This is a genomic window from Streptomyces sp. NPDC005955, assembly GCF_042871255.1.
GTDB lineage: Bacteria > Actinomycetota > Actinomycetes > Streptomycetales > Streptomycetaceae > Streptomyces.
Genome location: NZ_JBIAIF010000004.1, coordinates 228519 through 285403, shown reverse-complemented (window position 1 = coordinate 285403; position 56885 = coordinate 228519). Strand labels below are relative to the sequence as shown.

The following is a 56885-nucleotide window of genomic DNA, read 5'->3' as shown; positions in this document are numbered from 1 at the left end:
CACCGTCGACGGTCCGGTCCTCGACCGTGACTTCCCCGACCCCGACGTCGTCGAGGTGGACGGCACCTACCACGCCTACGCCACCAACAGCAGCGGCCGGAACGTCACCCGCGCCACCTCCCGGGACCTGACGCACTGGACCTTCCACGACGCCGACGCCCTGCCCGTGCTGGGTTCCTGGGCCGTGGCCGAACCCCGGGGCCGGGTCTGGGCACCGGAGGTGTTCGACAACGGAACCGGGCTCACCATGCTCTACACCGCCCGGGACCGCGCGAGCGACCGGCAGTGCATCGGCGTCGCCCTCTCGCCCACCCCCGACGGCCCGTTCCGGCCGACCGGCGACGGCCCGTTGATCTGCCCGGCCACCGAAGGCGGAGCCATCGACGCGGCCAGCCACAGCGAAGGCGGCCAGCGCTACGTCCTGTGGAAGAACGACGGCAACTGCTGCGGGCGGGACACCTGGATCCACCTCCAGCGCACCTCCCGGGACGGCACCCGGCTCACCGGCGAACCGATCAGGCTGATCGGACGGGACCGGGACTGGGAGGGCGACCTCGTCGAAGCGCCCACCCTGGTGAAACGGCGCGACGGCGGCTACCTGCTCCTCTACTCGGCCCACTCCTACGCCGGTGACGCCTACGCCACCGGGTACGCGGTCGCGGACCGACTGACCGGCCCCTACACCAAGGCCGCCGCGCCGCTCATGACGACCGCGTCCTTCGACGGCACGGTCCGCGGCCCCGGCGGTCAGGACGTGGTGACCGGACCCGACGGCCGCGACCGGATCCTCTTCCACGGCTGGAGCGCCGACCGCACCCGGCGCGCCCTGTACGCCGCCGACCTCGGCTACGCCGACGGCCGTCCCGTGGTGCGCGGCAGCAGGGTCTCCCACCAGGCGGAGGACGCGCAGGTGCACCGCGCCGTCGTCCGGGAGGCCGACCGGGCCCGGGGCGGACGCGCCGTCGGACACCTCGACCACCCCGACAGCCACGTCGAGTTCCGGGTCTTCGCAGCCTCCGCAGGTCCCCACGCCCTGTCGGTGCGGTTCGGCAACGGCTCCCTCGACGCGTCCGGCGCACCGGCGGGCGCCTCCCACCTGCTGACGGTCAACGGCGTCGCCTCCGGAGCCGTGGACTACCCGCACACCGGCTGGGACCACTGGCAGGAGGCGGGCACCACGATCACCCTGCGGGACGGGTGGAACACCGTGCGGCTGTCCAAGGGCGAGCGGTACGCCGAACTGGACGCCGTCGACGTGGCCTGAGGCACAGTGGCCTGAGGCACACCACCGCCCCGGTCAGGCCCACTTCTGATCGGCGCCGCGGTCGCAGGACCGGGCGTGCAGCCCCTGGCCGCCGTCGTGCAGGCACCTGCCGGTCGCCTCGTTCCTGAGTTCGGCCGCCGCCCCGTCGTCCAGCACGGTGAGCCGCCACCGCTGGGCCGCGGACGGGCCGCACGGTCCGGAGCGGAGCCCCTGGTCGTGGTGAGCGACGCAGTCACCGGTCGCATGGTTGCGCAGCTGTGAGGTGCCGTCGGCGGAGGCCCGTACGGTCCACCGCTGGTACGGGAGGGCGTTGCACTTGAACGACCGCAGCCCCTCGTCCACGCTGTCGTCGAGACAGGCACCGCTCGCCCGGTTGACGAAGAGCCGACCGGCGTCCGCGACCCGCGGTGCCGGGCGCGCGGCCTGCTCCGCCCCGTCCACGGACCCCGTCGGCGGAACGACGAGCGCCGTCAGCGCAGCGCCCAGCAACACGCCCGGCAGCGCCCCGACCCCGACCCACAACCACCTGCCCCGCGGCCGGGCCGTCGCCGCGCGCAGCCGTCGCACGACCCCCGGCCGCTCCACGGGCGCCGCGGGAGCGGCATCAGCAGCGGGTTTCGGCTGGGACCGGTCGGCGGCCTCCCACAGGGTCCGGTACGGCGCGGGGTCGGCGCCCAGCGCCCGGCACAGCTCCCGGACCGTCGACCACGGCGGCACCGTGCTGCCCCGTAGGTAGCGCGACAACGAGGAGTCGCTGATCGACACCTCCGACTCCAAGGAACGCAACGTACGCCCCGACCGCTGCTGCAACGCGCGCAAGGCGCACCCGAGTTCCCGGGCGGGACCGTCAACCCGCCGCTCACCGTCCGACATCCATGCCCCCGTCACCTGTGCCTGCGGCCACGCGCCCGTCCCGGCAGGCCGGTCCTGTCCCGGGACGGATACGTCCCAGCAGGTCAGCACCTTAGAGATCCCGACATCGGGGAAGCAATCGGGACAAGCTTGCGAGGGGTGGTCGCCGGTCGCCACACTCGGAACCAGCCGGCTCGGCGGCCCTCAGGGCGGCGAGGAGCCGGCGCCCGGACCCACGTGTCCCCCGGGCGGGGCGGGCCGGCTGGCGCCCGGCGCGTCCTCGACGTCCGGTCGAACCGTCCGTCCCCGAGGACGCCACGGCGTACGCCCGTGCCCCGCTCTCCGCCCGCGAGGGACGAACACGTCCACCGGGCACCACCGTTCCGTTCCATCCGACGAACCACCCGACGAAAGGGAATGCCGTGATGTTCTCCGACACCACCGAGGAAGCCACCACCGTCTACGAGCCGCCGATGCTGGCCGAGGCGGGGGACTTCGCCGCCGTCACCATGGGCCTGCCCAACTGGGGCAACGACTTCCGCTACACCTGCTGGATCATGGGCTGCGGCGAGCAGTAGGGCCCGCTCCACCGCCGCCCGTGCGCCCGGGAGCACACCCGGGCGCACGGGACGGCCTGCGCATCCCGCGTTGCGGTCCCGCCCCGGTGGGACCGCGACCGCCCCGCTCGGAGAAAGGCACCCCATGCCGTTCGTCATCCTTCCCGACAGCCCCGCGGGCGCAGCCGTCGGAGCACGTCTGACCACCCCTCAGGGCCTCGGCGCGAACCAGGAGGTACTGGCCCACGCCTCGGGCCGGCCCTGGATCGTGGGGGAGTGGGACCCCGACGACCTCGTCCGGGTCCAGGCCGGACCCCGTCAACTGGTCCTGCTCGGCTGCACCACCTCGGACACCGGCCCCCTCAGGGGCGCCCTCCGCGGCTACGACGAGCCGTCCGACCTCGACCCCCTCGCCCGCACCCTGCCGGGAGCCGCACACCTCGTGGCCTCGTTCGACGGACACGTCCGGGCCCAGGGCACGGTGTCGGCGCTGCGGCAGATCCACCACACCACCTGGTGCGGGGTCACCATCGCCGCCGACCGACCGGACCTGCTGGCCCGGATCACCGGAACCGGGATCGCCCACGACCTGCTCGCCCGCCACCTGCTGGCCCCCACGACCCCCTGGCCCCTGGGCGAGGCCCCGCTCTGGCAAGGGGTCTCCTGCCTCCCCGGTGACCACTACCTCCACCAACTCCCCGACGGCACCCACCGCACCCGCCGCTGGTGGTCGCCGCCCCGGCCCCACCTGTCGCTGGACCGGGGCGGCGCCGCGCTGCTGCGGGTACGGATCGCCCAGGCGGTGGCGCTGCGCACCAGGGCCGGCGGCACCCTCAGCGCCGACCTCTCCGGAGGGCTCGACTCGACCAGCCTGTGCCTGCTCGTCGGGGACCGCGGCCCCGCCCGCCTGGTGACCAACCGGTGGGAGGCGATGGACCCGGCCAACGACGAGGACGACGGTCACTGGGCGCGCGAGGCGAGCCGTGCGCTCCCCGCAGCCGAGCACGTCCTCACCCCCCACGACTCGGTGCCCTCGTGGTACGAGGGCGTCACCACGCCGGCGTACGAACCGGAAGGCCCCTTCCCCTCCGTGCGCACCCAGGCCCAACAACTCGCCCAGGTGCGGCTGATGGCCGAACGGGGATCGACCCGCCACCTCACCGGACACGGCGGCGACGAACTGTTCACCGCGCTCCCCGCCCATCTGCACGCCTTCGCCCGCACCGACCCGCTGGCCGCGCTGCCCCACATCCGGGCCACCGCCGCCCTGCACCGCTGGCCGCTGCTGCCCACGCTGGGCGCCCTCGGGAGGAACCCCTCCTACGGCGACTGGCTCGCCGGACTCGCCGACACGGTCACCGCCTGGCCGCCACGGCTGGGCCGCCCGGAGTTCGGCTGGGGCACCCCCGTCCGCATGGCGCCCTGGGCGACCCCGGACGCCGTCGAGGCGGTCCGCGCGGCGCTACGCGAACCCGGGGCGCAGCCGCTGGCCCCGAACCGGGCCCAGCACATGACCCTGGAACTCGCCCGTGAATGCGGCCGGACCATCCGCCGACTCGACCAGCTCACCTCCCGGCACGGCGTCCCCTGGCACGCCCCGTTCCTCGACGACCGGGTCCTGGAGACGGTCCTGTCCCTCCGGATCGCCGACCGCGCCGACACCTCCCGGTACAAACCGCCGCTGGCCGCGGCGATGCGCACGGTCGTCCCCGACGGGCTGCTCACCCGGGCCTCGAAGGCCGAGTTCAGCCGGGAGGCGTACGCCGGCCTCACCCGCCACAAGCACGCCCTCGCCGAACTCTGCGACGACCTCCACCTCGCCCGGCTCGGCCTCGTCGACGCCGAAGCCGTCCGGACCGCGATCCTCGGACTGCACCCCCGCTCCCTCACCTTCGTCCCCCTCGACCGGACGCTCGCCTGCGAAACCTGGCTGCGCTCGCTGCCCGCCCGGTCGCGGCTGGCCCCGGCACCCTGACCCGTAGGAGGCACACGATGTCCCTGACCCTGGCCGCACGGGTGACCCGCACCCACGTCGAACACGGCAACGCGGTCCTCCTCGACCGCGGCAACGGCCGCTACTTCCAACTCAACCCGACCGGCGCCACCCTCCTCACGCTCCTGCTGGAACACGAGCGGGCCACCGCGGTCGACCTCCTGACCCGGCGCCACCCGCGGGCCGCGGCCCGGATCGCGGACGACGTGGACGCCTTCGTCGCCCTCCTCGTCGCCCGCCGACTGGTGACAGCATGAGCATGTCGACCGGCCTGGAGCGCCCGGAGCACCGCCCGCCACCGGCCCACCGGGCAGCCGCCCGCTGCGCCGTGCTCGTCGCCGCCGCACTCGTACGGCTGCCACCCCACCGGATCGACGCGGTGCTGCGGCTGCTGCGCCGGGGCAGCCGGGCCGCCACCCGGAACCGGGCGCGCGCCGCCCGCGACGCGGTCGTCCAGGTCAGCGTGCGCTGCGCGGGGCAGGGCTGTCTGCAACGTTCCGTGGCGACCGTACTGCTGTGCCGCCTCACCGGAGCCTGGCCCACCTGGTGCACGGGCGTGCGCACCGAACCGTTCCGCGCCCACGCCTGGGTCGAAGCCGAGGGCGCGCCGGTGGGGGAGCGGGACGACATCCGGCTGTTCCACGTGGTGATGACCGTCCCGCACCGTGACCCGGCCTGACCGCCCCGCCGCCCCGACCTCCGTCGACGACCGCCCGCCAGTCCCCACCCACTTGGACGGCTCCCATGACCGACCTCCGCACGCCGACCGACCCCCGCGCGCCGCGCTTCGGGCTGCTGCTCAGCAGCGGCCGGAGCACCGGACAGTCCGATGCGGCGGTGTTCGCCCGCACCCTCGCCCTCGCCGAGGAGGCCCGGTCACTGGGCCTGGACGACCTGTGGGTCACCGAGCACCACTTCTCCCGGACGACCCTCGCACCCTCCGCCCTCGCCCTGGCGGCCTTCCTCCTGGGCCGCTGCCCCCGCATCCGGGTCGGTACCGCGGTCACCCTGCTTCCGCTGCACCCACCGGTCCACGTCGCCGAACAGGCCGCCCTCCTCGACCAGCTCTCGGGCGGCCGTTTCACCCTCGGCGTCGGGCGCGGCGCACCCACCACCGCCTACGAGGTCTTCGCCCGTGATCGGGAGCGTCCCGACCTCGGGGACTGTCTCGACCGGATCCGTTCCGCCTGGCGGTCCGGGAGCCGTCCGGCGGGAGCCGTCCACCCCGCGGACCGGGTCACCCCGGCGCCCCTGACCTCCGGCGGACCCCCGCTGTACGTGGCGGCGGGGTCACCGGGAACGATCACCGTCGCCGGTGCGCGCGGCCTGCCGATCATGATGCTCTTCGACAAGACGCCCGAGGCCAAGGCCGAGATGGTCGCCCTGCACGCCCGGGCGGCGGCTGCGGCGGGCCGGGCCGCCCACGGTCACGACCACGCCTTCTCGCTGCTCGTCCACGTCACCGACTCGCCCCGCCGGGCCCGGGAGCTGATGCACGACCGCGCCCGCCGTCTGGTGGGGGCCCACACCCCGTCGGGGACCGACGGGGGCCCCGAGCGGATCGAGGAGACGGTGCGGCGCACGGCCGAACGGCTCCTCGCCCACCAGGCCGTGGGGGACGTGGACACCTGTGTGCGCCGGTTGCTGGGACACATCCGGACCAGCGGCTGCGGGCGGGTCCTGTGTCAGGTCGAGGCCGCGGACGACGACGCGGCGACCGTGCGCCGCCTACGACGGCTCGCCACCGAGGTGCTTCCCCGGGTGCGTCGTGCGCTCGTCCGGAACGCGCCGGACACCGCACCGGCGGACGGGTGGATGGAGCGCGCGGGGCGCAGGCGCTCGGCCGGGGACGTCAGCCAGGACTAGGAGAGGTCACCCTCCGCCGCCGCCTGCTCGCGCTGCTTCTCCTTGAGCCGGGCCGTCTCCTTGCGGACCTCGGCCTGGGTGGAGCGCTCCTTCTGGAGCCATTCGGGCTGTTCCTGCTTCAGGGCGTCGATCTGCACCGTGGTGAGCGCCTCGCTGACACCGCCGCGCGCCAGCCCGGAGATGGACACGCCCAGCTTCGCCGCGACCACCGGACGCGGGTGGGGGCCGTCGCGCCGCAGGTCCCGCAGCCACTGCGGCGGATCGGCCTGGAGGGCGTTGAGCTCGGCACGGGAAACGGAGCCCGCGCGGAACTCGTCGGGCGTGGCTTCGAGGTAGATGCCGAGCTTCTTCGCCGCGGTCGCGGGCTTCATGGCCTGGGGGGTCTGGTGCGACGTCATGGTGTCCAGGGTAACCAGCGGGCGGGGCGCCCCTGACCACGGCCGTTATCCTGGCCCGGTGACAGACTCGCAGGCCCCCTCCTCCTTCCGGCTCGCCTACGTGCCGGGAGTGATCCCCGCCAAGTGGGTGCGGGTCTGGACCGAACGGCTCCCCGACGTCCCGCTGACCCTGGTCCCGGTGTCCGCCGCCGAGGCGCCGGCGCTGCTGCGGGACGGCGGTGCCGACGCCGGGCTCGTGCGGCTGCCCGTCGAGGGGGAGGACCTCAGCGCGATCCCGCTCTACACCGAGACCACGGTGGTCGTGGTCCCCAAGGACCACGTGGTCACCGCGGTCGACGAGGTGTCCTGCGACGACCTGGCCGACGAGCTGGTCCTGCACCCCCGGGACGACACGCTCGACTGGGAGCGGCTGCCGGGCCGCGCCGCGGAGGAACGTCCGGCGACCACCGCGGACGCCGTGGAACTGGTGGCGGCGGGTGTCGGCCTCCTGATCGTCCCGCAGTCGCTCGCCCGGCTCCACCACCGCAAGGACCTCACCTTCCGCCCGGTCCCGGACGCCCCCGAGTCGCGCGTGGCGTTGTCGTGGCCGAAGGAGGCCACGACCGACCTGGTGGAGGAGTTCATCGGGATCGTCCGCGGGCGCACCGTCAACAGCTGGCGGGGGCGCGGGGGCGCCGCGCGGACCCCGCAGGAGCCGTCCACCGGGGGAACGGCCCGCCGCGGTGCCGCCGCGGGGAAGCCCTCCGGCCGGGGCACCCGCACGGGCTCCGGCGGTAAGGGCGCTTCCGGCGGCAAGGGTGGCAAGGGCGGCAAGGGGACCCAGGGCAGCCGGGGCGGTCAGGGGGCCAAGGGCGGCCGGGGCGGCGGCAAGGGCGGCCGGCCCCGTCGCCGGGGCTGACCGTCCACGGCCCCGCCCGGGCCGTCCGTGCGGCGAACGCGCCTACCGGGAACGGGAGATCGCTGATAGGCGTACGGCATGGTGAACACCACAACTGCCACGTCCGACCGTGCCTTCGACGCCGTCCTGTGCGACCTCGACGGCGTGATCCGCTTCTTCGACGACTCCGTCGTGACCCGCTTGGAACGGGAGGCGGGGCTCCCCGAGGGCACGACGGCGACCATCGGATTCGCACCGGAGCACGACGGGCCGCTGCTGCTCGGCCGGATCACCCGGACGCAGTGGGCCGAGTCCATCGCCGGTGCGCTGTCCTCGCGGGTGCCCCGCCCCCGGGCCGAGGCCCTGGCCACCGCCTTCACCGAGGCCGACTTCCGGGCGGACGAGCAGGTGGTGGGAGTGCTGCGGCTCCTCCGGGGGCGGTGTCCCCTGGTCCTGGTCACCAATGCGACCGTCTGGCTCGACGGCGATCTGGCGGCCATGGGGCTGACGGACCTCGCGACGTCCGTGGTGAACAGCAGCCTGGTGGGCATGGTGAAACCGGACCCGGGCATCTACCGTCTCGCCGCCGGGCGGGTGGGCGCTCGGCTGGACCGTTGCCTCTTCGTGGACGACCGGGCCGAGAACGTCGACGCCGCGGTCGCCTTGGGCGCGACGGGAGTGCTCTACCGGGAGGTGGCCGACCTGGAGCGGGCGCTGGCCCCCTTGCTGCGCGACGCCCCGTCCTCCCGGTAGGCGAGTGCCAGCCGACCGCCTGTAGGCGAGTGCCCCCCGGCCGACCGCACGCGAGCCCGTCCCGTCAGTGGCTGCCGGTGGCCCTGAAGTTCTTGGGCACCAGCCACAGCACGAGGACGGTGACCACGGCGACGATCCCCGCCGAGACGTACGCGGTGGTGGTGAGCGCCTGATCGAAGGCGCTCCGCGCCGTTTCCAGCAGCCGGCTGCCCACCGGACCGCCGAGTGCGGCGGCGGCCTCCGCGGCGCCGCCGATCGACTCGCGCGCCTCCTCGGGTGCTGTCCGGGGCATCAGGTCGGCGTAGAGCGCGGCGTGGATCGACCCCAACAGCGCGACCCCGAGGCCGACCCCCAGTTCGTAGGAGGTCTCCGAGACCGCGCCCGCCTGCCCGGCCCGCTCCGGGGGCACCGCGGAGACGAGCACGGAGGCGGAGGTGGTGATCGCCAGACCGTCGCCGAGGCCCAACGTCACCAGGAACACGGCGATGTAGACGTACGAGGTCGGCTCCGGGGAGAGGGCCAGCAGCAGGAACCCCGCGAGCATGCCGAGCAGCCCGGCCCCCATGACCGGACGCACCCCCACCGCGTGCATCAGCCGGGGCGCGGCCAGCGACCCGACCAGGGTGGCCAGGGCCACCGGCAGGGTCCGCAGGCCCGCCTCGAAGGGCGAGTAACCATGGACGTACTGGAGCCACAGGGACACCAGGAACAGCGCGGCACCCGCGGCCAGCATGGCCATGAGGGTGGCCAGGGCGGCGGCGGTGAACGGATGGCTGCGGAACAAGCGCACGTCCAACAAGGGGTCCGGTAGCCGGAGTTGTCGGAGCACGAAGACGGTGAGCACCAGGGCCCCGAGAACCAGGATCACCACACCGGTGGCGGCCGGTCCGTTCTTGGCGACGTGTTTGATGCCCCAGGCCAGCGCCACGATGCCGACCACGGAGAGCACCGCACTGGCCCAGTCCAGCGCATGCGTGCCGGCTGCCTTGTACTCGGGCAGCAGCCAGATCCCGGCGGCCACGGTGACCACGACGACGGGGACGTTCACCCAGAAGGCGGCGGACCAGCCGTACTCCTCCACCAGGAGGCCGCCCACCAGCGGGCCGATCGCGGCGCCCGCACCCGCCACGGCGGCCCAGAAGCCGATGGCCAGGGCCCGCTCGTGGGGGTCGGTGAAGATGTTGCGGATCAGGGACAGCGTGGAGGGCATCACCATCGCCCCGCCCACGCCGAGCAGCACCCGGCCCGCGATGAGCTGGGTCGGGCTGTCGGAGGTGGCCGCCAGCACCGAGGCCACGCCGAACAACACGAAACCCGCGAGGAACAGCCGCTTGCGGCCGAACCGGTCACCGATGGCGCCGGTGGTGACGAGCAGCCCGCCGAGCACCAGGCCGTAGACGTCGATGATCCACAGCTGTTGCAGGGCGGAGGGGCGCATGTCGTCGATCAGGGACGGCAGGGCCACGTTGAGGATGGTGGCGTCCATCGCCACCAGCAGGAGGCTGGCGCACAGCACCGCGAGCATCGCCCACCGGCTCGACCGGGAACGACCCGGCCCGCCGGGATCACCGGGCCCGGCGGGGTCGGCGGGGTCGGCGGGGTCGGCGGGGTTCGAGGGGTGAGCCACGGCACGTGCCATCCCTTCACGGCCCGGAAGCGTCCGGAAGCGTCCGGGTGCGGACGTACCCGGACACGACGGCGGAGGTTCGATACGGAACGCTCCGCTTCCTCCTGATATAGGCCGATCGGGATCACTGCGCAACGCGAACCGCGTGGGTGCGGTCGCTCAACCGCCGTCGCGGATGTGCGGCCGCCACATGGCCGCCGTGGTGAGCGGGCCGACGCCCAGGTGCCGCTGGGTGGTGAAACCGAAGCGGTGGTACAGCGACTCGTTCGCCGGATCGGCGGTGGTGAGGAAGACGCCGTCCGGCGCGGGGAAGGTGGTGAGGACGTGATCGAGGAGGCGTCGGGCGGCCCCCCGTCCGCGGTGGTCGGGCACCACCCCGATGAACTCCAGGGTCCACGCCCCGGCGGGCGTCTCCGCCTCGGTGGCCTGGAGGTACGTGAGCGTGCGGCCGAGCGCTGCCGGTCCGCAGCGCAGGGCGGTGCGCACCACCCAGGCGGTCCGCGCGCCCACCGAGGGCGCGGTGTGCGGGGCGGTCAGGACCGCCGCGGCCACCGGACGCCGCCGCTCGTCGACGAGGGCCAGCCGCCGGGCACCGGGCAGCGTGGCGTGCGTGGCGAGCGTCGAGGCGAACCAGCGCTCCCGCAGCGCTGCGGAGGTGCCGCAGATCCAGTGCGTCGCCGGTTCCCGGGCGAACGCTGCGGCCAGGACGGCGACGCAGTCGCCCACGGCGGCGGAACCGTCGAGTTCCAGGCGCGCGCCCTCCTGCCCCTGGAAGGTGTCGCCCTCAGCCATCACGCCTCCGCAGCGGAGCCTCGGGCACCAGGTGGCACACCAGCAGCTTGAGGAAGAACAGCGGCGCGAACCACAGCAGCGCCGTGGGCACCGTGAGCCAGAAGACGTTGACGAGCACCGCCGCCATCCACGCCCCCATCGCCACCGGGCGCTTGAGGTGCACGGGGGCGAACTCGACGGCAGCGGCACCGGTCAGGAGCAGCGCGGCGTTGCCCAGCATCCAGCCGGTGTCGCCCTCCAGGACGACCGTGCCCAAGACGGCCAGGTGCAGCAGATGGGCTCCGACGAACAGGAGCCGGGCCCGCCGGACGCCCGGTGCCTGACGGTGGTACCAGCGCTTGGCGGCGTTGGTCGCGTTGGTGAGGACGCCTCCGACGAGGTCCAGTCCGGCGAGCGCCACGACGACGAGTTGGACGGTGGACCAGGACTCGCGCAGGCCGGAGGCTGCGGGGGACCAGAGGCCGGCCGCGAGCAGCACCGCGCAGAGCGCGCCCCCGCCGAGTTCCACGGCCGATTCCGAGCGGGACTTCCCCGGTCCCATGAAGCGCTCCAGCCACCCCGCCGCGCCCTCGGGCGTGGGCGGGACGTGCCAGTCGGTGTCGAGGTCAGTGCGCACGTCCGCCCGCCTCCCGTCCCCACAGCCCGCGCAGCAGGGTCCACACCTGTTCGCGGTCGGGTTCCCGGCCGGCCGCCAGCCCGGTGAGGGTCCACTCGTCGGCGGCCGAGAAGGCGGCGATCGTCATGGTGACCAGCAGGTCCTGGTCGACGTCCGTGCGGATCACGTCGAGCCGCTGCCCGTCGGTGACCAGTGCGCCGAACCAGTCCCGCCAGGCCGTCCCCCCGTCCTGGGCGACCGCGGCCGGTGCGAGCGCCAGATCGTCGGGGTGCTCGACGAGGTGGCGGGAGAGCGTGTCCGCGTCCACCTCCAATCGCGCCCAGAACGCCGGGGTGTCCGCGGCGGGCGTCCAGGCGCCGAGGGCCCCGAGCAGCCGTGCCAGCACGTCGTCGAGCACGGCCGTGAGCAGGTCCTCGCGCCCGTCGAAGTAGTGGTAGGCGGCGGTCTTCGAGATGCCTGCGGCTTCGATGATCCGGTTGTACGAGGCGTTCTGCGGCCCGTGCTCCGCGAAGTGCTGGCGGGCGACGGCGAGGATCGCGGCCCTCTGTTCCGGGGGCAGCCGGTGGAACCTGGGAAGGGGTGGAGTCATGGGATCAACAGTACACACTGGCGGGGTGTACTGCCAGTACACCCCTATGGTCTTAGTGGATGGGCGGAGCGCCGGAGCGTCGTCGTGACCCCTCGGCCCGGGCCGCCGCGCACCGCGGACCCCGCGTGACCGGTGGCCGGGCGCCCCGCCCGCCGGGCCGCGCCCGTGCACCCTGCAACGGCACGTTAAGGACGTCGACGCCTGGGTAGCACCCCACAACCCGTCGGGGACACGACCGGCGTCCCGCACCGAGGGGCCCGGGGACAGGGGGACGACAGTGGCCATGGACACGCCTGGACAACGCGGGGACGCCGGGCACGGCGGGGATCGCGGCGATGTCAGGGACGGCGGGGGGCGACCGGGGACCCTCGGGCCCGCCCCGGTCGACGGTGCGAACGGGACGCGGGACCTCGCGAACCGGACGGCAGCGGCGGAGCGCCTGGGGCAACAGGGCGAGACCGCCCGCGCGGTCCACGCGTTCGGTGCCGTCCTCGCGGAGCGGTTGCGGACCGGAGATCCCCTCCACAAGGACCCGGTGAAGATCCGCCTGCGCCTGGCCCACTGGCTGGTCGCGAACCAGGAACACGACAGGGCCAGGACGCTCCTGGAGGAACTGCTCTCGCTCCAGGTCCGGGCGAAGGGCGCGACCAGCGGTGAAGCGCTCGCCACCCGCGGCAGGATCGCCGACCTCCTCGTCCACACCGGTGACTCCACCCGGGCCGTGACCGAACTGCGCGCGATGCTCACCGCGAACCTCGACGCGGTGGGCCCGGACCATCCACGGACCCTCGCCACCCGACGCCGACTGGCGCACGCCCTGCACGACATCAGTGCGCTCGCCGAGGCGGCGGCGCAACTGGACGAACTGAGCCGGGCGTACGGCCGCGCCGGCAACCGTGCGAAGCAAGCCGCCCTGCGCGCCCGCTCGGAGCGCGTCGCGGCCGAGGTGTCCGGCGGCGTCGCACCCCCGGTACCGCAGGATCCCGCCGCTCCCGACGACCTGGTGACCGCGCTCGACGCGCTCGCCCCCGACGACCCGGAAGCGGAACACCTGTTACGGCGCTCCGCCGACGCCACCGGAGCCTCACCCCGTACCGTCCGCGCCCTGGACGACCTGGTCGCCCGCTGGAGCGGAGTGCTCCCGGTCCACGCCCCGCTCCTCATCACCGCGCGGCTCGCCCGGGCCGAGGTCAAGGGCCAGTCGGGGCAGCGGTCCGGCGCCGCCGAGGAACTCGCCGACCTCGCCGACGCCCTGCGGCAGCACCGCGAGGTCGCACCGGCCGGGCTCGCGGCGGTCCGTCGCCGTCTCGCCCACTGGCAGGAGGCGGCCGGAGACCACCGCGGCGCCGCCGCGACGGTCCAGGCCGCCCTCGAAGCCCAACTCCGCACGTCCGACCCGGCGCACCGCAAGGTGCTGTCCCTCCGGGCCCGGCTGGCCACGGTCCGGACCGCGAGCGGCGACCACTCCGGAGCCGTCGCCGAGTACCGCATCCTCATCGCCGCCGCCACGGCCGCCCACGGCCCGACCTCCCGCATCGCCCTCGACTTCCGGGCGCGGTTGGCGACCGCGCTCACGGCGGTGGGGGACCCCGAGGGCGCGCTCACCGTGCTGCGTGAGGTCCTGGACCACCGGACCGCGCTGCGCGGACCGGACAGCAGCGAGGTCGCCGCGGCCCGCCGCAACCTGGCCGTGGCCCTCGTCGCGGCCGGACGGCGCCCCGAGGCGGTGACCCTGCTGGCCGACACCGCCACCGAGTACGAGCAGCGCCTCGGCCCCGCGCATCCGCACGCCCTCGCGGCCCGGCAACAGTTGGCCGTCGCCCGGCACGACGGGGGAGACCTGCCCGGCGCCTTGGCCGAACTCGCTCTGGTCGTGGCGCGCAGGCAGCAGACGCAGGGCGGCGCACACGCCCAGACCCGCACCGCCGAACGGCTGCTGACCGAGTGGACGGCGACGGCCGGGGGCGCGGATCGGGCGAAGAGCCGGCGCAGACCCCGTGGATGACGTCGGGAACCGGGGTGACGCCGGACCGCACGCCCTCCTGGGAGGAGGAACCGCACGGCACTCGCAGTCCGAGCGGGCCGACGAACCCGTTGGTGGGCACCGCAGTGGTGCTCGTGCCCCTGACGATGCCGCAGCCCACTCGGCCGGCGCACCAGGCTGAGGGCGGGCCGCCGCCGGGCGGACCGCGCCCGGCTACGGGGCCCGAAGGACCGTCCAGGAGGGTTCCCGGCGTGCCGGGCGCGGCGCCGGACGGCGGGCGGGGCGCTCGGGTGCGGTCGGACGGGAGCGGCTCATCGTGGTACCTCCGACGGGGCGGGCGAGGGTGGGCGAACCGGGCGCGGCGAACCGCTCCGGGATGCCGCCCCCCATAGACGGCACCCCGGGGCACGCCGACTCCACCGCGGCGGGTGCTGGGGCACCCCGTGCGACGGCGGATCCGGCTCGGTCGTCCCGCGCGTGGCGACGTCGCCGCCACGACGGTGGAGCGGGGCGCACGGCACCCCTTCGGTGCCCACCCGGGTCGGCGGCCAGCGCAGGCTGTGGTCGGTGCCGCCCGAACTCCGGGGTGTGAACAAGTGCGCATCTCCACGCGGTTGCTGCGGAACGGAACGCCGCCCGGAAGCCAACGCGCCCGGTTTCCCGGACTGTTCGCTTCCACTGCCGGGGATATTGCTATGCGTCGACGCGAGGTGTCAACGATGGTTTTCGGAAAGGCAACGATCGTTGAGGGGCTCGGGGTGCCGCGGTACCGTGTCGTGTGCGCACGACACCCCTATCGATCCCGATCCCTGGGAGTACCTCGGTGGAACCAGTCCCGTCGCTCTCCGCGACGCTAGAGCGCCTGGAAGCGCTCATCGAAGCGCGGGGGTTGAAGAGGCCGGAACTCCTCGACGTCGCGGAACTGGCGGCCAGGACGGCACTGGCCGAGTCCGAGGTCCGCGTCCTCCTCGCCGGCGGCAGTCCGCCGGCGGACACGGTCAACGACCGGGTCCGCACCCGGATCAGGACCCTGGCCGAGATCAATCTGCGGCGCACCGGGAGGAAGATGTCGGAACTCGTCGCGGAGATCTCCAGGCGCCTCGGCGTCTCCGAGTACTGGGCACGCCAGGTGTGCGACGGCAGGAAGGTGCCCAGCGTCGAATTCCTGCACGGACTGGTGGAGTTCTTCGGGGTCGACGGGGGAGAGGCGTTCTTCACCGCCCAGGGCGACGAGGCGCTGAACCGGGTCCTGCAACCCCTCCTGCGCACCCTGGAGGATCCCGCGGCGGACCCCGTCCAGGCACTGATGGACCGGTACGGAGTGAAGTCCACCGACCTGCGGACGTACGGGTTCATGACCCGCGAGCAGTTGGAACGGCTCTTGGAAGGGGTCCTGAGGTCGGTGCTGCCCGAAGAACCGGAGGGAATCGACCGGGGCGGCACGCTCCGATGAGCACCAGGGCGATGAAGGCCCTACTCGTCGCGCTGGGCAGGGAAGCGGCGAAGACGGTACGGCGGCCGGCCGACCCGGAAACGGTGATGCGCGAGTTCTGTCGCGCCATGAGCGTCCGCCGGGGCAAGCCGGTGCAACTGCTCTTCCGCGCCTTCCCCTCCGACATCCCGGTGTCCGGCATGCGCCTGGACTGCGGCGAACGTTCCCTCGTCGTCGTCGACGAGGGCACCGTGCCCGAAGCGCAACTCGTCATCCTCGGGCACGAACTGTGGCACGAGGAACAGGGCGACCACGGCCACGGTCACGGCCTGCCCGCCGCGGGCCGCACGCTCGGCACCGGCCCCGACATGCCACGAGCCGTCCAGCGGGCCGCCGAAGCGGTGCTCGCCGCCGAGGAAGTGCCCCGCGAGGCGCTGCACGTGGTGGCGGCCCGCTCCGACTCGACCGACGAACACGAGGTCGACGCCGAGACGTTCGGCCTGCTCTTCGGTCGCGAAGTCCGCACCTGGATGACGGGCCGCCACGCCGAGGGCCCCGTCACCATGACGACGGTCGAAGGCCGGATCAACCGCTCGCTCATCAACCGCCGGGGACGCCTCCTGTGACGGTCCCCGCCTTCCACATCCCCTACCTCCTGCCCACTGCCCTGCTGCTCATCGCGGTGGCCCTGAAGTTCCCCACCTTCGTGCGCGCCTGGCGGGACCCCGACATCCGCGCCACCACCCTGCTCCTCGCCCTGGCCTCCGTCGTCTACGTCATCATCACCCCGGTCAACATCCACCGGCTCAACGAGTTCACCGGTATCCCGAACATCGCCTCGCCCAGCGCCTATTCGTTCCTGACGGCGTCCTGCGCCACCAGCCTCACCATGATCACGCGATGGCGGGAAGAAGCGAGCGAGAGCCGGCGGCGCAGGATGTGCCGCATCCATCTCATCTACGCCGGAATCACGGTCGCCCTCTGGGTGACCTTCTTCCTCGCCCACGCCCCCGCGGAACGCATCTACGACCTGGACACCTACTACGCCAGCACCCCTTGGATGCGCGAACACATCCTCCTCTACCTCGCCGCCCACACGGCTTCGTGCCTCGTGGCCTCCTCCATGCTGTGGAAGTGGTCCCCCGAAGTCACCAACCGCTGGCTGAAATCGGGCGTCGTCCTCCTCCGACTCGGCTTCGCCTCCGGCCTGGTGTACGACGCGATCAAGCTCTGTGCCATCGTCGCGCGCTGGTGCGGCACGGACTGGGACCATCTGAGCACCCGGGTCGCGCCGCCCTTCGCACTGCTCCAGGGAGTCCTGACGGCCATCGGGTTCATCGTCCCCCAGATCGGCCCCTTCCTGCTCCGACGGGCCCGCGACCGGCGCGACTACCGGGGCCTGCTCCCCCTGTGGCGGGCGCTGCGGACCGCCACCGCCTCCGCGGCGACCGCCCGCCTCGGCCGCTGGGCACCCCTGGACCTCCTGCTGCTCCAGCGGGAACAACAGATCCACGACGCACTGCGGCTGCTCGCCCCCCACATCGACCGCGACCTGCACCGCCGCGCCCACCAACTGGCCCGCTCCGAACACGCCGAGGACCGGGCGATCGGCCTGGCCGGCGCGGTGGCCGTCACCGTCGCCGTCGAACGGCACCGTGCGGGCCGGCGCTGCCCCACGGACCCCGTACAGGTCAACGCGGACATCAGCAACCACATCCATGACATCTCCCGAGCCATGCACCACCCCCGAGCCATCGACACCCTCCGCCGACGGGTGTCCCGCAGAGAAGGCGTGAACACCCATGCATGACAGAGCAACGGCCCGCCGCCCCACGGCCCTCGTGATCGGGGCCAGCGCGACGGGCCTGTTCGCGGCCACCGCACTGGCCGAGTCCGCCGACGTGACCGTCGTGGAACGCGATGTGCTCCCGGACGGCCCCGAGCCCCGCCGCGGAGTCCCCCAGGCGCGCCACGCGCACGTGGTGTGGAGCGGCGGCGTGAAGGCGTTCAACCGTCTGCTGCCCGGCCTCGTCGACGACGTCGTCGCCCACGGCGGTCGACTCCCGCGCATCATGGGCGACATGGTCTCCCGCGCCCCGAACGAGATATGGTTCCGGCGCTTCACGGCCACCCCCCACCGCAATCTGGTGTGTTCCCGGGACCTCCTCGACTGGGCCCTGCGGACCCGGGTCCTCGCCGACCCCAGGGTGACGCTCCACCAGCACGCCACCGCCCTCGGCCTGACCGGTGACCGCACCCGCGTCACGGGCCTGCGCGTGCGCGACGCGGACCGGGAACGGGTGCTGACCGCCGACCTCGTCGTCGACGCCTCCGGCCGCGGCTCCCACGCCCCCCGGTGGCTGGCGGACCTGGGACTGCCCGCGGTCACCGAGCGCCGGGTCAACGCCGGAGTCACCTACGCCACCCGGCTCTACCGAGCCCCCGGCACCACCGCGGGCATCGCCTTCCCCCTCGTCAACGTGCAGGCCAATCCCGCCAAGGCACCCGGCCGGGGCGGCATCATCCTGCCCATCGAGGGCGGCCGTTGGATCGTCACCCTCGCCGGCACCCGGGGCGGTGAACCCACCGGCGACCCCGCCGCCTTCGTGGACTTCGCGCTCGGCCTCGACGACCCGGTCATCGGCGAACTGCTCAAGGGCGCGACCCCGCTGGGCGACGTGCACACCACCAGGGCCACCGCCAACCGCCGCCGCTACTTCGAGAAGATGAACCGCTGGCCCGACGGCTTCACCGTGCTGGGCGACGCCGTCGCCGGGTTCAACCCCGTCTACGGCCACGGCCTCACCGTCGCCGCGCAGAGCGCCCTCGCCGTGCGCGACGCGCTCGCCACCACGCCGCTCACCGCCCCCGGCACCGCCCGCCGCCTCCAGCGCGCCGCGGTCCGCCCCGTCGCCGCCGCCTGGGACCTCGCCGTCGGACAGGACGCCTTCTACCCGGGAGCCGCCGAAACGCCCCCCACCCCCCTCGAACGGTGGCTCGCCCGCTTCGTGGACCGGGCCGTCGCCACCGGGGCCCGCAGCCCGCGCGCCCTCGGTGCCCTGCTCGACGTGATGAGCCTGGAGCGACCCGCGACCCGCCTCTTCTCGCCCGACATGCTCATCCCCATGCTGCTCGGCCCCAAGACCCCGCACCTGCCCGGCCCCCCGCTGGCGGACGCGGAACGCGACGCCGCCCTCCCCTAACAGCGGACCCGAGGCGGATACCGGCTGGCGGACGCGGCCCGCTCCACGGTAGGAAGGCGCATGCTGAGAATCGGATCCACGGTGTTGGGCGTCTCGAACGTGCCGCGTGCCGCAGCCTTCTGGACGCAGGCCCTCGGGTACGTCCCCCGGGAGGAGATGACGGACGACTGGGTGGTGCTGGTCCCCGCGGACGGGAACGGCGCCCAGCTGTCCCTGGGCCGCAGTCGGACCCCGGTGCAGACCCACCCCCGGGTGCACCTGGACCTGTACGCGCAGGACGCGGCCGACCAGGCGGCGGAGGTCGACCGGTTGCTCTCCCTCGGCGCCCACCGGGTGGACTGGGACGCGTACCCGCCCGACCCCGACTTCGTGGTGCTCGCGGACCCGGACGGCAACCGCTTCTGCGTCATCGACACCAGCCGCGACTGACCGGCCCCGGTCGGACAGGACGACCTCCGCCGCACCGTCCTGCGCGAGCCCGACCGGCCCCGCGCGCCCCGGAAAGCTGACCCGAGGAGCCGCCCACCGTCACAACGCCCGGGGCCCCGCGGCCACTTCACCCGACCGGCCGCGGAGCAGGAACACGTAGAGTGTGCTGCACACCTGCCGTCCCCGCCCGGGGACGAGCGACGGGGCGGCGCGCCTGGGCACCAGGACGCGGAGCGGGAACGGGGGAACGGTGTACGAGGATGCCCAACACGGTTCGATGGAGCCGCTGACATGAGCCTGCTAGCCATCAGCGACCTCCACGTGCGCTACACCGAGAACCGGGACATCGTCGAGGGACTACGGCCGGAGTCGGACGACGACTGGCTCGTGGTCGCCGGAGACGTCGCCGAGACCTTCGAGGACGTCGTCTGGGCGCTGCGCATCCTGAGCGAACGCTTCGCGAAGGTCATCTGGACCCCCGGCAACCACGAGCTCTGGACCCCGCCCAACGATCCCGTCCAACTCCGGGGCGAGGAACGCTACCGCCACCTCGTCGACACCCTGCGCGGACTCGGCGTGGTCACCCCGGAGGACCCGTACGAGGTGTGGCAGGGCGCCACCGGCCCGGTCGCGATCGCCCCGCTGTTCGTGCTCTACGACTACACCTTCCGGCCCGCCGGCACCTTCACCAAGGCCGGAGCGCTCGAAGTGGCGCACGAGGCCGGTGTGGTCGCCACCGACGAGTACCTGCTGCACTCCGACCCCTACCCCAGCCGCGAGGCGTGGTGCCGCGCCCGACTGGACTACACCCGCGACCGGCTGGACCGGATCGACCCCGAGCTGCCCACCGTGCTCGTCAACCACTTCCCCCTGGTCCGCGAGCCCACCCGCGTGCTGCGCTACCCCGAGTTCGCACTGTGGTGCGGCACCGAGGCCACGGCCGACTGGCACACGAAGTACCGCGCGGCAGCCGTGGTCTACGGGCACCTGCACATCCCGCGCACCATCCACTGCGACGGGGTGCCGCACCGCGAGGTGTCGCTCGGCTATCCCCGCGAGTGGCGCAGCCGGCCGACCGCGCCCGCCGGACTGTGCCGCATCCTCGCCGGGCCCGCACCGGGCACCGACCGCGTCGCACCCGCCTGACACGAGCCGGCAGCAAGACGCGGGACCGTGCCCCGCGCACTACCGTGAGCCCCATGGAGTCCGAGGTCAGAACGTTCCCTCCGCACCCCGTCCGGGGTGTCCGGGCCGTCTACGCGCGCCAGAGCAGTTGCCCCTCCGATTTCGCCGAGGTCACCGTGGACTTCGAGCCCTGGGAGGACGGCATCGTGTTCGAGGTGGCCGCCGACCTGACCACCCACGGAGACCTCGGCCCGGACGAGCTGACCGCCTACCGGACCGCGCTCGCCGCGGGCGTCCGCGAGGAACTGGCGGAGCTGGGCGGCACCACCTGCGCGTTGGCGGTGGTGCTGCGCGGCATCCGGATCCACGAGGTGGACTCCCGCCCGGGGTCCTTCCGGGCGGCCGGCCGCATCGCCGTCCGCAACGCCCTCGCCCGGGCCTACGGGCCACCCCCGCGGCCGAAACGCCGCCGGACCTGACCCGGCCGGACGCCGACGCCCCGGATCGGCCGCGGACCCGGCGATGAGTTCTCCCGGCCCGCACGGTCTCATCCCTCGTCAACACCCGCACCGGAGGAAGGCAAGCAAGAACGTGCCACAGCTACTCAGAGTGCAGAACTTCAACGTGTCGAGCGACGGCATCGGCGCCGGTGAGGACCAGAGCCTCGAACGTCCCTTCGGCCATGTCGATCCCGGGCGGCTGTTCGCCTGGGCCGGCGCCACGGCGAGCTGGCCCATGCGCACCGACCCCGGGGGCAGCCGGGGCCTCGACGACTACTTCACCCGCGACTTCGCCCGCAACATCGGCGCCGAGATCATGGGCCGCAACAAGTTCGGCCCCCAGCGCGGCCCCTGGCAGGACCACACCTGGCAGGGCTGGTGGGGTGACGAGCCCCCGTTCCACACCCCGGTGTACGTCATGACCCACCACGAGCGCCCGTCGTTCACGCTTTCCGACACCACGTTCCACTTCGTCGGCGGTGACCCCGCCACGGTCCTCGACCAGGCCCGGGAAGCGGCGCAGGGCAAGGACGTCCGACTCGGCGGCGGGGCGACCACCATCCGCCAGTTCCTCGACGCCGACCTCGTGGACACCCTGCACGTGGTCGTCTCACCGGTGGAACTCGGGTCGGGCGTGCGCCTGTGGGAGTCCCCCGAGGACCTGCTCGACCGGTTCCACCTGGAGGTCGTGCCCAGCCCGAGCGGGGTGACGCACCACCTGTTCTGGCGCAGATGACCACCGCTCGGGGCGGCCCGTGCCTCACCGCAGGTGGAAGCGGTCCGCCCAGGCCATGACGTCCGTGGTGGTCGCGTTGCCGCCGCAGAGCACCAGCCCCAGCCTCGCCCCGTCACCGACGCGGTCCAGCACCTGCCGGGCCGCCGGGAGGAGGCAGCCCGCGGCCGGCTCCGTCCAGACCTTCGCATGGTTCGCGAGGTCGAGGGTGCCCTGCACGGCCTCGGCGTCCGACACCACGACCACGTCGGTGACCAGGGCGGACACATGGTCGTAGGTGAGCTGGGAAACGGCGGGCGCGCTCAGCGTGGACACGATCGAGGACAATTCGACGGGCACGGGGCCGCCCGCGGCCAGCGCCGCGGACATGGACCGGGCGCCGTCCGTCTCCACGCCCCAGATCCGCACCCCGGGCCGTCGGGCGCGCAGCGCCACGGCGACACCGGAGACCAGGGCGCCACCCCCGACGCTGACGAGGACGTCGGTCACCTCACCGGCGTCCTCCGCGAGTTCCAGACCGACCGTGCCCTGGCCCGCCACCACCACCGGATCGTCGAACGGGTGGACCAGGGTGAGCCCGTCGCCCTGCAAGCGGGTCATGAGCGCGAACGCGGCGTCCATGGTGTCGGCCAGCCGCACCGTGGCCCCCGCGGCTTCGGCGATCTCCACCGCACGTGCGGGTGCCGACCGCGGCATGACCACGGTCGCCTTCACGTCCAGCACCTCGGCCATGACCGCGACGGCGATCCCGTGGTTGCCGCCGCTCACCGCGACCACCCCGGCGGCGCGGTCCGCCGCGCTCAACGCCAGCAGCTTCGCCGCCGCTCCCCGCGCCTTGAAGGAGCCGGTGCGCTGCAACAGCTCCAGCTTGGCGGTGACCGGAACGCCGAGCAGCGCGGACAGGCCCGGGGCGGCGACGGTCGGGGTGCGCAGGACCTGCCCTGCGATGCGGCGGGACGCCTCTTCGATGTCCGAGATGTCGATCACGGCTGTGCCCTTCTGTGCGGGTCCCCGGCGGACGACGGAAGGGGACGACCCCGCCGGCGGGCTCGCGCGAGTCCCCCGCGGAGACCTACGGACCGTAGCACCGCCCAGCGGCGGGAAGGGCGCCCCCCGACGCGCTGAGCAGCGCAGACGCTCCGTTCAGGGCCGGGACCACGCGGTGCAGCCGGTGTCCGCGCCGGCCGCGCCCGCACAGACCCGGTAGCTGAGCACCGGTGCGCTGGTGCCCGTGCTCTGCTCCCCGCACCCGGCGGTGACCCCGTTGGCGTCGGCGATCGTCGCCGTCACCAGGTTCCCGGAGCTGTTCCTGAACGTGTAGTGGGTCCGTACGCCCCAGTTGTCGCTGAAGGTGTCACAGGCGTACACCCGTAGACCGTCGCTGCCCGCGCCCCCGTACCCGCGGGTCTGACCGTTGACCTGCACCGTCTGCTCACCGGCCGAGGCCGGTGCCGCCGTGAGCAGCACGGTGCCCGTCGCGGTGACGGCCGTCAGTAGCGCTCGGATCGTTCGTCCCATGGCTCAATCCCCCTGATCGTGCGATGCGTCACCAAGAGCCTGGCACCGGCCGGCCCGTGCGAACCCCCGGCGCCGGGCAGGTCACCCGGATCCCTGATCCGCGGGACGGTTGTTCACCTCCCCACCGGGGTGGACATCCCGCGGGACCACTGGACCGTCCTCGCGGACCGGCGAGCGGGGACGGCCCGGGCCGCTCAGGTCCGGCTGCGGGTGACCAGCGCGTCCGGGTCGGCCCGGTGCCCGGGCGCCGGCTCCGCCGGCTCGGACTCCCGTAGACCGATCCGCGCGTGCAACCGCCGCAGCGGCCCCGGCGCCCACCAGTTGGCGCCGCCCGCCAGACGCATGAACGCGGGTACCAACAACCCGCGCACCACCGTGGCGTCCATGAGCACGGCGAGCGCCAGCCCCAGGCCGATGGCCTTCAGATAGGTGATGCCCGAGGTCATGAAGCCGGCGAAGACGATGGCGACGAGCAGCGCCGCGGCCGACACCAGACTGCCGGTGCGGCCCAGTCCCCGGGCCACCGACCCGACGGGGTCACCCGTTCGTTCGTACTCCTCCTTGATGCGGGAGAGCAGGAACACCTCGTAGTCCATCGACAGTCCGAAGGCGATGCAGAACAGCAGCATCGGGACGCTCCACGTGATCGCGCCGGTCACCGTGAAGCTGCCGATGACGCCGTCCAGATGACCTTCCTGGAAGCCCCACACCAGGACGCCGAAGGTGGCACTCAGGCTCAGCAGGTTCAGCACCAGCGCCTTGATCGGCAGCAGCACGCTCCCCGTCAGCAGGAACAGCAGGACCAGCGTGCTGCCGCCGATGACGGCCAGCGCCCAGGGCATCTTCGACGTCAAGGAGTGCAACGAGTCCTCCAGGACCGCGCCGGGACCGGTGACCTGGACGGGGAACGGCGCCGGCGCGGTGCGGATCTCCCGCACCAGTTCCCGCCCCGCGTCGTTCGTCTCGGGTTCCTCCGGGACCACCTTCAGATAGGCGGACCGCTCCACGGCGAAGGCGGCCGAGGCGGCACCCGGGGGAGTGCGGCGTTCGCCGTGCGCATAGCCGCCCGTGTAGGTGTCGACCCGCGCCACGCCGTCCAGCCGGGACAGCCGCTGCGCGTAGGCGTCGACCTCGCCCGCGGCCCCCGCGGGGTCGCCCACCGCACGCAGCACCACCAACGCGGCGTGGTTCTCCTGGGAGGGGTACGCGTTGCGCATGACCTCACCGACCTGGAAGGAACTGGCGCTCGACGGCAGCACGCGTTCGTCGGCCAGGCTCAGCTTGAGGTGGAGGAACGGTGCCCCGAGCAGCAGGAGCAGGGCGACGGTCGCCAGACCGACGGGCAACGGGAAGCGCATCACCGCGGTGGCCGTACGGTGCCAGAAGTTCTCCTCCTGCCGGGGCCGCCCGGACCGGCCGGGCACCCGGAGGCTGTCGATGCGCGGACCGAGGACCCGCAACAGCGCCGGGAGCACGGTCACCGAGGCCAGGGCGGCGATCAGTGCCACGGGAATGCCGGAGTAGGCGAAGGAACGCAGGAAGGAGAACGGGAAGACCAGCAGACCGCCGAGCGCCAGCGCGACCGTCACCGCGGAGAACGCCACGGTGCGGCCCGCCGTGCGCACACTGGTGATCAGGGCCGTGTCGGTGTCGGCGCCGCGCGCCAACTCCTCGCGGTACCGGCTGATGACGAACAGGCTGTAGTCGACGGCGAGTCCCAGCCCCAGCCCGGTGGTGATGTTCATCGCGAAGACCGACACCTCGGTGAACAGGGTGAGCACGCGCAGCACGAAGAAGGCGCACGCCATCGTCAGGGTGCCGATCACCAGCGGCATCGCGGCGGCGACCACTCCCCGGAAGACGAAGATCAGGAGGACCAGGAGCACCGGCATCGCGAGGGCCTCGGCCTTGATCAGGTCCGCCATCGTCCGGTCGGTCATCTCGACGCCCGCCTTCGCGGTGCCGCCCTGCCGGATCGCCACCCCTTCCACGGTGCCCTCGTACGTCCCGCCGTGCTCGGACATCCACCTCTGGACGTGGTTCTCGTCCCCCTCGACCCAGGCCAGGATCAGGGCACTTCGGGAGTCCGCGGCCCGCAGTGCTGCCGGCCGGCCCGTCGACCAGTACGAGTACGCCTGGTGGACGTCGGGTTCCGCGGACAGACGTTCCGTCACCCGCGCGGCGGCAGCGGCGACCGCCGCGTCGTCCACTCCCCGTGCGTCCTCGACGAGCAGCACCAGATTGGGTTGACCCACGTCGAACCGGTCGGCCAGGAACGCCGCCGCCCGGGCCGACTCGGTCCCCGGGTCCTCGTAGCCGCCGGCCGAGAGTCTCGGGAACGCGGTGGCGCCCACGGCGGCGGCGACCACGAACAGCAGCAGGGCGACGCGCAGGAAGCGCCGGCGTTGCCGTAGGACGGCCCGGGCCAGTGACTGGAGCATGTCTGTCTCTCCTCGGAGTGTTCCGCCCCCGCCCACCGGATGACCGGTGCACAGGGGCCCGTCGAGCGGGAGCGCCTTCGCGGGGGGGGGCACGGCCGTGCTCCCCGCGGGGCGCTTCCAGGAGGTCGACGGAACGAGGCCCCCCGTTCGTGACATCGGGGCGCGGGCCGTGGCTCCGACGGCCTCGGGCACGTCGGTCCGCCGGACGGAACCTAGAATCGGACGGGATCACGAACGCACGGGGCAGGGGGCAATGGGTGGAGCTGACCGACGTGTTGGCGGACGCCGACTGGGCATCGCACCGCCCCGCGGTCTTCGGAGCGGCCTACCGGATCCTGGGCACCGTGGCCGAGGCCGAGGACGTCACCCAGGAGGTCTGGTTGCGCGCCGCCGCGGCCGACCTGTCCGACGTGCGCGACCTCCGGGCCTGGTTGGTGACCGTGGCCGCCCGGACCTCGTACAACGTGCTGAAGTCGGCCCGGGTCCGACGCGAGTCCTATGTCGGGCCCTGGCTCCCCGAGCCGCTGCTGACGGGACCCGACGTCGCCACCCAGGTGCTCGTGGACGAGTCGGTGGGCACCGCGATGCTGGTCGTCATGGAGCGGCTCACCCCCGCCGAGCGGGTGGCGCTGGTGCTGCACGACGTCTTCGACTTCCCGTTCGCCCGGATCGCCGAGGTGCTGGGCGGCACGCCCGCCGCCAGCCGGAAGCTCGCCTCCCGTGCGCGGGCGCGGATCGCCCAGGTCAAGGAGCGCCCCCGGGCGTCCAGAGCCGAAACGGAACGCGTCCTCGGGGCGTTCAAAGCGGCCGCCGAAGCGGGGGACATGGCCGGGCTCGTCGCCCTGCTGGACCCCGGGGCGGTCTACGTCGGCGACGGCGGCGGTCGGGTCGCCGCCGCCCGCAGGCCGGTCCTGGGCGCCGAGCCGATCGCCCTGCTGGCGGTCAGACTGGTCACGATCCGTCGCCCCGACGCGACCCGGATCGTCGAGGTGAACGGATACCCGGCCCTGGCGACCTACCGCGCGGGTCAGCTGCTCTGGCTCGACACCGCGGAGATCACCGACGGGCGGATCACGGAGCTCCGCAGACTGGCCAATCCCGAGAAGCTGGCCCGCATCGGTCACATCTGAATCCGCTGTCTTGTCTCCCTGCCGAACCCTCCGATCCCCGGAGGGGCAAGGACCGGAAAGGGACGACACGATGGCCCACGTAGTGATCATCGGAGGCGGTTTCGCAGGCGTGTGGAGCGCGGCGGGCGCGGCGCTGGTCCGCGGCGACGCGGACCTGCGCATCACGCTCATCGCGCCGAACGAACACCTGGTGCTCAGGCCGCGGCTCTACGAACCGGCGCCGGACCTGGCCAAGGTCGAGCTGAGCCGGATCCTCGAACCGATCGGGGTCGAGCACCTGCGGGCCTCGGTGAGCACGATCGACACGGCTCGCCGCGTCGTGGTGGCAGCCGGTCGGGAGATCGCCTACGACCGTTTGGTGCTGGCGGCGGGCAGCAAGCTCGTCCCGCCCCGGGGCCTGCCCGGCGCCGAACGGCTCTTCGACATCGACACCCTGGACGGGGCCCGCCGCCTCACCGACCATCTGCGTGACCGGGCGGAGCACTCCGTCGTGGTCGTCGGCGCCGGATTCGTCGGACTGGAGGCCGCCACCGAACTGGCCGCCCGAGGAAGGGTGTTGCTACTGGACCGGTCGGAGGTGGTCGCCGAACAACTCGGCCCGGGCCCGCGGCCGACGATCGAGTCGGCCCTGGACGAGTTGGGCGTCGAACGTCGCCTGGGGACGACGGTGACGGAGGTCGGCGACGGGTACGCCGTGCTCTCCGACGGCACCAGGGTCCCGGCGGACGCCGTGGTCTGGTCCGTGGGGATCAGGGCCAGTGAGCTCACCCGGCAGATCTCCGAGGAGTTGGACCACCTCGGCAGGATCCCGGTGGACCGACACCTGCGGGCGCTTCCCGAGGTGTTCGTCGCCGGAGACACGGCGGCCGCGGCCTTCGACTCCGAGCACACCGTCATGCAGGCGTGCCAGCATGCCACCCCGCTGGGCAGGGTGGCCGGCTACAACGCGGCGGCCGATCTGCTCGACGTGCCGCTGCGCGACTTCACCCCGGGCCCGTACGTCACCTGCCTGAACCTGGGGAGCGCCGGTGCGGTCTTTACCCGGGGGTGGGACCGCAGGGTGATGGCCTCCGGCGCCGAGGGCGCGACCGTCAAGAAGTGGATCAACGAGCAGATCCACCCGCCGGTCGACGACGCCGCGCAGATCCTTGCCGCCGCCGACCACGTCCACCTCGACATCCCCTTCTTCCCCCTCCCGGACGAGGAGACCGCTTCCGCCGTCTGAACCCCGCATCGGGGCCGTCCGGCCCTCACGGCCCGGCCGGCCGTGAGGGCCGGGCTGCTAACATCGCCGTCATGGCACGAGGCATCTGGTCGCAGAAGGTTCGATCCGCCCGCTGACGGCGGCGCCTTCTCCCTGCTCAATCAGCGCTCGCCGTTCCGGTTCCCGCCGGGCGGCCCTTCCGCTTGCCCGGCTCCACTGCGAGCTGCGGAGCACCGTTGAACCCCACTCCGATCACTTCGACCACCTCGATCCACGAAGCCGTGTCCCCGCCCGTCGGGGCGGGCGCCGGCGCACACCTCCGCATCGAGGGCGTCACCGTCACCCGTGGAGCCCGACGCGTCCTGAACGACGTTTCGCTCACCGTGTCCGCCCGGTCGCGGACCGCCGTCGTCGGCGAGAACGGCCGCGGCAAGACGACCCTCCTGCACGTACTCGCCGGGCTGATCACACCCGACGGGGGCACCGTCCACCGGGCCGGCACGATCGGCCTGGCACGCCAGGAACTGTCCGTGCGGGGCGGCGAGACCGTCGGCACCCTGACCTCCCGGGCGCTGACCGCGTCGCTGGCCGCCCTCGACGCGCTGGACCGGGCGGCACAGGCCCTGGCCGACGGTGACCCCGCCGCCGACGACCGGTACGCTGCCGCGCTCGAAGCGGCCACCCGGCTCGACGCGTGGGACGCCGAACGCCGCGTCGACGTCGCACTCGAAGCCCTGGGCGCCCCCACCGACCGCGACCGCCCCCTGACGACGATGTCGGTCGGGCAGCGCTACCGGGTCAGGCTGGCGTGCCTGCTCGGTGCCCGACACGACGTCCTGCTGCTCGACGAACCGACCAACCACCTCGATGCCGCCGGGCTGGACTTCCTGACCCGCAGACTGCGCGAGCACCACGGCGGGCTCGCCGTGGTCAGCCACGACCGGGCGCTGCTGCGCGACGTCGCCGACCGGTTCCTCGACCTCGACCCGACCCGTGACGGCCGGGCCCGCCTGTACACCGGGAGCTACGACTCCTGGCAGGACGGCAGACGACGCGAGCGGGAACGCTGGGAACAGGACCACGAGGAGCAGCAGGCCGAGCACCTCCGGCTCCAGGACGCGGTGTCGAAGGCCCGGGACCGGCTCTCCACGGGCTGGCGACCGGACAAGGGGACGGGGAAGCACCAACGGCAGTCCCGTGCACCGGGCGTCGTCCAGGCCCTGAACCGGCAGCAGGAAGCCCTGGAAGCGCACCGGATCGACGTACCGGAGCCGCCACCGGCCCTGCGGTGGCCCGACTTCGGGGTCCGTCCGGGTGCGCCACAGGTGCGGGCGCACGGTGTCGCCGTCGCCGGGCGGTTGACCGGTCCCCTCGACCTCACCCTCGGCGGCGGTGACCGGCTGCTGGTCACCGGACCGAACGGTGCCGGCAAGTCCACGCTGCTCGCGGTGCTGGCCGGTTCGCTCGCTCCCACGGACGGGCACGTCGTGGTGGCGCAGGGGGCGCGGATCGTCCGGGTCACCCAGGAGACCGCCACGCTGGACCCCCGACGCACGGCCCGTGAGGTGTACGCCGACCAGGTGGGACGGTGGGTGGCCCGCGGTGTGCTGCGGGACGCCGACGCCCTGCCGCTGGGAGGGCTCGGGCTGCTGGACTCCGAGGCCGCTCGCACCCCGGTCGGGCGGATGTCGCAGGGACAGCAGCGGCGCCTCGATCTGGCGCTGGCGCTGGCCGGGCGGCCCGGACTGGTCCTGCTCGACGAGCCGACCAACCACCTGTCGTCGGCGCTGGTCGACGAGCTGACCGTCGCGCTCCGCGCCACGAGCGCCGCCGTCGTCGTCGCCACGCACGACCGGCAACTACTGCGGGACCTCGCCGACTGGCCGCGTCTGGACGTGGGCTGACCTCCGGTACCGGGCGTAGCGAGCCGGTGTGACGTCGAGGTGGCGGGTGAAGTGCCGGTTCAGATGGGCCTGGTCGTAGAAGCCCACCGCCGCTGCGACGTCCGCCGGTCGCTGGCCGGCGAGCAGGAGCCGGCGTGCCCGGTCGATGCGCCTCCCGGTGAGGTAGGCGTGCGGCGGGAGCCCGTAGGTCTGCTGGAAACAGCGCACCAGATGGGTGGGGTGGGCGTGCAGCAGCCCGGCCGCCTCGTGGAGGGTCAGCCCGTCGGACAGGCGCTCGTCCAGCAGGTCGCGTAGGGCGCTGGCCGTGCGCGAGGGCTCGCGGTCCGGCGCTCCGGTCCGCGGTGCACGGAGGTGGCGGAGCAGCCGTTCGCGTACCAGCGTGAGTCGGCACTCCGCTTCGAACGCGTCCTGCGGGCCGGTGAGTGCCCCGTGCAGTTGGTGGACGCGACGGCGCAGGACCCGGTCCGCGTGGACCGGGTCGTCCACCGCGGCTCCGATCCACCGTGCCGGGAGGACCCCGGTGTCGAGGTAGAGCACGCGCTTGCGGAACCCCGACGGCTGCACCGTCCTCCCGTCGTGGGGTACCCCGGGCGGCAGCAGGACCACCGCACCCGCGCCGGCCGCTCCGTGGCGACGCCGGTCGACGGCGAAGTCCACCGTCCCGTCGTCGAGGATCATCAGGCTCCACGTGTCATGGGTGTGCACCGGGTAGGCGTGGTCGGTGAACCGGGCGTGGAACACCTCGGTGATCCCCGCGACCGACGGTCGCCAGGCGCTGACTCGGGTGCGGGGCGGCTCGTCGGTCATGCCAGGAACGTACAAGACCCGGTGCCGGGGGTGGTCGCATGCTCGTCGCATGACCACACGCAAGGAATCCGTGAACCTCACCCACGCCCTCGCGCAGTTCAACGAGCTCTGGGCGCAGAAGAAGCTCGCCGATCTCAACGACTACGAAGTCAAAGTCGCCAAGCTGAAGGGCGAGTTCGTCTGGCACGCCCACGAGGAGACCGACGAACTGTTCCTGGTCATCAGCGGCCGGCTCGTCATCCAGCTCAGGGACGGCGACGTCGTGCTCGAACCGGGGGAGCTGTTCGTGGTGCCCCGGGGCGTCGAGCACTGCCCGGTGGCCGACGAGGAGACGGCCGTCCTGCTGGTGGAACCGGCGGGAGTCCGCAACACGGGCGATGCGGGCGGGCCGCTGACCCGGGCCCCCGAGACCCTGGGCTGACGCCGCCCTAGGCGCGGGCGTCCTCGTCCGGGTGCAGGGCGTCGAGGATCAGGGCGAGGCCGAAGGCGAACTCGTCGGCGTAGTCGTACCCGGGCTTGAGGGCGTGTTCGGTGGCGAGTTCGGTGAGGTGGGGGTAGGCGTCGGCGGGCATGTCACGGAGGATGGCGCCCGCGACGTCGTCCAACTCCGCCGCCCCGTTGAACGGCAGGCTCAGCTCCTGCATCACGAAGCCGTACAGGTAGCTGTCGATCAGCGAGAAGGCGTGCGCGGCCATCGCGACGGAGAAGCCCCCCGTGCGCAGCGTCCCGATGACGGCGTCGTGGTGGCGCAGGGTCGCCGGGCCGGGCCGGGCGCGGGAGTCCAGCAGGCCGACGGCCCACGGATGGCTCCGGAGCACGGTGCGTACGGAGATCGCGCGCAGCCGCATGGCGCTCTTCCAGTCGGCGTCGCGCGGGGGTAGGGCGATCTCGCTGAACACGGCGTCCACCATGCCGTCGAGGATGTCGTCCCTGCTCGCCACGTGGTGGTAGAGCGACATGGCTTCGACGCCCAGCGGTTCGGCGATGGCCCGCATGGTGAGCGCGGCCGTGCCCCTCTCGTCCGCCACCGCGACCGCAGCGCGGATCACGCGGTCGCGGCTGAGCGGGGTGCGTGCCGCCCCCTTGCGCCGGCCCTGGCCCGCCTCGCGCATCTACCGTCCCCTTCCCGACTCCTTGACTGCCTTACGCCATAAGGTTACGTTCCCTTACAACGTAAGGTCAATGTTGCGGCGAAGGGGATGCGCCATGGGCACGGATCGAGTGAAGAAGGTCTGCATCATCGGGGCGTCGGGGAAGCTCGGCCAGTACATGGTCCGACACGCGCTGGAGCGCGGCTACGAGGTGGTGGGCGTGTGCCGGGAGCGCAGCGTGCCGAAGCTGGCCGGGTTCGCAGGGCGGATGACCGTCGTCCCCGGACCCACGAACGACCCGGAGGTGATCCGGCGGGCGGTCGCCGGGTGCGACGGGGTGCTGACGGTCCTGGTGCCCTGGGGCGTGCAGCAGTACGCCTCGGGCACGGCGCAGGCGGTGCTCGACCACGCGCGGCCGGACGCCCGTCTGGTCTTCTCCTGCGGCTGGCACATCACCCGCGACGGCAAGGACACGTACGCGCGGCTGTTCACGGCAGCCGTCCGGGTCGCCGCCCTCCTGGGCAAACTGGTCCGCGCCGTCGAGATCGACGACCAGGTGGAGGCGTGCCGCCGGGTGTTCGCCAGCGACACCCGGTGGACCGTGGTGCGCGGCAGCACCTTGGAGGAGGGCGAGAGCCAGGGCCTGCCGGTGTGGAGCCGGCGGGTGGGCGATCCGGTACTCGCGAGCAACCTCACCCGCCGGGTGGACTTCGCGCTGTTCATGGTGGCGGCGCTCACCGACGACGCGCTCGTCCAGGAGGCCCCGGCGATCGTCGGCCGCTACACCCCGAGCGCCCTCGCCCACGGCCCCGGCGCGGGCGGTCGGGAGCGGCAGCCCGAAGACCGCACCTGACCCGTGCGCTGCCGCCCCCGTAGCGGCAGCGCCGTGCAGCGGCCCGGCGTCGTCGGCGCCGGCCCCCGCCCCGCCGGGACGTCCGCGGAGCGGACGGGTCACATGCCGGCCAGCTGGCCGCCGTCCACGAGATGGGTGGAACCCGTCTGGAAGCCGAAGTCGGCGGAGGCCATGCCGAGGGCCGCGGCGGCGATCTCCTCCGGCAACGCCATCCGCTTGAACGCGTCCACGCTCCGAGCCGCCGTCTCCGCCTTCAAACGCACCCACTCCGCGTCCGAGACGCCCGCGGGCCGGTGCACGTCCAACATCGGCGTGTCCGTCATGCCCGGTGCGAGGGCGACCACCCGGATGTTGTACGGACCGTTCTCGATGGCGGCGGCCTGGACGAGCCCGGTCACGCTGTTCTTGGACGCCGTGTAGGAGGCCAACCCCGGCCGCGTCTGGATCTGGTTCGACGAGCCGGTCGCGATGATCACGCCACCTCCCCGGCGCCGCATGTGCGGGATCTCGTACTTCAACGACAGGAACAGTCCGCGCGCATTGGTGAGGGCGACATCGTCCCAGTCCGCGACCGACACCTCGTGCAGATCCGTGAACGCCTTCTGCACGCCCGCGTTGTTGAAGGCGACGTCCGGGCCGCCGTACCGGTCGACCACCCGGTCCACGAACGACTCCACCTGCGCGGGGTCGCGGACGTCGGCGCGGAAGTAGGTGGCCTCGCCGCCGGACCCGCGGATCTCCTGTTCGACCTCACGGCCGAGGCGCGCCGTCCGTCCGCAGAAGCCGACCCGGGCGCCCTCCCGGGCGAAGGCCAACGCCGTGGCCCGTCCGATCCCCTTGGTGGCGCCGGTGATCAGCACCGTCTTGCCCGCGTACCGGCCGGCACCGGACCTCCCCGCGGCCCGCTGCGAGGCCGCTGCGCCCGGTGCCCCCAGGGCCGCACCGGCCGCCGCGGCCGCCGTCCCACCCAGTACGGTCCTCCGGTTCACCGATCCGACTCTCCTGTCCGTCACTGCCTCGTCCTTCACCGTCGTCCTCCTGGTGCCCGTACGTGCGATCACCCCGAACCCTGCTGCACCCACGGACCGGGGACATCCGCCGGACGAAGGGGGGTCCGTGCCGACGAACGGCGGTTGCGGCGTTCGGAGACCCCCGACTTTCGTCGCATGCGCCCGGCATCCCCGTTGCCTACCATGCACGGAATGCGGACCACTACGCCGTTGTTCTCAACTCCATTCACCACGGGCCCGGTTGTGCGCCTCTACGGGGTGCCTCTGACGCCGGCCCGACGCCGCCTGCTGCTCGCCGCCGGCCTCGCCTTCGTGACGTACCGGGCGGTGAGCGATGCGCTGACCAGCGGAGCGGGCTTGATCGGCAACCCCTGGGCCAGCGCCGCGGTGGCCGTGGCCCTGTGCGCGGCGCTGCCCTTGGCCGGCCGGCTGCCGCTGGCCGTCGCGGTGCTCGCCACGGCCGGCTTCCTGCTGGAGAGCCAGGTCTGGCCCGTGCTGGTGGCGCTGTACGGAGTCACGCTCCGCCGGCCGCCGGCGGTGGCGCTCGCCCTGACCGGCGCCGCCTATGTGCCCGCGGCCCTCGGTCCGGCCCGGGAGTGGCTGAACATGCCGGTGCTGACCTTCCTGCCCTGCGCCGTCCTGGTCGTGCCGCTCGCCTTCGGGCTGGCCGCGGGCAGCCATCGCGAACTGGCCCGGCACCTGGCCGGTCGGCTCGACGAGGCGGAGGTGCTGGCGAGACTCCGCGACGAGCAGGTGCGCCTGTCCGAACGCGCCCGCATCGCCCGGGAGATGCACGACGTCCTGGCCCACCGCCTCAGCCTGCTCGTGCTGCACACCGGGGTGCTCCAGCGCCGCGCGGACGAGGTGCCGGAGCCGGTGCGCGAACGGCTCGCCCTGCTCCGCGACGTCGGTGCCGGCGCGCTGGACGACCTGCGTGACCTGCTCGGGGCGCTCCGCGACCGCGAGAGCCCGCCGCCGCTGACACCGACCGCGGACGACCTCCCGGGCCTGATCGAGGAGGCGACGGCGGCCGGCACCCCGGTGCGGTCCCGGGTCGATCCGCTGACCGGCCTGCCGGCGGCGGTACGGCTCGCCGTGCACCGCATCGTCCAGGAGGCCCTGACCAACGCCCGCAAGCACGCCCCCTCGCAACCCGTGGAACTGACGGTGGTGGTCGGCCCGACCCGGGTGGAGGTCCGCGCGGTGAACCCCGTCCTGGGCGAGGCGGACGGCGGGCGCGACGGCGGGCCGGCACCGAACGGTCCCGGCGGCTACGGTCTCATCGGCGTCGCCGAACGGATCACCGCCCTGGACGGTGCGTTGACGGCCCGGCACACGGACGACGGCCGGTTCCTGCTCCGGGCGCGACTGCCGCTCGGCACCCACCCGGCCGGCGACACCAGGAAGGAGGCCGCATGGGAACCGGCCCACTGATCAGGGTGCTGATCGCCGACGACGACCCGTTCGTCCGGGCCGGTCTGAGCGATCTCCTGCGGACCGACGACGGACTCGAACTCGTCGGCGAGGCCCCGGACGGACGCGCGGCGGTGGACCTCGCCCGCCGGACCCGTACGGACGTGGCCCTCGTCGACATCCGCATGCCGGTGATGGGCGGCATCGCGGCGACCGGCGCCCTGCGGTCCCTGCCCCGCCCGCCCGCGGTGGCCGTGCTCACCACCTTCGACCTCGACGAGTACGTGTACGGGGCGCTCCGCGCCGGCGCCGCGGGCTTCCTGCTCAAGGACACGCCGCCGGACGACATCCTGCGCGCGGTCCGGGTCGTCGCGGGCGGTGGCGCCATGCTCTCGCCGACGGTCACCCGTACCGTCATCAGCCGGTTCCACCGCCCCGACACCGCACGCACCCGGGCCGCCCGCAAGGCCGTCGCCCGCTTGACGGCTCGGGAACGCCAAGTGCTGGACCTCGTGGCGGAGGGGCTGACCAATGCGGAGATCGCCGGCCTGTTGCAGCTGCGCGAGTCGACGGTGAAGGCCCACGTCAGTCGCATCCTCACGGAACTCGGCGTGACGAACCGCGTCCAGGCCGCCCTCGTCGCCCGCGACCTGCTCTGAAGCGGCCGGCTGCCACCCACTCCGCGGCGGTAAGGAAAGCGTAAAAGCGGCTGGTAGGGTCATCGATCCACCCAATTCCACCTGTCCGAAGGACCTCGCATGACCATGCCCGCGCCCCCCGGCGACCAGAACCCCAAGGGCCAGGAACCGACGGCCCAGGGTCCGTGGGGCTCCGGACCGTGGGGGCCGACCCCTGCGCACTGGTCGTACCCGATGGCGACGCCGCCGCCGCGCAACGCCATGGGCATCGCGGCCCTGGTGCTCGGCGTGGTCGGCGTGCTCCTGGGCCTGGTCGTCATCCTCTTCTGGATGTCCTGGCTGCCCGCCCTGCTGGCCCTCGTGTTCGGCTGCATCGGACTGAGCCGCGTCCGCAAGGGGCTGGCCACCAACCGGGGGATGTCGCTGGCCGGTGTGATCCTGGGCGTGGTCGGTCTGCTGGTCTCCGTCGGCGGCGGGGCGCTGACCGTGTGGACGCTCAACGACGTCACCGAAGAGGTTCGTGACGACGCCGTTGCCGCGGAGGTGTCGACGGCCGCGGAGGAAGCGGCCGAGGAACGGCAGCGGCGGAAGGAACGCGAGGAGGAGCGGGCCAGGCGGTTGTCGTTCGGCGAGACCTACACGTTCGGGGAGGGTCTGAAGGTCACCGTCGCCAAGCCGGAGCCGTTCGTCCCCGACGCCTACGTGGAGGGCCACGCGAAGGGCAACGAGGCGATCGAGGTGACGGTCACCGTCGTCAACACCGGCCCGGAGCGGGTCCCGGTCGAGACCGGGCTGCCCACCGTCATGGACGCCGACGGCGTCTCCGTGGAACTGGTGATCGACGGAAGCGGACGTCAGAAGATCATCACCGGCCATGTCCTCCCCGGCAAGAAGGCCGTCGGCAAGTACGCCTACTCGCTGCCCCCCGACGCGGCCGATGAGGTCGAGGTCCAGTTCAGCCCCGACCTGGAGCGGTGGGCGGATGCGTACTGGTCCGGCCCCAACTGATCTGCCGGTGCCGCGCGGGGACCGGGCACGCCCCCGGGGCCTCAGGGAGCGTGGCCGCGGCCGTCGCGCGGACCGAAGGCCGCGAGGGCGTCCGCATCGGTCGCCCGGGCCCGCAGGAAGTAGTCCGCCCACGCTCCGACCTCGGGATAGGACGAGTCCCGGCAGACCTGGACGACGGCCGCGTCGATGTCGAAGTCGGTGACGCGCAGCTCGACGCCGGGGCCCAACAGGGCCCAGTGCGCTCCGGCCCGGCCGTAGGGCATGCCGACGCTGCCGGGATTGATCACGAGCCGGCCGTGGGCGAGGCGGACGAACGGCATGTGGGTGTGGCCGCAGACCACGGTGCGGACGTCACTGCCGAGGCCGTCGAAGACCTCCGCCCAGCGGTCCAGACGGGAGTCGACCAGGACGACCTCCTCGTCGTCACGGGGAGTGGCGTGACAGAACAGCACCTTCCCCAGACCGCGCACCGACAGCGACACCGATGCCGGCAGCGAGGCGAGGAGGTCGAGGTGGTCCTCCCGGAGCTGTTCGGCCGCCCAGGGGGCGATCGGATCGGGGACGGCGCCGCCTCCTCCCCGGCGGCACTCCAGCAACTCGCGGTCGGCGTTGCCGCTGACCCAGACCACGCGCTCGCCGAGGCCGACCAACAGGTCGAGGACCCGGGCGGGCTGCGGGCCGGCCGCGATGTCGCCGGTGACCACGAGGCGTTCGGCAGCGCGGACGTCGGGTTCGGCGAGGACGGCCTCCAGGGCCGGGAGGACTCCATGGACGTCGGACAGGACAGCGACGCGGTTCAGCATGGTGGCCACTGTGCGGGGAAGGCCGTGGTGGCGTGAGGGTGTTCGCCGGACGCGTAGTTCATCTGACGGCCGTTTCCGGGTGCGTCGAGCCGTCCCCACGAAGGTCCGGCGACGCTCAGCGCAGGTCGAACCACCGCTCCTGACGGTGTGCCGAGCCGCACCGGCCGGCGCCCGAGCAAGGGCGGGTACCCCTCTCTTGCTCCTCCGTGCCAGGATTCGAGGGTGGAGATCACCGACGTCCCGCGCGCGATCGCGGCTGCGACTTCGGTCGCCGCATCGCTCGACCTGCCGGCCCACGAAGCGATCGTCGTCCACCGCTCGAACAGGCTGGCGTTGCGACTGCTGCCGTGCGACGTCCTCGCCCGGGTCGCCCCCGTGGAGCACGGGGCGGCCCCGTTCGAAGTCGAGCTCGCTCAACGGCTCGCCCGGGTCGCATGCCCCACGGGCCTCCTGGAACCCCGGGTGGACCCCCGGGTGCACCTGCGCGACGGCTTCACCGTGACGCTGTGGACCTACTACGCACCCGTGACGCCTCACACCCCACCCGTCGACTACGCCAGGGCGCTGGAGCAGTTGCACGCCCGCATGCGCAAGGCCGACGTGCCGAGCCCGCGGTTCACGGATCGCATCACGGAGGCCGAAGACGTCGTTGCCGACCCGCATCGCTCGCCGGCGCTCACCAGCGCGGACCGCGCGTTCCTCAGCAGCAGACTGGCGAGCCTGCGCCGGGCGATCGAGGACCGCGGCGCCGCTGAGCAGCTGCTCCACGGCGAGCCGCATCCGGGCAACGTGCTCAACACGGAGAACGGCCCGCTGTTCATCGACCTGGAGACGTGCTGCCGTGGACCCGTCGAGTTCGATCTCGCCCATGTCGCCGAGGCGGTCTGCGAGCACTATCCGCACGTCGACCGAGGACTGCTGGACGAGTGCCGGCAGCTCGTGCTCGCGATGGTCGCGGCCTGGCGTGGGGAACGGGGCGACCGGCTCCCGAACGGGAGGCGGTTCGGCGAGGAGTGCCTGCGCTCGCTGCGCGCCGGTCCTCCTTGGCCTACGCTCGACACGGTCGCCGGGCGACTGGACGGTCCGGAGGGAACGCCGAAGGAGACGTGACTGCCTGCGCCGAGACCGAGCAGGGGCGCCCACCGAACGGAACCCGCCCGCCGAACGGAACCCATCCGCCTCGCGTACGCCGAACGTACGCCATGTGTCCGCTCAAGGGACCTCAAGGGATAGGGTGCCGTCGGGAGGTAGTCCATGTCCGAATTGTTCGACGCGGTCGACGCGCTCCTCGCGTCCCGGGCCGCGCTGCCCCCGCCCGAGGAGCGCAGGCGACTGCGCCGCGCCCACGGGCTGACGGTCGATGAGATCGCGCAGGCCCTGAAGGTGCGCAGGGCCACGGTCAGCGGCTGGGAGTCCGGCAAGACCGAGCCGCGGCCCCCGGAGCGGGACGCCTACGCACGTCTTCTCGAAGGACTCGCCGGACTCTATCCCCCGGCCCCGTCTTCACCCCCCTCCGAGACCGCGCCCGTCCCGACACCGCAGCCACGGCCGCTGCCCGCGGACCCGGCCCCCGGAGCCGCGGTGACGACCGGTCACGGGACCACCCGGACCCCTCCCGCGCCCCCGACGGCGACCCCACCCCCACCACGGGCCGCCGGGCATCCGCCTCGCCGTCCGCCGAAGAAGGAGCCCGCACCGGCCACCCCTCCCGCGCCCGGCACCACGCAGACCTCCCCGAAGTTCGAGAACGGTCCGCTCGCCGTCGTCGACGTCGACGACGACGGACAGGTGCTGGCGTACTGCGTCGGCGGCCTGGTCCTGGACGTACCGGCGAAGTCGGTGGCCGGCCTGGTGGACTGGACGCTTCGCGAAGCGGGGCTCGGCCAACCGAGACTGTCGGGGCCGGGCAAGGACGCCGACCCGCTGCTCGTGCTCACCACGGCCGCGTTGGAGCGCTACGGCCTCCCCACCGCCCTCACCGAGGACGAGCGGCTGACCGGACGCCTCCCGGAGGGGCACAAGGTCCTCAAGCAGCTGGCGCGCGCGGAGTGGAAGCTGACGAAGCGCGGGTTCGGACCGTGGGCACGGATCTACCGCGCCGCCCAGGGTTCGGAGCGTGCGTGCGTCCAGCTGTGCATCCCCTCGTGGCAGGCGCTCGACCCCCGACACTGGGGGCGGGCCGGCCAGTTGCCACCGGCCGAACTGGCCCGGCTCCTCGGCGTGTACGCGGCTCGGGTGATGACTCCGCGCGGCTCCACCGCCGTCACGGGCCTGGAACTGATGACCGCGCTCCACCCGCCGACCCGCGCCTCCGCCCCCGATGGGAACGGCAAGCGGCACTCCGAGCACAACCCCGGCTCGCTCGGGAGGGAACCGGTCGACCCCGCGCCGTGCGAGGCCCCCGACGGGCACCCGCTGCTGGCGGACCTGCCCCGCTTCCACGTCCGCGGTTCCGGGGAGAAACTGTTCGAGGAGGCGTACGACTGGGCGCGCCCGCTCACCGACGACGAGTGCCTGCACCGCAACCTCGTCGGCATCGACGTGAACATGGCCTTCGCGGCAGGAGCCAACGGGCTGACCGTCGGCCTCGGCGCGCCCACGCACGTCGAGGAGCCGGACTTCGACCCGAAGCTCCCGGGCAGCTGGCTGGTGGACCTGTCGCACGTCGACCTGTCCCGCGTGAAGGTCGGCACACAGTGGGCACAACTCGACGGCGCCCTGCTGCCCAGCCCGTTCACGCCGAAGGGCGAACGCCCGGACGGGCCGTCCTGGTACGCGACTCCGACCGTCGCCTACGCGGTGGAACTCGGGTACGAGGTGCGTCCGTCCCGGGCGTGGGTGCGGCACGAGAACGGTCGCTACCTGGACGCCTGGTACAACCGGCTGCGGGACGCGTACCTCGCCACGATGGCGGACCTCGGAGTGCGCGCCGACCTCGCGCCGGAGGAGTTCCTGGCGGCGATGGAGGGCTACCGCGACCGTGACCCGGAGCTGGCGATCGTGGTGTCCGCGGTCAAGGCGACGGTGAAGGGCGGACTGGGGAAGCTGCGCGAGCGGCCCCGGGGCGAGGGCTGGCGACCCGGTCAGCCGTGGCGGGCCCTGTCCCGCCCCACCTGGCGGCCGGACGTCCGCGCGGCCGTGATCTCCCGCACGCGGGTCAACCTCCACCGGAAGATCGTCAAGCATGCGGCGTTCACCGGGCAGTACCCGATCGCGGTGCTCTCCGACTGCGTGGTGTACGCGGTCAACGGCGAGGGTCCGCTGGACTTCCTCCCGTACCGGGACGGCAAACCGCTGCCGGGGGGATTCAAGCTCGGAGTCAATCCCGGCCTGGTCAAACACGAGGGCACGCAGACCACGTTGTGGGGTGAGGGCGTGCGCGAGCAGTTCGGCGCGCCGGAGCTCAACCTCGCCCGGTACATCAAGGACGGCACCGTCACCGACCAGGACAACGGAGAGTAGGTAGACGGCGATGAGCATGTTCGGGGACCGCCTGGAACAGGCCGTGCAGAAGGCGTTCACCCGCCCGGTCCCGAAGGGCGCGGGCACGCAGATGCGGTACCTGGTCAAGCAGCTCAAGGGCACCAAGGCCGTCGCCCGCCTGCTGGGCGTGTCCCAGCGCACCGTGGAACGGTACGTGAAGGACCAGATCAAGACCCCCCGCAAGGAGCTCGCCGCCCGTCTGGAACGCGAGGTGCGTGCCCGGTGGCAGCCGCAGGTCCGCGCGAGGGCGCGCGCGAGGGCGGCCAGCACCAGCGGCATCGTCATCGACACCCGGGCCCGACTCGGCTACACCGCGCCGATCGGCTCGACCGACCAGGACCGCATGCGACACCTGACCGTCGCCCTGCCACCGCAGTACGCCGCCCGTCTCTTCGACGCCCAGGCGCACGGCGCCAGCGACCAGGAGTTGCGGGGGATCGCCGCCGAAGCCCTCAAGGACGTGTACTTCCAGGACCACGGCCGCCGTGCCGGAAGCCTGGAGGAGGTCCGCTTCACCGACGTCGAGCACGTGGAGTTCGACCTGTAGGAGTCCGAGCTGTGGTCCGACCGGGAGGAGTCCGGAAGTCGGGTGGTCCGGGCGCTCGGACCGTGCCCGCGGAGCGCGGAACAGCACCGGCGCGCCGTTCATGCGCAGTACGCTCGACGAGTCCTTCCTCCCGAGCCCGACGGGCCCCCAGCCCGGTCCGCACGGCGCCGGGCGCCTTCGCGACTGCCCAGTCGGACGGCACCTCGTCCACGGTGCCCGAAGGGTCACGGCTCGGTCCGCTCCGCCTGACGCCTCCACCACGAGGAGGATCCTCATGCGCACGGAACTCGCCGAAGCCCACCGTCGATTAGCGACCCGCGCCGACCGCACCCCGCCCGCCGCGGCCTGGCAACGAGCGGTCGGCGCAGCCGCCTGCCTCTGGATGGTCGTCTTCGCGGGCTTCCTGGCCGGCCGGCGCGAGGAACCGCTGGAAGCCAGGGAACGGTTCGCCGTCCTGCTCTACGAGCCGTACTGGATGCTCGGCGGCCTCCTCTTCGCCGCCCTGGCCGCCTCCTTCCAGCGACGCACCCGCCGGCCCCCGGACCAGGACGCTTGACCCGCTACGACGACGTGCCGCGAAGTGGTGGAACACGCCAAGATCGGCTCGTGATCGTTGTCCCCGGTAGGTCCGCGGCCCGGGTCCGTCCTGTCGCAGACTGGCAGGACGTGGCGGCCCGCGCCGGTCGCCCGTGTCCCTGTCCCCGCCGAACCAAGGGCGACCATCGTGAGCGAGCGTGTCCTCACCCCGCGCAACCGGGGCTTCCTCTTCCTCGACGCCCACCCGGCGGGCTGCGAGCAGTCGGTCGCCGACATGTGGCAGGCGTGTCCCGCCCCCGTCGGTCTGCCGGAGGGTGCCGAGGGACCGGTGGCTCTGATCATCGGCTCCTCGGCCGGATACGGCCTGGCGGCCACGCTCGCCGGGCTCAAGCGCGCCGGCATCCGCGGAGTCATGGTGTCCTTCGAGAAGGCCCCCACCGCACGGCGCACCGCCACGGCCGGTTGGTACCGCACCGCCGCGACCGCGGACCTCGCCCGGGCCCTCGGGCGGGACCTGGTCTTCGTCAACGGCGACGCGTTCTCCGACGAGGTCAAGGACCAGGTCGCCGACCTCGTCGAGCGGCGGTTCGGCGGCAGGCTGGACCACCTGATCTACTCGGTGGCCGCGCCCCGGCGCACCGACCCCGACACCGGCACCACGTACGCGTCCGTCCTCAAGCCGATCGGCCGGGCGAACCGCACCAAGACGCTGCTCTTCGACGACCAGGGCGTTCCCGAGGTCCGCGAGGTCGAGACCGGGCCGGCTGAGGGCGACGACGTCGAGCAGACCGTCGCCGTGATGGGCGGCGCGGACTGGGAACGCTGGATCGACCACCTGGACGGTCGGGGCCTGCTCGGCGACGGCTTCACCACCGCCGCGCTGTCGTACATCGGATCGCCGCTGACGGCGGCGATCTACCGGCAGGGCACCATCGGCGCCGCCAAGGCCCAACTGGAGGCCACCGCCCGCACCTTGAACGAGCGGCTCGACAAGACCGTGGGCGGGAGGGCCGTGACCTCCGTCAACGGCGCCGCCGTCACCCAGTCCTCCACCGCCATCCCCGGCATCGCCCTGTACACCGGTCTGCTGCGCGGCGTCCTGGGAGCGGACGTGGTGCCGCCGGTCCACCAACTCGCCGCCCTGTGGGACCAGCTCACCGGTGCCGCTCCGCTCGCTCTGGACGAGGAGGGACGGGTCCGCCTGGACCGCTGGGAGCTCGCGGAAGAGGTTCAGGCGGCCGTCGCCGAACGCTGGGCGGCCGCGACCACGGACACCATCGCCGACCTGGCCGACCTCGCGTGGTTCCGCGCCGAAGTCCAACGGCTGTACGGATTCTCCGTGCCGGGCGTCGACTACACCGCGCCGGTCGCCACCGACGTCCCCTGGCCCGACGGCGGCCACTGACCCGGGTCCGACCCACGCACCGTTCACGTCTCCCGGGGGTACGGACTCCGCTCGGTGCGTTGCTGTCGACGTGCGAGGTCGACCTGCGAGCGGATGGAGGCGGCGAACAGCCCCTCCGGGTCGCCGTCGGGCCCCGCGAGGCCGAGGGTCAACGTGGCCACCTGGGAGGCGAGAACGGTGATCACGTCCGCACTCCCTTCGGGCCCGCGCGCCAGGACGAGAGCACGCACCACCTCGTCGAGCCGATCGAGCGTGGCGTCGTCGCCCAGGGCGAGGCCGAGCCGGTCGGCCAGGATGTGGCGGACGACCGCCACGGCGTCGCCGAGGGACTCGTCTATCCCGAACTCGTTCCGGGCCGTGCGGCTCGCGTCGAGGACGGCGGGCGCGGGAACGTGCCCGTCCTGCGGGATGAGCCCCTGCTTCGTCCACTCCTCGTACGGAGGCGGCCCGGCCGCGTCCCGTCTGGCGCGGTGGTGCTCGGTGGGATAGCCGGCGGGGGAGCGGCAGGCGCGACCCTCGGTCGAACGGCAGGTGGGGCACTCCACCCGCCGGTACCAGGCACGCACCATGCGGATCGTTTCTCCCGAGCGGCACTGGCGTCGCCACTGCCCCCACTGTTCCTGCTGGCTCATCTTCCCTTCCCCCTCCGCAAGATGGTCCTCTGAAAGATCGTCATTCCCTCATCTTCGCCCGCCGTCCCGGCACGTCGCAGCCGAAGCGCGGTTCCGGCCGTGGTGGCGGCGGCCCGCCGTCGGTAGCCCGCCGGTCGCCGGGGGCGGACGGCCCGCACGTGACCGGTCAGGTGCACGATCGGCCGCTGCCTTCCCCCCCCGTTGTCCTGCCCCCGGCTGCCCTGACCTCCGCTGTTCGGATGCCGCTGTTCGGACACGACTGTTCGGCCGCCAGTTCTTGAACTCTCATGCCTTTTCCTCTTTTTTCGCTTTTCCCTACAACCCTCATGTCTCGTCGGGGGTCCCCTCTACGCCGTACGACCAGGACGCCCGGGAAGGCGTCCCCCACCGCAGGAGACCCCCGAATGCACCAGCGCACCAGACTCGCCCTCGCGACGGCCCTAGCGGCCACGCTGACGGGCGGGTTGCTCACCTTCACGGCCGGTCCGGCCGCTGCCGCACCCCTCGCCGCCTCGGACGTGGACTTCAACGGGGACGGATACGCGGACGTCGCCGTCTCCTCCAGCGCCGCCACCGTCGCGGGCCACAAGGCCGCGGGGCAGGTCGTCATCGTCTACGGCGGTTCTCCGGGCGGCGGTCAGATCGCGATCAGCCAGAACACCCGCGGCGTCCCCGGCAGCGCCGAGAAGGAGGACCGTTTCGGCGGCGACCTCGCGTACGGCGACTTCGACAACGACGGTTACGACGACCTCGCCGTGGGTGCCCTCGGCGAGGACCTGGGCAGCGACAAGGACGGCGGCACCGTCATCATCCTGTGGGGTTCCGCCTCGGGCCTCAAGGGCGGCTCGACCGTGGCCGACCCGCGCCCCACCAAGCACGACGGCTTCGGCCGGTCCCTGGAAGCGGCCGACTTCAACGGCGACGGCAAGGTGGACCTGGCGATCGGCTCCCGTGACTCCGCCACCGTCGACGTCCTGCGCGGCGGCTTCAACCGCGCGGCCAAGCCGGCCGGCCGTTACACCGTCACCCCGGCGATCTACGACGGCGGGGGCAACGGAGTCATCAACCTGCACTCCGGCGACGCCAACGGCGACGGCCGCGAGGACCTGATCGTCAACGGGTACGCCGAGCCCCACGGGTACAACGCCAACTACTGGCTGCCCGGTTCGGCGCGCGGAGTCACCACGTCCGGCGCCCAGAAGCTTCCGGCGGGCATCATCACCGACGTCGGCGACACCGACCACGACGGCATCCAGGACGTCGTCCTCGGCATCCAGTGGGACAGCGGCATCCCCGGGGCCGCTCTGGGCGGCCGGGTGCTGATCGCCAAGGGCACCCGCTCGGGACCGGCGCACGGGCAGCGGCAGTCGTTCACCCAGAACACCAACGGGATACCCGGCGGCAGCGAGAAGCAGGACGCCTTCGGCCTAGAGGTGGACCTCGGTGACGTCAACGGGGACAAGCGGCTCGACCTGGTCATCGGTGCCCCGGGCGAGGACCTGTCGGGCGGCAAGGACCAGGGCACGATCACCGTCCTGTACGGCGCTGCGGGCGGCTCCGGCATCAGCGCGGCGGGCGCCCGCACCTTCAGTCAGAACACGGCGGGCGTCCCCAACCACGACGAGACGGGCGACGCGTTCGGCGGGGACGTCCACGTGGACGACCTGAACGGGGACGGCCGCGGCGACGTGCTCGTCGGAGCGCCGGGCGAGGACGGCGGCAACGGCGCGGTGTTCGCCCTGCGCTCCCACGCCAACCGCACGCTGACCGCACCCGCCGGCATCTACGTCACCAGCGTCGGCATCTCGACGGCCGGCTCCCCGCACCTCGGCAACAACTTCGCCGACTGAGCCGAACGCCCCGGACGGCCCCCGCCACTGGCCGGGGCCGTCCGGAGCGGTCCGCGCCGGCCGCGGACGCGCTCACTTCCCGGGCGGCCCGCCCGGCTCGCCGCCGCCCGGTGCTGCCGGCTTGCCGCCGCCCGGCGGCACGGCGCGGCGCAGCGTGCGGATCGCCGGGACCGCGAACAGCGCCGCGGCGCCCGCCAGACCGGCGCCCGCCGACACCAGCAGCAGGTGCTCCGGGGAGGCGAGCGCGAGGGCGGGGCCGGCCAGTATCTGGCCGAGCGCGATGCCGGACACCGAACCGGCCAACTCGTACGCGGAGACCCGGTTGAGCACCGCGGGCGGCGTGTGGGTCTGCACACTGGTCGCCCACATCACCGACCAGAACGCCAGGGCGCCGCCGCCGAGCGCATGCCCGGCCAGGAGCACCGGCAGACCGGTGCCGAACGCCACGCAGAGCGGCAGCGCCGTGTACAGCGCCATCGCCAGCGTGCCGGCTGCCAGCGGCCGGGCCGGTCTCAGCCGCAGCGCCAACAGGCCGCCGAGCACCGTGCCGGCGCCCAGGAAGGAGACGGCCAGCCCGTACGCGTTCGGTCCGAGCCGGTCACCGATCAGCGCCGAACTCAGCGGCACCAGAGGGCCGAAGAGCAGCACCCCGTAGACCACCCAGATGAGGATCACCGCCCACATCCAGGTGCGGGCGCGGAACTCCTGCCAGCCCTGGCGCAGGTCGCGACGGAGCGAACTGCCGGTGCGGGCGGCGGCGGTCTGGGTGTCCGTGGCCGGGGCGAGCCGGATGAGCGCCAGGCACAGGGCGCTGAGCGCGAAGGTGCCGGCGTCGATCGCGTACACGGTTCCGGCGCTGGTCAGCGCGATCAGGAGCCCCGCGCAGGCCGGGCCGAGCAGATGGGCCAGCGCGTCGGCCACCTTCAGCGTGGCGTTGGCCCGCTGCGGTTCACCGGCGACCAGGGGAACCATGCCGTTCGTCCCCGGCAGGAACATCGCGACGGCCGCACCAGCCAGTGCCGCCATGGTCATCAGCAGCCAGAACGGCGGCGTCCCGACGAAGAACGCGGCTGCCAACACCCCCTGGGTGAGCACGCGGACGAGGTCCGCGCCGACCATCATCCGGCGGGCGCCGAACCGGTCGGCGAACACCCCGCCGAACAGGACCAGGACGACGAACGTCCCCGTCCAGGTGCCGAGGACGAAGCCGACCCCGGAGATCCCGTACAGCGCGCCGACGGCGAGCGCGGTGGCCACCGGCATCATCGCGTCGCCGAACAGCGAGATCGTGCGGGCGGTGAAGAAGAGCGTGAAGCGCCGGTCCCACAAAGGGAGTCGGACGGGCGGCGGGGCGGTCGGCGGATCGGTCCGGGACGTCTGGGACGTTCGAGCGCGCAAGGTGGTCACCGCACCGATACTGGTTCGGCCCCGTCGGTCGCCCCAGTGTCCGAGACGACACGATGGGGTACTTTCCCGCCATGACGCTTCGTTCGCTGCCGGAGCCCCCCGCACTGCACCGGGTGGTGGCCCTGCTGCACCCCCCGCAGTCGACCTTCCTCCTGGCCTGCGCGGCCGAGGTGTTCGCCGACCACGGCCCGACGATCCCCGCCCGCTACGCGTTCGAGGTCTGCACCGAACGCCCCGGGCCGGTGCGCACCCGGGCGGGCTACGACCTGCTGGTCACGGCGGGGCTGGACGCACTGGAAAGCGCGGACACGGTGCTGGTCCCCGGCTGGCAGCCGGTGTCCGGCACCGAGGTGCCGCCGGCGGTGCTCGCGGCGGTCCGCCGGGCGCACCGGCGCGGCGCGCGGGTCGTCGGCATCTGCTCGGGTGCCTTCGTGCTCGCCGCCGCCGGGCTGCTGGACGGTCGGCGGGCCGCCACCCACTGGGCGTTGGCCGACGACCTGGCCGTCCGGTTCCCGCAGGTCCGGGTCGACCCCGCCGTGCTCTACGTGGACCACGGTGACGTCGCCACCAGTGCCGGATCGGCGGCCGGCGCGGACCTCTGCCTCCACCTGGTGAGCGCCGACCAGGGCGCCGCGTACGCGTTGCGGGTCGCCCGGCAGATGGTGATGCCGCCGCACCGTGAGGGCTGCCAGTTGCAGTACGCCGAACTGCCCACGTCCGGGCCGGTCGCCGACTCGCTGGCACCGCTCCTCGACTGGGTGGCCGAGCGACTGGACCAGCCGATCAGCGTCGCCGAGATGGCGGTCCGTTCCCGGGTCTCGACGCGTACGCTGACCCGGCGCTTCACCGAGCAGTTGGGCATCAGCCCCGGACGCTGGCTGTTGGCCCGACGGATCGCCGCCACCCGGGCGCTGCTGGAGGAGACCGACCTGCCGGTGGAGACCATCGCGCACCGGGTCGGCCTCTCCTCGGCCGTCAACCTGCGCCGGCGCTTCCACGAGGCCCTGCGCACCACGCCCGCCGCCTACCGGCGCGCCTTCCGGGTGGACGAGGCCGGTGAGGGCGGCCGCACTCCGGCTCCCGGGGCGTTCACCCCGGGACGGGCAGCAGCGGTCTAGGTCGGCGTCTCCCGCCGGGGCGTGCCGCGGAAGGTGGTGCGGTACGCGCGCGGTGACACGCCGAGGGCCTCCCTGAAGTGTTGCCGCATCGCCGTTCCGGTGCCGAAACCGGCACGGGCGGCGATGCGGTCGACCGGTTCGTCGGTGCGTTCCAGCAGCCGGCGTGCGTAGTCGAGCCGTTGCCGGCCGAGCCACTGCATCGGGGTGACCCCCGTCTCCTGACGGAACCGGCGGTTGAGGGTGCGCACGCTCATCGCCGCGTGCCGCGCCAACTCGTCCAGGGTGAGCGGCTCGTCCAGCCGTTGGAGGGCGTAGGTCCGGGCGGGGGCCGTGGCGGAGTCGTCCTCCTGCTGCACCGGCCGGTCGACGTACTGCGCCTGGCCGCCCTCACGGTGCGGCGGCACGACCGTTCCCCGGGCCACGGTGTTGGCCACCTCGGCCCCGTGATCGCTGCGGATCATGTGGAGGCACAGGTCGATGCCGGCCGCGACCCCGGCCGAGGTCAGCACGCCCCCGTCGTCGGTGTACAGGACATCGGGATCGACCTCCACCTCCGGGTACAGCGCCGCCAGTTGGGCGCACGACTTCCAGTGCGTCGTGGCCCGGAGACCGGTCAGCCGGCCGGCCGCGGCCAGCACGAACGAGCCGGTGCAGATCGAGGCGATGCGCGCGTGTGCCGGAACGCCTTCCAGAGCCGCCCGTACCGAGGGATCGAGGTGCCCCCTGGTCTGCGGCCCGTAGTCCTCGACGGCCGCCGGCACGACGACGGTGTCCGCCGTCTCCAGGGCCGCCGGGCCGTGCGGGACGTTGATGCTGAAGTCGGTGTCGGTGGCCACTTCTCCCGGCGCGGTCGCACAGGTCACCACCGAGTACAGCGACCGGCCGTCGGGCCCGGTCGCCGTCCCGAAGAGCCGGTGCACGATCCCGAGTTCCATCGGCAGCAGCCCGGGACGCACCAGCACCACCACCCGATGTGCCTTCGTCTCCGTCATGGCCAGATTCTTTCACTCGACGTCCAGCCGGCCAGTGGTGGGTGTCGTGAGCGCGCAGAAGGATGGCCACCCATGCGAGTCACCTCCCGACCCCAGCGCATGACCGTCGGCCACCGCTCGTGGTGGGTCGCCGTCGCCGCCGGCCTGACGATCGTCGTCGCCGGCGCCTTCGCCACCCTGCCCGGCATCCTCCAGGCGCCACTGACGGAGGACTTCGGCTGGTCCCGCGGCTCCATCGGCCTCGCCGCCTCGATCAACATGATCCTCTACGGGGTCACCGCCCCCTTCGCCGCGGCGCTCATGGACCGGTTCGGCATCCGGATCGTCCCCGCGGTGGCGCTCGCCCTGATCGCAGCCGGAGCCCTGCTCACCACCGTGATGACCACCGCATGGCAGTTCACCCTGTACTGGGGCCTCCTCGTCGGACTGGGCACCGGCTCCCTCTCGATGACGTTCGGCGCCACCGTCACCCACCGCTGGTTCACCGCACACCGCGGGCTGGTCACGGGCGTCCTGTCCGCCGCCAGCGTGCTGGGGCAGATGGTCTTCCTGCCCGCCCTGTCCTGGACCGTCGACCACCACGGGTGGCGACCCGCGTTGGTGACCCTGGCCCTCGCCGCCCTCGCCCTCACCCCCGTGGCCGTCCTCGCGCTGCGGGACCACCCGGCCGACACCGGTCAACGCCCCTACGGGAGCGACGTCTTCGTCCCCAAGCCGCCGCCGGTGGCCGGCGCCGCCCGCCGCACGCTCACCGTCCTGCTGAACGCCGCGCGCACCACCCCGTTCTGGCTGCTCGCCGCCGCGTTCGCCGTCTGCGGCGCCTCCACCAACGGCATCATGTGGACCCACTTCGCCCCCGCCGCGCACGATCACGGCATGCCGGTCACCAGCGCGTCCACCCTGCTCGCCCTGATCGGCGTCTTCAACGTCGTCGGCACCGTCGCCGCCGGCTGGCTCACCGACCGCATGGACGCCCGCCGGCTGCTCGCCGTCTTCTTCACCCTCCGCGGGTTGCTCCTCCTCGCCCTGCCGCTGATCATGGCGGCCACCGTCAACCCGCCGATGCTGGCCTTCGTCGTCCTCTTCGGGCTGCTCGACCTCGCGACCGTCCCGCCGGTCATCGCCCTGTGCCGCCGGTACTGGCGCGAGGACGGAGCCATCGTCTTCGGCTGGACCAACGCCGCCCACCAACTCGGCGCCGCGCTGGCCGCCGTCCTGGGCGGCGCCGTTCGTGACGCCTTCGGCACCTACGACCCCGTGTGGATCGCCCTCGGTGCCGGCTGCGCCGCGGCCGCACTCCTCTGTCTCGTCATCCCCCGTGCACCGCGGACCACCCCCGGCCCCGGTGTCCACGGGGTCAGCGCAGCCTCCGGGCCATCACCTGCTCCCGGGTCACGCCGTCGGACAGCACCTCCCCGAGCGCTTCCGTGAGGACGAACCCGTTGCGCCGGTAGAGGGCGAGGGCGTGCGCGTTCCCGGGGATCACCGAGAGCTCCAACGTGGTGGCGCCCGACCCCCGGGCCCAGGTCACGACCTCCCCGATCAGTCGGTCTCCGACCCGCTGGCCCCGCGCCCTGGGGCTGACCCACAGCGACCTGAGCGCACGCGTCCCGCCGTCCCCGGGGAGGCCCCGGACCATGCCCACGGGCAGCCCGTCGCGCAGCGCGACGACATGGAGGGAACCGGGGACGGTCAGGCTCGCGCGCCACTGCTCCCGGGCGCCGCCGTGCCAGTCGGCGATGCGGGACTTGAACGCGTGCGGCGCATCGGTCAGGGCGGCGACCCGGACCTCCTGCCACAGCGGCCAGTCACCCTTCGTGATCGTACGGAGAGTCACCATGCAGGGGAGTGTGCCGCACCGGGCCGGAAACAGTAGTGCACGCAGGGACGCCAGCGGCCGTGAGAGGAGACACGTGCAGGTCATGGTTCCGCAGGCGCGCCGTTCCCGATAAAGTGGCGCGTACACACTTGCGGTGGCGGTTAGGCAAGCCTTACCGTTCTCATCCGCACCATTCGGGGCTCGACCGTCTCTTCGGTCCGCCCGCGGCGAGCGCTTCACCGACGCAGCCTGGCCGTCCGCTGCCGGAACACTCGCCGACAGGACCCATGTGAATCACTCGACCCCAGGTCTGTACAGCCCTGCCCGCGAACACAGTGACTGCGGCGTCGGCTTCCTCACCCGCCTCGACGGGGAGCCGAGCCACGACGTCATCCGCAAGGGCGACGAAGCGCTCCGCGCCATCCCGCACCGCGGCGGCCAGTCCGCCGAAGGCGTCGGGGACGGCGCCGGCGTGAGCGTCGACCTGTCGGTGGAGTTCTTCGGCGCGATCACCGGCGAAGCGCTGCGCGCCGGACACTTCGGGGTCGCGAACTGCTTCGTCCCGACCGACGCCGCCCGCCGTGACGGTGCGGTGGAGCTCGTCGGCCGGAGCATCGCCGAGCAAGGGTTCGACGTCCTGCTGGTCCGTGACGTCCCGGTGGACCACGGCGTCGCCCGACCGGCCGCCCGCCAGTACCAACTGCCCATCGTGCAGTGGGTGTTCCGCGCACCCCAGGGCTGGGACCGCGCCGAGGTCGACACCGCCGCCAACCGCGCGCTGCTCGCCGTCGAGGCCGTCGCCTACGCCGAGGACGCCTACGCCGGGCTGTACCCGCTGTCGCTGAGCGCACGGACCCAGGTGCTCAAGGGACGCCTCAACTCCGGTGAGGTCATCGGGTACTTCCGCGACCTCTGCGATCCCCGGCACTCCGTCCGCTCGCTGTACTTCCACACCCGGTTCTCCACCAACACCGAACCGCACCCGACCATGGCCCAGCCGTTCCGCCTCATGGCGCACAACGGCGAGCTCAACACCGACCGCAAGAACCGGTTGTCCGACGAGGCCCTCGCCCGCGCCCGCACCCGCAGCATCGTGCGCCCGCCGGGGCAGTCGGACTCCAGCCGGCTCGACCAGACCCTCCAGAGCCGGGTGTTCGACGACGGCCTGGACATCGTCGAGGCCGTCGTGTCGCTCATGCCGCCCGCGTGGGAGAACGACCACACGCTGCCCGTCCCCGTCCGGGACATGCTGGAGCACTTCTCCCTCTACGAGGAGAAGAACGACGGCCCGGCAGCCGTGATCTTCAGCGACGGCGACGTCATCGGCGCCCGGCTCGACCGGCTCGGCCTGCGCCCGCTGCGCACCGTGGAGACCGCCGAGTACCTGATGGTCGCCTCGGAGGCCGGCCAGGTCACCTTCCCCGACGAGGAGGTCGTGCACCGGGGCCGCATCGAGGCCGGCGGCATGCTCGTCGTCGACCACCGCACGGGCCGCCGGATGCGCACGCGTGAGGTGCTCGACGCCCTCGCCGCGCGCCGCCCGTACTCCGAACTGCTCGCGGCGGCGCGGGTGAACCTCGACGACCTGCCGGCACCCGACTACGAGCGCGGCACCACGACGCTCGGGTACGACGGCGACCTGACGCTCCCCGGCCGGTACGTGGCGTACTCGCTGAACCAGGAGAGCTTCCGCTTCATGCTCGACCCGATGCTCGCCACCGGGTCGGAGCGGATCTCGGCGATGGGGTACGGCAACGCCATCAACGCGCTCAGCGACACCGAGGGCGGCATGGCGAAGTACTTCTCGCAGCGCTTCGCCCAGGTGACCAACCCCCCGCTCGACAGCATCCGCGAAGCCGACGGCATGAGCATGCGGATCGCGCTCGGCCCGAAGCCCGACGGCACCGGGCACACGAGCGGCCGGCAGCTCGTGCTGTCCTCGCCCGTGCTCGGACACCTCGACATGGTCCGGCTGCGCGACCAGCGGATCGTGCCGCTGGAACGCTTCGACATGCTCTACGTCCCGGTGCTCGGCGACGAGGGCGCGAACGCCGATGCGCTCCGGTCCGCACTGGAACGGCTCTGCGAGGACGTCGAGCGGTTCGCCACCGAGCGCGGCGGGATCGTCGTCCTCAGCGACCGGGCCATCTCGTCGACGCACGCTCCGCTGCCGGTGATCCACGCCGTCGCCGCGGTGAACCAGCACCTCATCGACACCGGGCTGCGCCTGCGCGTCTCGATCGTGGCGGAGAGCGGCCAGCTGGCCTCCTCGCACCACGTCGCGACGGCGCTCGGCTTCGGCGCCTCGGCGGTCTACAGCCTCAGCGCACGCCTGCGCGCCGAGGAGAAGTACCCCAGCGCACCGGCCCCCGCGGGCGAGGTCACCGAGACCGACCGGGCCCTGGCGAAGTTCCGCAAGGCGGCCGAGAAGTCCCTCGCCAAGACCATGGGCCGTGTCGGCCTGTGCACCGCCGAGAGCTACGTCGGCGGCGAGTTCTTCGAGCCGAACTACCTCGACACCCGCGACGACGTGTTCGCCCGGATCTTCCCGCACATGGAGGCCCCGGTCGGCGGCGTCGGGTTCGCCCGCATCGCGCAGACCGCCACCGACTGGCACGAGCGGGCCCGCACGGTGCAGACCGATCAGCAGATCCCGCTGCTCGGCCTGTTCAAGGAGCGCTCGGACGGCGCCGGCCACTCGTTCGGCGTCACGGCCGTACGCGGCTTCGGCGGCATGACCGAGGAGCCGCCGAAGTTCGGCCGGCAGGACGACCCGGACGCGCTGCGCCTGCTCACCCTCGGCCAACTCGACGACGCGTTCGGCATCACCGAAGCCGCCTACCAGAACACCGGGTACGACGCGCTCAGCGACGCCGAGATCGACGCGTTCCGGATCACCCCCGGGTACCGCTCCTTCCTGCGGACCACGCACGAGGAGCGCTCGCGCCGCCCGGCCGCGCTCCGCGACGTGCTCGCGCTGCCCGCGGACGTCACCGGACTGCGCACCCCGGAGGACTTCGCCCGTGAACTCGGCCGGTTCTCCACGACCGGCAACGAGAGCGTCACGGTCCGCGGTGTGGTCGTGTCGCTGGACCTGCCCACGACCACGGACGCGGACGAGGCCACGGACGAGGCCATCGAGCGGCAGGACGGCACGGTGACCGCCCGGCTGCGCCTCACGTCCACGGGTCCCGACGACGCCCAGCGGCACGCCGCCCTCGCCGACGGGCTTGCGCTCGCGCACCCGGGCGAGGTCGAGACGCTCGACGCCGGCCCGGACGGTGTCCTCGTCGCCGCCGTCGGCACCGCCGCACAGCTGCTCTCCCTCGTCGAGAACGCCCCCGACAGCCTGCCGCTCGACGAGGTGCAGCCCGCGCACGAGATCACCCGTGCGCTGGCCTCCGGCGCGATGAGCCACGGCGCGCTCGTGGCGACCGCGCACGAGGCCGTCGCACACGGCACCAACATGGTCGGCGGCATGTCCAACAGCGGCGAGGGCGGCGAGCACCACTCCCGGTACGGCACCATCCGCGGCTCCCGGATCAAGCAGTTCGCCTCCGGCCGGTTCGGCATCTGGGCCGGATACCTCGCCGACCCGATGCTCGAAGAGCTCGAAATCAAGATCGGCCAGGGCGCCAAGCCCGGCGAGGGCGGTCAGCTCCCCGCACCGAAGGTCACCGTCGACATCGCCGCCGCACGCGGCGGGACCCCGGGCATCGAACTGATCTCCCCGCCGCCGCACCACGACACGTACTCCATCGAGGACCTCGCGCAGCTCATCCACGACTGCAAGGCCGCCCGGGTACGGGTCATCGTGAAGCTCGTGTCCTCCGAGGGCATCGGCACCATCGCGGTCGGCGTCGCCAAGGCCGGCGCGGACGTCATCAACGTCGCCGGCAACACCGGCGGCACCGGCGCCGCCGCCGTCACCAGCCTCAAGTACGCCGGCCGCTCGGCGGAGATAGGCGTCGCCGAGGTGCACCAGGCGCTCGTCGCCAACGGGCTCCGGCAGAAGGTCGTCCTGCGCTGCTCCGGCGCCCACCAGACCGGTGGCGACGTCGTCACCTCGGCGCTGCTCGGGGCCGACAGCTTCGAGTTCGGCACGACCGCGCTGATGATGCTCGGCTGCGTCATGGCGAAGAACTGCAACGTGAAGTGTCCCGCCGGGCTCACCACCAACCCCGAGGCGTTCGAGGGCGACCCGCGAGCCCTGGCCCAGTACCTGCTCAACATCGCGCACGACGTCCGACAGATCCTCGCCCGCGCGGGTCTGCGGTCCCTGCGCGAGGCCCGGGGACGCACGGACCTGCTCCAGATGCTCGACCACCCCGCGAGCGTCGGCCGCCTGGACGTGCGCCGGCTGCTCGCGCGCGTCCCCGAGAAGGTCATCGCGGACCCGGAGTACCTGGAGAAGGACTTCACCACCGACGACGCCCTCATCGAACGGGTCCGCGCCGCCCTCCTCGACCGGCGCGAGCCGACCGCGCTGATCGAGGGCGTCCGCCTCGCCAACAGCGACAAGTCGGTCGGCGGGCAACTCGGCATCGACGTCGAGCGGCTCCTCAACCACGAACTCGACGCCGCCGACCTGGCCGGTGCCCCCGCGGTCGTGTCCGACGACCGCGGTCGCCGCCGGCTCGTCGACGGCGCCGTCCTCATCCGCACCACCGGCTCCGCCGGCCAGTCGTACGGCGTGTTCTGCAACGACGGCATCACCCTGGAGCACACCGGCACCGCGAACGACGGCGTCGGCAAGAGCCAGAGCGGCGGCCGGATCATCGTCCGCGCCCCCGGCGGCGGCAGCACCGAACGCGGCGGCAACGTGCTCGTCGGGAACTTCGCGCTGTTCGGCGCGACCGGCGGCCGGACGTTCGTGCAGGGCGAGGCCGGTGACCGGTTCGCCGTGCGGAACTCCGGCGCCACCGCGGTCGTGGAGGGCCTCGGAGACTTCGGCTGCGAGTACATGACCGGCGGCACCGTGCTCAACCTCGGCGGCTTCGGCAAGGGCCTCGGCAACGGCATGAGCGGCGGTTTCCTCTACCAGTACGACCCCTCGGGCGAGTTGTCGGGCCGGGTGAGCGCCGACTCCCTGCGGGTGTTCCGGGTCACCGACACCGAACACGGCGCCTTCCACGAGGAAGCCGTGCGGCTGCTCCTGGAGTGGCACGTGGAGGCCACCGGCTCACCGCTCGCGGCCCGGTTGCTCCACGACTGGAACACCGAACGCCAGCACCTGTACTGCGGGATGCCCAGGGCGCTGCTGCTGTACCAGGACGCCTCCGAGATCCTCGCCGCGGCCACCCGGGCCGAGCTCCTCGACGAGCTCGCGACGTCGATCGCCACGGACAAGCTCCGTGCGTTCAAGGTCGACTACCGCGACCGCCGCACCGTGCTCGGCGGTCGCGCCCCGGCGCTCGGCGACCAGGGCGGCGACGACATGTTCTCGCTGCTGTCCTCGTACACGGTGCTCGGCGTCGCACAGGACCTCGCGCTCAAGCGGGTGCCCGGAGCGAGCGGCCCGGACGACCCGCGGGTCGCCGAGGCCGTCCGCAACCTCGTGCTGACCGAGGACTTCTTCGTCAAGCAGCGCGTCGTCAAGTACCTGCGCGGCACGCTGGAGCGGTTCGACGACGACGAGCTCGCCACGCTCATCGCCGTCAAGCGCCTCGACGACTACAAGCGGGC

51 protein-coding genes (2 of these 51 cut by a window edge) are annotated in these 56885 nt (G+C 73.1%); 34 read left to right on the top strand and 17 right to left on the bottom strand.

Annotation, left to right across the window (positions count from 1 at the left end; translation table 11 throughout):
* Nucleotides 1-1264: the 3' portion of a family 43 glycosylhydrolase gene (locus ACFYOU_RS13005; protein ID WP_391305331.1), read on the top strand. Its footprint begins 92 nt before the window's first position; the window shows 1264 of its 1356 coding nt (coding positions 93-1356); its start codon lies beyond the left edge, outside the window; its stop codon occupies nt 1262-1264.
* Nucleotides 1265-1297: 33 nt separating this feature from the next.
* Here the strand turns inward: ACFYOU_RS13005 and ACFYOU_RS13000 are convergent, their stop codons facing one another.
* The gene (locus ACFYOU_RS13000) at nt 1298-2137 is read right to left on the bottom strand and encodes an RICIN domain-containing protein (protein ID WP_391305330.1); all 840 of its coding nucleotides are present in this window, start codon (nt 2135-2137) and stop codon (nt 1298-1300) included.
* Nucleotides 2138-2541: 404 nt separating this feature from the next.
* Between ACFYOU_RS13000 and ACFYOU_RS12995 the strand changes: the two genes are divergently transcribed.
* The 5 genes from ACFYOU_RS12995 to ACFYOU_RS12975 all read left to right on the top strand — a co-directional run bounded on the left by ACFYOU_RS12995 (nt 2542) and on the right by ACFYOU_RS12975 (nt 6532).
* Nucleotides 2542-2694 (top strand): lasso RiPP family leader peptide-containing protein, encoded by a 153-nt coding sequence (locus ACFYOU_RS12995; RefSeq protein WP_389761571.1) that lies wholly within the window; start codon nt 2542-2544, stop codon nt 2692-2694.
* Nucleotides 2695-2818: 124 nt separating this feature from the next.
* The gene (locus ACFYOU_RS12990; RefSeq protein ID WP_391305328.1) at nt 2819-4648 is read left to right on the top strand and encodes an asparagine synthase-related protein; all 1830 of its coding nucleotides are present in this window, start codon (nt 2819-2821) and stop codon (nt 4646-4648) included.
* A gap of 17 nt (nt 4649-4665) precedes the next feature.
* Complete coding sequence (locus ACFYOU_RS12985) at nt 4666-4923, top strand: PqqD family peptide modification chaperone (protein WP_391305326.1); 258 nt, start codon at nt 4666-4668, stop codon at nt 4921-4923.
* A gap of 2 nt (nt 4924-4925) precedes the next feature.
* Nucleotides 4926-5345: a lasso peptide biosynthesis B2 protein gene (locus ACFYOU_RS12980; RefSeq protein ID WP_391305791.1), complete on the top strand. Its 420-nt coding sequence runs from the start codon at nt 4926-4928 to the stop codon at nt 5343-5345.
* A gap of 65 nt (nt 5346-5410) precedes the next feature.
* Nucleotides 5411-6532: an LLM class flavin-dependent oxidoreductase gene (locus tag ACFYOU_RS12975; protein ID WP_391305325.1), complete on the top strand. Its 1122-nt coding sequence runs from the start codon at nt 5411-5413 to the stop codon at nt 6530-6532.
* Here the strand turns inward: ACFYOU_RS12975 and ACFYOU_RS12970 are convergent.
* A complete protein-coding gene (locus ACFYOU_RS12970; protein ID WP_391305323.1) occupies nt 6529-6930 on the bottom strand; it encodes a DUF5997 family protein in 402 nt (133 codons plus the stop codon). The genes ACFYOU_RS12975 and ACFYOU_RS12970 overlap by 4 nt on opposite strands.
* Nucleotides 6931-6988: 58 nt before the next feature.
* Here ACFYOU_RS12970 and ACFYOU_RS12965 point away from each other — a divergent pair, with 58 nt between their 5' ends.
* Entirely contained in the window at nt 6989-7828 is an 840-nt protein-coding gene (locus ACFYOU_RS12965) for a LysR substrate-binding domain-containing protein (protein ID WP_391305321.1), read from the top strand.
* A 78-nt stretch (nt 7829-7906) separates the two neighbouring features.
* Complete coding sequence (locus ACFYOU_RS12960; RefSeq protein WP_391305319.1) at nt 7907-8560, top strand: HAD-IA family hydrolase; 654 nt, start codon at nt 7907-7909, stop codon at nt 8558-8560.
* A 64-nt stretch (nt 8561-8624) separates the two neighbouring features.
* Here ACFYOU_RS12960 and ACFYOU_RS12955 read toward each other — a convergent pair whose 3' ends face one another.
* From ACFYOU_RS12955 to ACFYOU_RS12940, 4 genes are all read right to left on the bottom strand, one after another.
* Nucleotides 8625-10187: an MFS transporter gene (locus ACFYOU_RS12955; protein ID WP_391305318.1), complete on the bottom strand. Its 1563-nt coding sequence runs from the start codon at nt 10185-10187 to the stop codon at nt 8625-8627.
* Nucleotides 10188-10346: 159 nt separating this feature from the next.
* On the bottom strand, nt 10347-10979 hold the full coding sequence (locus ACFYOU_RS12950) for a GNAT family N-acetyltransferase (protein ID WP_391305316.1): 633 nt from the start codon (nt 10977-10979) through the stop codon (nt 10347-10349).
* Complete coding sequence (locus tag ACFYOU_RS12945; RefSeq protein WP_391305315.1) at nt 10972-11595, bottom strand: hypothetical protein; 624 nt, start codon at nt 11593-11595, stop codon at nt 10972-10974. The genes ACFYOU_RS12950 and ACFYOU_RS12945 overlap by 8 nt, the downstream gene beginning before the upstream one ends.
* On the bottom strand, nt 11585-12184 hold the full coding sequence (locus ACFYOU_RS12940; protein ID WP_391305314.1) for a TetR family transcriptional regulator: 600 nt from the start codon (nt 12182-12184) through the stop codon (nt 11585-11587). Before ACFYOU_RS12940 ends, ACFYOU_RS12945 begins: the two co-directional genes overlap by 11 nt.
* Nucleotides 12185-12467: 283 nt before the next feature.
* Between ACFYOU_RS12940 and ACFYOU_RS12935 the strand changes: the two genes are divergently transcribed.
* From ACFYOU_RS12935 to ACFYOU_RS12895, 9 genes are all read left to right on the top strand, one after another.
* A complete protein-coding gene (locus ACFYOU_RS12935) occupies nt 12468-14189 on the top strand; it encodes a tetratricopeptide repeat protein (protein ID WP_391305312.1) in 1722 nt (573 codons plus the stop codon).
* A gap of 802 nt (nt 14190-14991) precedes the next feature.
* On the top strand, nt 14992-15621 hold the full coding sequence (locus tag ACFYOU_RS12930; protein ID WP_391305310.1) for a hypothetical protein: 630 nt from the start codon (nt 14992-14994) through the stop codon (nt 15619-15621).
* The gene (locus tag ACFYOU_RS12925) at nt 15618-16226 is read left to right on the top strand and encodes a toxin (protein WP_391305308.1); all 609 of its coding nucleotides are present in this window, start codon (nt 15618-15620) and stop codon (nt 16224-16226) included. Before ACFYOU_RS12930 ends, ACFYOU_RS12925 begins: the two co-directional genes overlap by 4 nt.
* Complete coding sequence (locus tag ACFYOU_RS12920; protein WP_391305307.1) at nt 16223-17410, top strand: MAB_1171c family putative transporter; 1188 nt, start codon at nt 16223-16225, stop codon at nt 17408-17410. The genes ACFYOU_RS12925 and ACFYOU_RS12920 overlap by 4 nt, the downstream gene beginning before the upstream one ends.
* Entirely contained in the window at nt 17403-18803 is a 1401-nt protein-coding gene (locus ACFYOU_RS12915) for an FAD-dependent monooxygenase (RefSeq protein ID WP_391305306.1), read from the top strand. Before ACFYOU_RS12920 ends, ACFYOU_RS12915 begins: the two co-directional genes overlap by 8 nt.
* Before the next feature lie 60 nt (nt 18804-18863).
* Complete coding sequence (locus ACFYOU_RS12910) at nt 18864-19232, top strand: VOC family protein (RefSeq protein WP_391305305.1); 369 nt, start codon at nt 18864-18866, stop codon at nt 19230-19232.
* 291 nt (nt 19233-19523) lie between these two features.
* Nucleotides 19524-20378 (top strand): metallophosphoesterase, encoded by an 855-nt coding sequence (locus ACFYOU_RS12905; RefSeq protein WP_391305303.1) that lies wholly within the window; start codon nt 19524-19526, stop codon nt 20376-20378.
* A 53-nt stretch (nt 20379-20431) separates the two neighbouring features.
* The gene (locus ACFYOU_RS12900; protein WP_391305301.1) at nt 20432-20836 is read left to right on the top strand and encodes a hypothetical protein; all 405 of its coding nucleotides are present in this window, start codon (nt 20432-20434) and stop codon (nt 20834-20836) included.
* Nucleotides 20837-20948: 112 nt separating this feature from the next.
* Nucleotides 20949-21593 (top strand): dihydrofolate reductase family protein, encoded by a 645-nt coding sequence (locus tag ACFYOU_RS12895; RefSeq protein WP_391305299.1) that lies wholly within the window; start codon nt 20949-20951, stop codon nt 21591-21593.
* Between the two features lie 24 nt (nt 21594-21617).
* On the opposite strand, the gene ACFYOU_RS12890 is transcribed toward ACFYOU_RS12895, so the two are convergent.
* From ACFYOU_RS12890 to ACFYOU_RS12880, 3 genes are all read right to left on the bottom strand, one after another.
* Entirely contained in the window at nt 21618-22577 is a 960-nt protein-coding gene (locus ACFYOU_RS12890) for a pyridoxal-phosphate dependent enzyme (RefSeq protein ID WP_391305298.1), read from the bottom strand.
* A 156-nt stretch (nt 22578-22733) separates the two neighbouring features.
* The gene (locus ACFYOU_RS12885; protein ID WP_389761610.1) at nt 22734-23108 is read right to left on the bottom strand and encodes a hypothetical protein; all 375 of its coding nucleotides are present in this window, start codon (nt 23106-23108) and stop codon (nt 22734-22736) included.
* 194 nt (nt 23109-23302) lie between these two features.
* Nucleotides 23303-25549: an MMPL family transporter gene (locus ACFYOU_RS12880; protein WP_391305296.1), complete on the bottom strand. Its 2247-nt coding sequence runs from the start codon at nt 25547-25549 to the stop codon at nt 23303-23305.
* Nucleotides 25550-25806: 257 nt separating this feature from the next.
* On the opposite strand from ACFYOU_RS12880, the gene sigJ reads away from it, so the two are divergent.
* The 3 genes from sigJ (at nt 25807) to ACFYOU_RS12865 (ending at nt 29787) form a co-directional block, all read left to right on the top strand.
* Nucleotides 25807-26679 (top strand): RNA polymerase sigma factor SigJ, encoded by an 873-nt coding sequence (sigJ, locus tag ACFYOU_RS12875; RefSeq protein WP_391305295.1) that lies wholly within the window; start codon nt 25807-25809, stop codon nt 26677-26679.
* 70 nt (nt 26680-26749) lie between these two features.
* The gene (locus ACFYOU_RS12870; protein ID WP_391305294.1) at nt 26750-27904 is read left to right on the top strand and encodes an FAD-dependent oxidoreductase; all 1155 of its coding nucleotides are present in this window, start codon (nt 26750-26752) and stop codon (nt 27902-27904) included.
* A gap of 215 nt (nt 27905-28119) precedes the next feature.
* Nucleotides 28120-29787, top strand: a complete 1668-nt coding sequence (locus tag ACFYOU_RS12865; protein ID WP_391305292.1) for an ATP-binding cassette domain-containing protein — start codon at nt 28120-28122, stop codon at nt 29785-29787.
* On the opposite strand, the gene ACFYOU_RS12860 is transcribed toward ACFYOU_RS12865, so the two are convergent.
* Nucleotides 29743-30594 (bottom strand): AraC family ligand binding domain-containing protein, encoded by an 852-nt coding sequence (locus ACFYOU_RS12860; RefSeq protein ID WP_391305290.1) that lies wholly within the window; start codon nt 30592-30594, stop codon nt 29743-29745. The two genes, ACFYOU_RS12865 and ACFYOU_RS12860, sit on opposite strands and share 45 nt — an antisense overlap.
* A 49-nt stretch (nt 30595-30643) precedes the next feature.
* Here ACFYOU_RS12860 and ACFYOU_RS12855 point away from each other — a divergent pair, with 49 nt between their 5' ends.
* A complete protein-coding gene (locus tag ACFYOU_RS12855) occupies nt 30644-31015 on the top strand; it encodes a cupin domain-containing protein (RefSeq protein WP_391305288.1) in 372 nt (123 codons plus the stop codon).
* A gap of 7 nt (nt 31016-31022) precedes the next feature.
* Here ACFYOU_RS12855 and ACFYOU_RS12850 read toward each other — a convergent pair whose 3' ends face one another.
* Entirely contained in the window at nt 31023-31706 is a 684-nt protein-coding gene (locus ACFYOU_RS12850; RefSeq protein ID WP_391305287.1) for a TetR/AcrR family transcriptional regulator C-terminal domain-containing protein, read from the bottom strand.
* A 94-nt stretch (nt 31707-31800) separates the two neighbouring features.
* Between ACFYOU_RS12850 and ACFYOU_RS12845 the strand changes: the two genes are divergently transcribed.
* A complete protein-coding gene (locus tag ACFYOU_RS12845; protein ID WP_391305285.1) occupies nt 31801-32538 on the top strand; it encodes an NAD(P)H-binding protein in 738 nt (245 codons plus the stop codon).
* 98 nt (nt 32539-32636) lie between these two features.
* On the opposite strand, the gene ACFYOU_RS12840 is transcribed toward ACFYOU_RS12845, so the two are convergent.
* Entirely contained in the window at nt 32637-33527 is an 891-nt protein-coding gene (locus tag ACFYOU_RS12840; protein WP_391305284.1) for an SDR family oxidoreductase, read from the bottom strand.
* 279 nt (nt 33528-33806) lie between these two features.
* Between ACFYOU_RS12840 and ACFYOU_RS12835 the strand changes: the two genes are divergently transcribed.
* The 3 genes from ACFYOU_RS12835 (at nt 33807) to ACFYOU_RS12825 (ending at nt 36607) form a co-directional block, all read left to right on the top strand.
* The gene (locus tag ACFYOU_RS12835; RefSeq protein ID WP_391305281.1) at nt 33807-34982 is read left to right on the top strand and encodes a histidine kinase; all 1176 of its coding nucleotides are present in this window, start codon (nt 33807-33809) and stop codon (nt 34980-34982) included.
* Nucleotides 34979-35620, top strand: a complete 642-nt coding sequence (locus ACFYOU_RS12830) for a response regulator (RefSeq protein ID WP_389761670.1) — start codon at nt 34979-34981, stop codon at nt 35618-35620. Before ACFYOU_RS12835 ends, ACFYOU_RS12830 begins: the two co-directional genes overlap by 4 nt.
* A 99-nt stretch (nt 35621-35719) precedes the next feature.
* On the top strand, nt 35720-36607 hold the full coding sequence (locus ACFYOU_RS12825; RefSeq protein ID WP_391305279.1) for a DUF4190 domain-containing protein: 888 nt from the start codon (nt 35720-35722) through the stop codon (nt 36605-36607).
* Between the two features lie 41 nt (nt 36608-36648).
* Here the strand turns inward: ACFYOU_RS12825 and ACFYOU_RS12820 are convergent, their stop codons facing one another.
* Nucleotides 36649-37410, bottom strand: coding sequence for a metallophosphoesterase family protein (locus ACFYOU_RS12820; protein ID WP_391305278.1), 762 nt, complete (start codon nt 37408-37410; stop codon nt 36649-36651).
* Nucleotides 37411-37632: 222 nt separating this feature from the next.
* On the opposite strand from ACFYOU_RS12820, the gene ACFYOU_RS12815 reads away from it, so the two are divergent.
* From ACFYOU_RS12815 to fabV, 5 genes are all read left to right on the top strand, one after another.
* A complete protein-coding gene (locus ACFYOU_RS12815) occupies nt 37633-38520 on the top strand; it encodes a phosphotransferase (RefSeq protein ID WP_391305276.1) in 888 nt (295 codons plus the stop codon).
* A gap of 144 nt (nt 38521-38664) precedes the next feature.
* On the top strand, nt 38665-40872 hold the full coding sequence (tap, locus tag ACFYOU_RS12810; protein ID WP_391305274.1) for a telomere-associated protein Tap: 2208 nt from the start codon (nt 38665-38667) through the stop codon (nt 40870-40872).
* Between the two features lie 10 nt (nt 40873-40882).
* The gene (tpg, locus tag ACFYOU_RS12805; RefSeq protein ID WP_391305272.1) at nt 40883-41440 is read left to right on the top strand and encodes a telomere-protecting terminal protein Tpg; all 558 of its coding nucleotides are present in this window, start codon (nt 40883-40885) and stop codon (nt 41438-41440) included.
* A 382-nt stretch (nt 41441-41822) separates the two neighbouring features.
* Nucleotides 41823-41996, top strand: a complete 174-nt coding sequence (locus ACFYOU_RS12800; protein ID WP_391305270.1) for a hypothetical protein — start codon at nt 41823-41825, stop codon at nt 41994-41996.
* A 168-nt stretch (nt 41997-42164) separates the two neighbouring features.
* A complete protein-coding gene (gene fabV / locus ACFYOU_RS12795; RefSeq protein ID WP_391305268.1) occupies nt 42165-43382 on the top strand; it encodes an enoyl-[acyl-carrier-protein] reductase FabV in 1218 nt (405 codons plus the stop codon).
* 23 nt (nt 43383-43405) lie between these two features.
* On the opposite strand, the gene ACFYOU_RS12790 is transcribed toward fabV, so the two are convergent.
* Nucleotides 43406-44014, bottom strand: a complete 609-nt coding sequence (locus ACFYOU_RS12790; RefSeq protein ID WP_391305266.1) for a hypothetical protein — start codon at nt 44012-44014, stop codon at nt 43406-43408.
* A 404-nt stretch (nt 44015-44418) separates the two neighbouring features.
* On the opposite strand from ACFYOU_RS12790, the gene ACFYOU_RS12785 reads away from it, so the two are divergent.
* The gene (locus tag ACFYOU_RS12785) at nt 44419-45864 is read left to right on the top strand and encodes an FG-GAP-like repeat-containing protein (protein WP_391305264.1); all 1446 of its coding nucleotides are present in this window, start codon (nt 44419-44421) and stop codon (nt 45862-45864) included.
* A 72-nt stretch (nt 45865-45936) separates the two neighbouring features.
* Here ACFYOU_RS12785 and ACFYOU_RS12780 read toward each other — a convergent pair whose 3' ends face one another.
* Nucleotides 45937-47271 carry an MFS transporter gene (locus ACFYOU_RS12780; RefSeq protein ID WP_391305263.1) on the bottom strand — a complete coding sequence of 445 codons (1335 nt, stop codon included), beginning with the start codon at nt 47269-47271 and terminating at the stop codon, nt 45937-45939.
* A gap of 71 nt (nt 47272-47342) precedes the next feature.
* Between ACFYOU_RS12780 and ACFYOU_RS12775 the strand changes: the two genes are divergently transcribed.
* On the top strand, nt 47343-48389 hold the full coding sequence (locus tag ACFYOU_RS12775) for a helix-turn-helix domain-containing protein (RefSeq protein WP_391305261.1): 1047 nt from the start codon (nt 47343-47345) through the stop codon (nt 48387-48389).
* Here ACFYOU_RS12775 and ACFYOU_RS12770 read toward each other — a convergent pair.
* The gene (locus tag ACFYOU_RS12770; RefSeq protein WP_391305259.1) at nt 48386-49381 is read right to left on the bottom strand and encodes a helix-turn-helix domain-containing protein; all 996 of its coding nucleotides are present in this window, start codon (nt 49379-49381) and stop codon (nt 48386-48388) included. The genes ACFYOU_RS12775 and ACFYOU_RS12770 overlap by 4 nt on opposite strands.
* A 72-nt stretch (nt 49382-49453) precedes the next feature.
* On the opposite strand from ACFYOU_RS12770, the gene ACFYOU_RS12765 reads away from it, so the two are divergent.
* Entirely contained in the window at nt 49454-50812 is a 1359-nt protein-coding gene (locus ACFYOU_RS12765) for an MFS transporter (RefSeq protein WP_391305258.1), read from the top strand.
* On the opposite strand, the gene ACFYOU_RS12760 is transcribed toward ACFYOU_RS12765, so the two are convergent.
* Nucleotides 50739-51221 carry a GNAT family N-acetyltransferase gene (locus ACFYOU_RS12760; RefSeq protein WP_391305256.1) on the bottom strand — a complete coding sequence of 161 codons (483 nt, stop codon included), beginning with the start codon at nt 51219-51221 and terminating at the stop codon, nt 50739-50741. The two genes, ACFYOU_RS12765 and ACFYOU_RS12760, sit on opposite strands and share 74 nt — an antisense overlap.
* Before the next feature lie 268 nt (nt 51222-51489).
* Here ACFYOU_RS12760 and ACFYOU_RS12755 point away from each other — a divergent pair, with 268 nt between their 5' ends.
* Nucleotides 51490-56885, top strand: partial view of a glutamate synthase-related protein gene (locus ACFYOU_RS12755; RefSeq protein ID WP_391305255.1) — the 5' portion only. Its footprint extends 196 nt past the window's final position; only the first 5396 of its 5592 coding nucleotides appear in the window; the start codon lies at nt 51490-51492; the stop codon falls past the right edge of the window.

Excerpts from the sequence above, each read along its gene's own strand:
- ACFYOU_RS13000 (WP_391305330.1), bottom strand. The coding sequence starts at position 2,137 with ATGTCGGACGGTGAGCGGCGGGTTGACGGTCCCGCCCGGGAACTCGGG.
- ACFYOU_RS12995 (WP_389761571.1), top strand. The coding sequence starts at position 2,542 with ATGTTCTCCGACACCACCGAGGAAGCCACCACCGTCTACGAGCCGCCG.
- ACFYOU_RS12990 (WP_391305328.1), top strand. The coding sequence starts at position 2,819 with ATGCCGTTCGTCATCCTTCCCGACAGCCCCGCGGGCGCAGCCGTCGGA.
- ACFYOU_RS12985 (WP_391305326.1), top strand. The coding sequence starts at position 4,666 with ATGTCCCTGACCCTGGCCGCACGGGTGACCCGCACCCACGTCGAACAC.
- ACFYOU_RS12980 (WP_391305791.1), top strand. The coding sequence starts at position 4,926 with ATGTCGACCGGCCTGGAGCGCCCGGAGCACCGCCCGCCACCGGCCCAC.
- ACFYOU_RS12975 (WP_391305325.1), top strand. The coding sequence starts at position 5,411 with ATGACCGACCTCCGCACGCCGACCGACCCCCGCGCGCCGCGCTTCGGG.
- ACFYOU_RS12970 (WP_391305323.1), bottom strand. The coding sequence starts at position 6,930 with ATGACGTCGCACCAGACCCCCCAGGCCATGAAGCCCGCGACCGCGGCG.
- ACFYOU_RS12960 (WP_391305319.1), top strand. The coding sequence starts at position 7,907 with ATGGTGAACACCACAACTGCCACGTCCGACCGTGCCTTCGACGCCGTC.
- ACFYOU_RS12950 (WP_391305316.1), bottom strand. The coding sequence starts at position 10,979 with ATGGCTGAGGGCGACACCTTCCAGGGGCAGGAGGGCGCGCGCCTGGAA.
- ACFYOU_RS12940 (WP_391305314.1), bottom strand. The coding sequence starts at position 12,184 with ATGACTCCACCCCTTCCCAGGTTCCACCGGCTGCCCCCGGAACAGAGG.
- ACFYOU_RS12935 (WP_391305312.1), top strand. The coding sequence starts at position 12,468 with ATGGACACGCCTGGACAACGCGGGGACGCCGGGCACGGCGGGGATCGC.
- ACFYOU_RS12925 (WP_391305308.1), top strand. The coding sequence starts at position 15,618 with ATGAGCACCAGGGCGATGAAGGCCCTACTCGTCGCGCTGGGCAGGGAA.
- ACFYOU_RS12915 (WP_391305306.1), top strand. The coding sequence starts at position 17,403 with ATGCATGACAGAGCAACGGCCCGCCGCCCCACGGCCCTCGTGATCGGG.
- ACFYOU_RS12910 (WP_391305305.1), top strand. The coding sequence starts at position 18,864 with ATGCTGAGAATCGGATCCACGGTGTTGGGCGTCTCGAACGTGCCGCGT.
- ACFYOU_RS12905 (WP_391305303.1), top strand. The coding sequence starts at position 19,524 with ATGAGCCTGCTAGCCATCAGCGACCTCCACGTGCGCTACACCGAGAAC.
- ACFYOU_RS12900 (WP_391305301.1), top strand. The coding sequence starts at position 20,432 with ATGGAGTCCGAGGTCAGAACGTTCCCTCCGCACCCCGTCCGGGGTGTC.
- ACFYOU_RS12885 (WP_389761610.1), bottom strand. The coding sequence starts at position 23,108 with ATGGGACGAACGATCCGAGCGCTACTGACGGCCGTCACCGCGACGGGC.
- ACFYOU_RS12880 (WP_391305296.1), bottom strand. The coding sequence starts at position 25,549 with ATGCTCCAGTCACTGGCCCGGGCCGTCCTACGGCAACGCCGGCGCTTC.
- ACFYOU_RS12870 (WP_391305294.1), top strand. The coding sequence starts at position 26,750 with ATGGCCCACGTAGTGATCATCGGAGGCGGTTTCGCAGGCGTGTGGAGC.
- ACFYOU_RS12860 (WP_391305290.1), bottom strand. The coding sequence starts at position 30,594 with ATGACCGACGAGCCGCCCCGCACCCGAGTCAGCGCCTGGCGACCGTCG.
- ACFYOU_RS12855 (WP_391305288.1), top strand. The coding sequence starts at position 30,644 with ATGACCACACGCAAGGAATCCGTGAACCTCACCCACGCCCTCGCGCAG.
- ACFYOU_RS12850 (WP_391305287.1), bottom strand. The coding sequence starts at position 31,706 with ATGCGCGAGGCGGGCCAGGGCCGGCGCAAGGGGGCGGCACGCACCCCG.
- ACFYOU_RS12845 (WP_391305285.1), top strand. The coding sequence starts at position 31,801 with ATGGGCACGGATCGAGTGAAGAAGGTCTGCATCATCGGGGCGTCGGGG.
- ACFYOU_RS12825 (WP_391305279.1), top strand. The coding sequence starts at position 35,720 with ATGACCATGCCCGCGCCCCCCGGCGACCAGAACCCCAAGGGCCAGGAA.
- ACFYOU_RS12820 (WP_391305278.1), bottom strand. The coding sequence starts at position 37,410 with ATGCTGAACCGCGTCGCTGTCCTGTCCGACGTCCATGGAGTCCTCCCG.
- tap (WP_391305274.1), top strand. The coding sequence starts at position 38,665 with ATGTCCGAATTGTTCGACGCGGTCGACGCGCTCCTCGCGTCCCGGGCC.
- tpg (WP_391305272.1), top strand. The coding sequence starts at position 40,883 with ATGAGCATGTTCGGGGACCGCCTGGAACAGGCCGTGCAGAAGGCGTTC.
- ACFYOU_RS12800 (WP_391305270.1), top strand. The coding sequence starts at position 41,823 with ATGGTCGTCTTCGCGGGCTTCCTGGCCGGCCGGCGCGAGGAACCGCTG.
- ACFYOU_RS12790 (WP_391305266.1), bottom strand. The coding sequence starts at position 44,014 with ATGAGCCAGCAGGAACAGTGGGGGCAGTGGCGACGCCAGTGCCGCTCG.
- ACFYOU_RS12785 (WP_391305264.1), top strand. The coding sequence starts at position 44,419 with ATGCACCAGCGCACCAGACTCGCCCTCGCGACGGCCCTAGCGGCCACG.
- ACFYOU_RS12775 (WP_391305261.1), top strand. The coding sequence starts at position 47,343 with ATGACGCTTCGTTCGCTGCCGGAGCCCCCCGCACTGCACCGGGTGGTG.
- ACFYOU_RS12770 (WP_391305259.1), bottom strand. The coding sequence starts at position 49,381 with ATGACGGAGACGAAGGCACATCGGGTGGTGGTGCTGGTGCGTCCCGGG.
- ACFYOU_RS12765 (WP_391305258.1), top strand. The coding sequence starts at position 49,454 with ATGCGAGTCACCTCCCGACCCCAGCGCATGACCGTCGGCCACCGCTCG.
- ACFYOU_RS12760 (WP_391305256.1), bottom strand. The coding sequence starts at position 51,221 with ATGGTGACTCTCCGTACGATCACGAAGGGTGACTGGCCGCTGTGGCAG.